Source organism: Heyndrickxia coagulans DSM 1 = ATCC 7050 (assembly GCF_000290615.1).
GTDB classification, from domain to species: Bacteria; Bacillota; Bacilli; order Bacillales; family Bacillaceae_C; genus Weizmannia; species Weizmannia coagulans.
Window position 1 is genome coordinate 1 of sequence record NZ_ALAS01000205.1, and the last position, 57,671, is coordinate 57,671.

Sequence of the window (57,671 nt, forward strand, 5' to 3'; positions counted from 1 at the left end):
GTATTCGCCCACAAGCGTACATTTAAATGATAGAGCGTCTTCCCATTTTTTTCCACTCATCTGCCCTTCGAGTAAAATTTTACACATACTTAACGGCTTTTCCAGCACCGGGGCAGCCCTTTCCGGCTAAACGCGACTGCACGGTCCGAAAATCCGCATACCCACCGCCAAACATTTTTATTCCCACCATATTTTATTACAATTTCAATTTTGTTTCAAACAAGTTCAACGCAAGCGCAGATAAAATGACCCAAACAAGGCCGGCCGCATATCCGCCGACAACGTCGCTCGGGTAGTGTACCCCTAAATAGATGCGGCTGATGCCGATGGCAAGCACCAGCAAGAGGGCAAACAGCGTCCCCGCGAACTTCACCCACCTGCGTTTTGTGATGCGGAACAGAATCAATACGAGGCAGCCGTATAAAATCATGGATCCCATCGAATGCCCGCTCGGGAAGCTGTAGCCCGTTTCCTGGACGACACGCATAATATCGGGGCGCTGGCGCTTGAATATGTATTTTAATATGGTGTTAAAAACCCCCGCTCCAAGCGCGACAGATACAGCGAGATAAAGGCCCAGTGTGCGGTATTTTTTGATCCAGAGCACAAGGGAAAGCACGAGGGTGACCACCGCCGCCCCTTTTACAGATCCGAGAAAGGTAACAGCCAGCATCACGCTCGTTAAGCGGCCGGAAATATTCCCCTGGACAAATGAGATAATCGGAAGGTCAAAATGCCGGATCTCCCCCTGGTTGAAATGATCGGCGATTTCAAAAAAAATCCAGGTGCAGAGGGAAAGCACCAGTAAAACCAACAGCCATTGCACAATCGTCTGCCTTTTCATCATCAACCTCCAATATGAAATAATTTACCATATTGGAGGCTTTCCGGCAAATTTTCAGGCATTCCCCGCACCGGTATCCGCCGGTTTTTACGCTTCTTTTGCCTTTGTTTTAGCCGCTTTTTTTGGTTTCTTTGCCGGTTTTTTTGCCGGCTTTGCCCTGTCGATGGAAGCCTGGAGCGCCGCCATCAGGTCGGTCACATTATTTTCCGGTTCTTTCACTTTCGCCGTGACGAGTTTTTTCCCGGTCCGCTTCGATTCAATCAAAGCCATCAGGTTTGACCGGTATGCATCCGTATATTTTTCAGGCTCAAACGATGTCGTTAACTGGTCAATCAGCAAAATTGCCGTCTCAATTTCTTTTTTCGAGACTTCATCATCCTGCGGCACATTCGGAACGTCAGATGCCCTCCGGACTTCATCCGGGTAATGGATTGTTTCCATCAGCAGCGTATTTTCATACACGCGGATAACGGCGAGCTGCTCCTTTGAACGCATGACAATCCGGGCAAGCCCGACTTTCTCTGATTCGGTCAGCGCTTTCCGCAACAAGCCGTAAGCTTTTACACCCCCTTCATTCGGGGACATGTAGTAGCTCCGGTTAAAATAAACCGGGTCGATTTCCCGCATATCGAGAAAATCCATAATTTCCACTGCTTTTTCTTCTGTCTGTTTGCGCAGCTCTTCCAGTTCCTCCTCTTCCAGCACGACAAACTTCCCTTTCGCGATTTCGTATCCTTTTACAATTTCTTTCGCGTCCAATTCTTCCCCGCACACCGGACAAACCTTTTCATACCGGATCGGGGAATGACATTTTTTATGAAGGGAACGCAATTTGATATCTTTATCTTCCGTTGCGGCATGCAGTTTGATCGGGATATTGACGAGCCCAAAACTGATCGTGCCTTTCCACATCGTATGCATGAATGAAACGCCTCGCTTTTTGAAGATAATATATGTATGAATCCGCCCCGCTATGTACTTCAACTTTTGGAAAAAGAAAGGGTGCTCGAAATGAAACCGATGCTGCCGGTTTTAAAATGGTCTCTGCCTGATACAGGAAAGTGGGCATACGAAATCAAATATGACGGTTATCGCGCGATCCTCGACTGGACAAAAGGCGGCATGCGGTTATGGAGCCGCAACGGAAAAGATTTGCTGCCCCAGTTTCCGGAAATCCGCACCTTTTTGCAAACACTTGAAGGCCGCGTAAAAGGGCAGCTTCCGTTACGGCTTGACGGCGAACTTGTGCTGCTTGAAAATCCGTATAAAGCTGGCTTTAGGGAGCTGCAGCGCCGCGGGCGGATGAAAGCGAAGGCAGCTGCAGAGAAGGCTAAAGTGCGCCCCGCCCATTATCTCGTATTTGATTTGCTCATGCTTGGCGGGGAGGATATGGCCGGAAAACCGTATTTGCAGCGAAAAAAAGTATTGGAAAAGTTTTGTGAAACGCTTGCTCTGCCGCTCTCCCCCGCCCCGGGCGAAACGGCACGGGTCCAGCAGATCCCGTTTACCCGTGACGCGCCCGCCTTAAAGGAGACGGTGAAAAATTTTAACAGTGAAGGCATTGTCGCAAAACAAACGGACAGCAAGTGGGAAGCGGGAAAACGGGTTGAGACATGGATAAAAGTGAAAAATTGGAAAACAGCCGCCTGCTTTATTACAGCTTATGACGCGAAAAACGGGTATTTCGACGCAGCGGTGTTTAAAGATGGCGGCATTTTTCCAATCGGCCAGTTTCTTTTCAGCATGAATCCGGGCGAAAAACAAATCCTCGCAGAAGCAGTCAGGAAAAATGCCGCAAACGATGAAAACGGCGTCTATACGATCGATCCTTCGATTTGCGTCGAGTTATTTTATTTGGAATGGGACGGCGCCAACCTGCGGGAACCGCATTTCCACCGCTTCCGCTTTGATCTTTCCCCGGATGCCTGTACATTTGAAGATTTCAGGCTCCGTAACGCCGCCATTCCAGAAGAAGTGGAAGTGACACATCCGGATAAACCACTATGGAAAAAACGGCATGTGGCAAAACTCGACTTTCTTGCTTATATGCGGAAAATTTCCCCTTTTATACTGCCGTTTCTTTCAGACAGACTTTTGACCGTCATCCGTTACCCGAACGGCGTTTTCGGCGAAGCATTTTACCAGAAAAACTGCCCCGATTATGCGCCCGTTTTTGTGGATACGGCGATGCATGAAGACATCCGGTATATTGTCTGCAACCATTTGAAAACACTGATGTGGCTTTCAAACCAGCTTGCGGTGGAATACCATATCCCGTTTCAGACCGTAAACAGCCGTTTTGTCAGCGAGATTGTATTTGATTTTGACCCCCCTTCCCGGAATGAATTTCAACTTGCAGTAGAAGCAGCTTTGCTATTAAAACAGGTGACGGATGCCCTTCATTTGGAGAGCTTTGTTAAAATTTCCGGCAATAAAGGGCTGCAAGTCTATATTCCATTGCCGGACGGGCAGTTTTCATGGGAAGATACAAGGCTGTTCACGGAATTTATGGCTGCTTATTTCGTTTCGAAATCGCCTGAACATTTTACAATCGAACGGATGAAGAAAAAGCGGGGCGGAAAATTGTATGTTGATTTCGTCCAGCATGCGGAAGGAAAAACGATCATTGCGCCTTATTCGATGCGGGGGCATGAGGATGCGCTTGTGGCGGCGCCGCTTTTCTGGAAAGAAGTAAACGCGTCGCTTTCCCCGGATCACTTTACCATTGAAACGGTCCTTTCGCGCGTGGACCGGTACGGCTGCCCGTTTGCGCGATTCTTTGCCTGCAAAAACGGCCAGCCTTTTGCCCCGGTACTTGCATTTTTAAAGCAGAACAAAGGGCGACCCATATAGTTTTGGCGTAGCTTTCCAATGGCGGCAAATACGCCTCCCTTTTACAGGAGGCGCAAATTTTAAGCCAATGCTTTTTCTACCGTTTCTTTTGCGTGGGTTTCGAGCTTTTGATACAGCTTCTGTTCGCCGAAATCCTTTTTTTCCGCTATCCGGAACTGTTCCGGGTGCCCATCGTCAAAAGAAGCAACGGTTTCGTATAAATAGGTGGCATTGCCGATCAGGTCAATCGTATATGCCGGTTCCCCTTTTTTATCAATTTTTTGGACAAAGCACCGCACTTTACCGCCGTTATTGAATACGTCGATCATCTCACCGAACGGGCGCAATCTTAACAGGCAGGCCACAAGGCTTGAAGCGGACATCGCCGTTCCGCACGCATTTGTAAAACCGACGCCGCGTTCAAACGTGCGGACGTATAAACCATTTTCATCAATTGGTTTGGCAAAGCTGACATTCACGCCGTCTGGAAACAGGCAATTCGGCCCGTTCACATACTCAGACAGTGTTTTTTGCGTATCAGACCGGAACACTTCATTTCCGACAAAGGCGATCAGATGCGGATTCGGCACCGCAACCGCCGAAAACGACAAATCTTCCGACAAGGCCTTAACCGGTTCATTGATGAGCACTTTTTTATCAATATGCATCGGCAGTTTGTCCAAGTCAAAGGAGACAGGCGATATTTCGACCCGGAACGTCGGGATGCCGTCCAATATGGGCTCTGCTTTGCGGGCATATAGATTTGCTTTCATCGTTTCAATTAACAGATCGTCTTTCCCGCGTTTTTCGGATACGTACCGCGCAACACAACGCAGGCCGTTCCCGCACATAGACGCCTCGGAACCGTCTGCATTGAATACCCGCATTTTTGCGTCTGCCTGCTGGCTTTCCGACACAAAGAGCAGGCCGTCCGCCCCGAGCCCAGCATCGCGCCGGCAAAATGACAGGGCCATTTTTTTGCGGATATCGTCCGTTAACGGTGCGGAGATTTCCGCTTCATCGATCAGCAAAAAATCGTTTCCTGAGCCGTGGCATTTAATCAGTTTTACATGCATGATGGATTTCCTCTCTTTTTCTTTCTTTATTCTTACAAAAATTGTATCATCTCTTCTTTTTTTTTACACGAAATATTTATCATGCCTGTAAAAAAAGGCGAGCAGTGCGATGACGAGTACTTCGTCTTCTTCCGTCCCCCGTGTAAAATCAAGTACCGGCGCATTAAGCGGAAACTTCTCCTGCCAGCTGACCGGCATCATGCCGCGCGACATCACTGCCAAAAGTTGTTCGTCCCGGTAAAATTCCAAATCATGGTTCCCATTTTTCCGGATCGCGCAAGTCCGGCTGCCGTTTTCAAATATCATTTCTTTTCCTTTTGCTTCTTTTAATGAAAAGGCCAGTTCATATGCCGAAAATCTGATGCTGATTTCCCAGTTTTGCCGTTTGCGGACCGTGGCGCAAAATGTGGCGCCCGCTCCCCGTTCAAGGCGGAAATACCGGATTTGCTGTCTGAAAGCTTTTTCCTCAAGCAGCCATCCCAAGCGGCCGCTTCCGTCATAAAGCTGCACCGAGAGTTTTGCACCGGGAGGAAACTGGATCAAGTACTGCCCGCTGTCCGCCCGCCTTTCTTCCTCCCCTTTGTCTCCGGATATGTTTTCTTCTATCTTTTGATAGTAGAAATAGCGCGCAGCAAAGTAGAGAATGAACAGCCAGACGGCCAAAACCAGCCAGATGAACATGCCGCCGCGCCCGATATACATAAGCGCGAGACAAAATGCGGAAAGGCCGCATGCAAGAATAACGGTTTGGCACAGGTACATGTGAGACAACGTCGAATAGGTTTTTTTCAGCTCCATACAGAATCTCCCGTTTTTGTCTGGTCACTCTATTATATGAGACTTTTTATAAATCATGATGGTTTTACGGGTTTGCAAATCTTTCGCAGGCATTTCCATTTTCATGGCAGGCTGTCCATGGCGGCCCGGAAAATGAATATGTTATAATTTTTTGGAGTCCGTGGAAAACAGTTGGGGGAATGAACATGAAACAAACCTTTACCTTAAAAGAAAAAATCGCACAGCTTTGGCATTTGTTTCTGCCGATTCTCATCACCCAGCTTGCGATGCTGCTCATGAATTTTTTCGATACGACGATGTCCGGCCATTTTTCCAAAGCCGATCTGGCCGGCGTTGCGATCGGCGCATCCCTCTGGTTTCCCGTTTCAACCGGGCTGGGAACGGTTTTACAGGCGGTTACCCCGATCATTTCCCATTTGATCGGCAGCAAAAACACGGATGACATCCCCCGTACATTTATCCAGAGCCTTTACGTCGCCGTCTGTATGGCCGTACTGGTGCTTCTTGCAGGCGGGCTTTTGATCGGGCCGGTCCTTGGCCGGATGGATTTGGCGCCGCATGTGGAGGGGGTCGCGCACCGGTTTCTATTTGCTTTGTCTTTCGGGCTGATCCCGTTGTTCTGTTACCAGGTTTGCCGCTCGCTGATTGATGCGACCGGGCTGACAAAAATATCGATGCTGATCACGCTGTTGGCGCTGCCCATCAATATTGGATTGAATGTTCTGTTCATCTTCGGGCATGCCGGATTTCCGCAGCTTGGCGGGGCAGGTGCCGGCGTTGCGAGCGCCATCACCTACTGGCTTATCTTGTTGATTGCAATCCTTGTGCTTATGCGTTTGCCACGTTTTGCTGAAATGCAACTGTTCCGTACGTTTTACCCGGTTTCGATCCGCAGCTGGAAAGCGCTGTTGTCGCTTGGGATCCCGATGGGGTTGTCGACTTTTTTTGAATCGAGCATTTTTTCGGTTGTGACATTGTTTATGAGCAAATTTGGCACTGACACGATCGCTTCCCATCAGGCCGCCATGAATTTTGAGTCGCTTTTGTACATGCTTCCGCTCAGCATTTCGCTTGCGATGACGATTCTTGTCAGTTTTGAAGCAGGGGCCGGAAGATTTAAAGACGCCCGCCTGTACAGCACAATCGGGCTCATGACCGCTGTTGTGATCGCCACCTTGACCGGGCTGTTACTCTACTTATTCCATGAACAAGTGGCGGCGTTTTACAGTGATGATCCGGCTGTCATCCGGTTAACCGGCCATTTTTTGCTGTACGCCATCTTTTTCCAATGGTCAGATGCCGTTCAGGCGCCGGTGCAAGGCGCGCTCAGAGGGTATAAAGATGTCCGGATTACGACCATTATGACGTTTATTTCATATTGGGTCATCGGGCTTCCGCTCGGGTATTTGCTGGATGCCGCCACCGCCCTCGGCCCGTATGCCTACTGGATCGGGCTGATCACAGGCCTTGCTGCAGGGGCGGTAACACTTTTGTGGCGCTTGCATTATATCCAGCAAAAAGCCGGAGATGGACTGAAAAAGACTGGATAATTGTTTGGCGCAAGCGGGGCTTATCCGGCAGATGGGTCAGCTTACAGGAAAGTGGACCCGTTTTCCGCAAGTGACGTTTCAAAAAGTGCGTACAAAAAAGCAGCCCCGTAAAAGAGGCTGCGATAAGCAATTTATTTTCCAATAAACTCTTGTGTCCAGTAGTGGCCGTTTTCAACATAGCCCACGCCGATATGGGTGAAGTTTTTATTTAAAATATTCGCCCTGTGGCCTTCGCTGTTCATCCATGCATTCATGACTTCCTGCGGTGTTTGCTGGCCCATTGCGATGTTTTCACCGGCATATTGATAGGTGATCCCGAATTGCTTCATCATATCGAACGGAGAGCCGTAAGTCGGGCTTGTATGGTCAAAATATTTATGGGTTGCCATATCATTCGATTTGACGCGTGCCATTTTGCTCAAAGCCGTATCAATTTTCAGCGCGCCAAGGCCGTTTTTCGCCCGTTCTTCGTTTACAAGGGTAACCACTTGTTTTTCATAGGCGTTTAACGTGTAGCCAGCCTGGGACTGCGTGCTGCCTGCCGGTTGCGTTGAAGTTTGTTTCGTTGAAGTTTGTTGCGTTGAAGTTTGTTTCGGTGCCGATTGCTTTGGTGCTGCTGTTTGTTCCGGCGCCGGTTGCTTTGGTGCTGCCGTTGTCTGGTTCGTTTTGCCCGCGTTGTTTGAAGCAGTTTGATGGGTTGCCGGTTTAAAAGAAAAACGGATGTTATGTTGCTTTAACCAGTTCTCCAATTCCTGCATGCTATGAAACTTGTATTCATGTTGAACAACCGTTTTCGGGCTGCAGTTTGTTTCGTTTGAGGCTGCCCCCGCCTTGCCGGAAACTGCCGGCGCTAGGATCAGTGCAAGTGCTGCTGCTGTTGTGAACATAGCCTTTTTCATCAATGATGTCCTCCCTCGTTTTCGTTGGTTTCTCTCTCGTACACAATAGCATCATAACATACGATTTTTGTAATATTTCTGGGAGAATATAGAACAAACAGCAAAGAAGGGGCCTGCTTGCAAACTGAAAATGAAAAAACCAGCTGTATCAAAGGTTCCGGCACATTGTGCGAATTTCCTATCATTTCACACATTGGTACCACCTTTTTAAATATCCAAAAAATGGAGGGAATTTGGGGTTGACAAGGCGGGAAACGGGCGGATATTGTTACATTTTTTTCTTGAATGTTGCATGCTGCCATATTTATTTAAAAAAAGCGCCCCGGGGCCGGGCTTACGGTTTCAGGGCGCTTTTTGTGTATATGGGCACGTTTTCATATCAGTGCATTTGATTGAGATGGTCTTCAAGCTTCCGGAACAGCCTGTACAATGTTTCCCGTTCTTCTTCCGTAAAAACGTTCAGCTGGTCTTTTAGAAACTGAGATTTGGTTTCTTTCAACTGACTGATTAACGATTTTCCTTTTTCCGTTAAAATTAAATCGACCACACGTCTGTCTTTATTGGATCTTTTCCGCTCAATCAGCCCTTTTTCCACGAGCGAATCGGTTACAGAAGTAATATGGCTGGCGGACACTTGCAGCATTTTCGACAAATCGGATGAACGCATCGGGGATTCCGATAAAAGTTTTAACACCATAAATTCGTTAAGGGTTACATGCTCTTTTAACAAGCTATGCAGTTCTTCTTTAATTTTACGGTATACTCTGCGGAAGATGAATTCCAGATCGACTGTATCTTTTGTCTCCAACACTCCCATTCCTTTCCTTTCTTATAGGGGACAGGCGAATCTCCTGACTTTATTATATCATTTTTCGTGCATCGGATTGCACAAAATAAGCCGGGAGTAGATCTCCCGGCTTATTTTGCTATTTTTCTTTTTGGACAACTTCTTCCGCTTTTTTGAGCTGCGTATCGTGCTGCTTAATAAGATTGCTGACTTCAGACATCAGTTTTGTTGCCGTATCGCCATTTATGATGCCTGTCGGCTGCATTTTTTCATGCATTTGGAAAGCTTCGACAGCCGTTTTTGTATTCCAGTCGAAATACCCGTCAACCCTGCCCGGATTGTAACCGAGTGCTTTCAGCATTTTTTCCGCCGTCTTCACATCTTCCGAGACCGAATACAGTTTCAATTTCGCATCTGTTCCGATCACCGGAAGTTTGGCATAATCCGGAAGCGGCACTTTCTCATCCGGCTCAATCCCTTTTTTATGGATCCAGCTGCCATTTGGCGTCAGCCATTTTTGGACGGTGAATTTTAAAATCGATCCGTCGCTGAATTTTTCAGCAGACTGCACGGTGCCTTTGCCGTACGATTTTTCGCCGACAAGCGGAATGCCTGCCGATTCGTTCAGTGCGGCCGCCAAAATTTCAGAAGCGCTCGCGCTGCCGCCGTCGATCATCACAACCGCCGGAACCGTTATTTTCGTGCCGCTTTCTGCCACATATTTCTCCCGGGATCCGTTCCGGTCTTCCGTCTGCAGAATCGTATGCCCTTCCGGCACGAACATATTCGCAATTTTAATGGCCTGGTCAAGCAGTCCGCCCGGGTCCTGGCGCACATCGACAATCATCGACTTCATGCCCTGCTTTTTCATTTTCTCAATGGCTGCCTTGAATTCTTTATATGTGCCGTCTGAGAATGTCGTAATCTGGATATGGGCAACCCCGTTTTTGAGCATCTTCGCATAAACCGTATTGACCGGGATTGTGTCGCGTGTCAAGGTCACTTTCGTTTCGTCTTTCGATCCGGCATGCTGGATCGTGAGTGTCACCTTTGTCCCTTTTTTGCCCCTGATCAACATGACCGCTTCATTGGCGCTCATGCCATGGACGCTTTTGCCGTCAACCGCGAGTATTTTATCATTCGGCTTCAGGCCGGCTTTTTCAGCCGGGGAACCCTTAATCGGCGAAACAATCACAATATATCCGTCTTTTTCTTCCACTTCAGCACCGATTCCTTCAAAAGAAGAAGAAATGGTGTTATTGAAGTCTGATGCTTCCGTTTTTGACATATAATCAGAATACGGGTCATTGAGCGATTCCACCATTCCGTTGATGGCCCCGTCGACAAGCGTCTTCTGTTTTACTTGTGTGTAATATTTTTTCTGGATGCTGTCATATGCTTTATACAGTTTGGCAAACTCCGGCCGGTTGACAGTCGTCACGTTGACGGCTTTTTGGTCGCCGAACGCAAAGGCAGCGGTCGTAATGCCGGCTGTTATGAAAATCACAAAAAACAAAAGCATGACAAATTTAAATTTTTTCATACGGATATAGCCGGTTTGTTCTTCCTGCCCGGATTCCGTCTGTTTCTTCTCATCGTCCAAAGGATTCACCACTTTCATGCCGTTTTCCAAAAGTCAAAGTTCCTGATTTCTAACTTCTTTATTCTACCAGCTTTTTCTTTTTAATAAAAGAGCCCGGAATTTATTCAGCCTTATGTACATGTTCGAAATACTCTTCAAGCGTCCAGCCGTGCTTGTAAATGACAGCTGCCGCCTTTTTTCCGACATACCGGAAATGCCAGGGCTCGTACTCATATTTCGTAATGTTCTCTTTGTTTTTCGGATACCTTAAAATAAACCCGTATTCATGCGCGTGTTTTGCAAGCCAGATGCCTTCCTTCTGCTCCCCCATTTGCTGTGTGAGGAGAAAATGGGCGGTCTGGCTTGTGATGTCGACGGCAAGACCGGTCTGATGTTCGCTCGACCCCGGGATGGCAACCGCCTGTTCTGCATGTTCTTCCCCCGAACTTTTCACTTCTGCCGCATATACGGCTTTCTGGCGGTTGTACGACCGGTATGCGGAAGCGGCATATAATTCAATGCCGTCCTTTTCGGCGGCGGCAAACATTTTTTCAAGCGCCGCGGCAGCTTCTTTCCGCATATAGCTTTTTTCGATTCTTTCGTCGCCAAAAGAAAAGCGGACATTTGGCCGGACGAGGTCTTTCGGTTTGTAATCCCCGAGAATATAGGTTTTATTGACAAGTGCCAAAATATTGTCCGGATTCTGGATCACTTTTTTCCCGTTAACCGTTTTGATTTTGTTAAAATATTTTGCATCAAGCACCAAACCGGAACCGGTTTTTTTCGCGGTATCCGTGTGGACCGGTTTCGCCGGCGCGGTACTTTTATGGGCGCCCGTTTCCGGCTCGTTTCCGTTTGTTACACTGCAGCCGGCCAAAAAAATCGCGGCAAGGCCGGTATATACATATTTTCTCATGTTGTCACCTTTCTCTATCCTAAAAAATTTGTGCTTTTGATCCTTCTACGGTGCCGCGTTCACTGCGGCATGGGCTTCTGTTCCAAAATGGATGCTGCTTCCCCATTCTGCAGCCGGTACTGCAAAAGAAGCGGCATGGATGCCCCATCCGGATCTTTCTGCGGCGGGAAAACCGGGCACATTCCCGTTAAGCGCACAACCGTCCGCATCCCGCTCTTTTGCCAAAAAAAATCGCAGGTTTCTCCCCCTGCGATTTCTCTTTTTTTATTTTAAGGCAAATTCAAAGGGACATCAAGTGCCATTTCGTGCAGGACCGAAAAAAGACTGTCCCGGATACCGATGCTGCACCTTTCCCCATACGTCCTGCAAACAGGATCGCCTTACATGGAATCGTCTTCATATTCTTCGTCTATAATGCTTTTTGCAAGCAAGTATTCAAAAGTAATATCGGCAATTTCGTCCAGTTCTTCTTCACGGGGCGCAAATCCCCTTTTCACGAGCTCTTTAAAAAAGAATGCGGCGATTTCTTCTGTATCAATATAAACATCCATATTTTCCATTAAAAACGCCCCCTTTTTTCATCCCGCAGACACCCCGCGTTTCGTTCTGTTTGTTGATATAAATATGACCCCGTACGGCCTGATATGCCAAACCCGGCAAACTAATCCGGGCCGCCGTGCGCCGCAAGAACCCGGATTTGCATTTTGACCGCCTCAAGCATGGCCCTGTACGCCTCATCGCCAAACAGATTTAACAGCAGCGCATAATCATTGTACATATCGAGCAGTCGGTCGATTTTTTCCTGCGTTTTCAAGTCGGAAGTGACAAGCTGGTACAGGGGGCTGCTTTTCATCGGGTAAAAAAATTGATAACGGCTGACAAACGAATCGGCCTGCCCGGCATCGGCGATCAACAACAGTTCGTCTTCATCCGCTTCAAGCCATTCGCCCTTTGGAATGCTGACCATTTCATAGATGACATCTTCCCATGCATCTTCTGCATACCGCCAAATCTCCGTGCGGAAACCGGCAATTTTAAAAAGGACGCCGCCGTAGCCTTTTACTTTTACAATATCCCCGATAAAAAATTTCAATTCTATATTGACTTCTTCTTTCTTGTACAGGATCCCGTCATATTCTTCCAGACGGGCGAGGCTTTGTTCGGCAAGGAGGCCTTCCCGGCCGTTGACCACATAGAAATACCCTCCTTCCAGCTGTCTGACAGCCGTAATTTTTCCCACCGTTCCGTATACTTTTACGACAACTGTATCTCCAATTTGAAACTTCGGCGCTTTTGCATCCATTTTTCATGCTCCTTGAAAACGAAACACGTTTTACTTCATTCTATGCATGCGGCCCGGAAAAAGCGAACAGCACAATTTGCGGCCGGTTATTTGCTTTCGCCTTTATAAATCTCCCATGCCCGGTCAAAAACCGACATTGACGGGATATAATTCCCGTTTAATTCGAGATAGGAACTGATTTCATGATAATTGGCTGAATGCTTCGGAAAGCTGTGATCATTGTATGCCCCGTTGGCAAAAACCGTCAACTCGTCACGGAGATGCGGATCCCTGTATCTCATTAAAAACTGGTAAAAAGATTTCATTGGTATCCCCCAAAATGATTTTTACTCCAATATAGCCGATCCGCTCCCCCGCGTAAAGTACGGAGGGCGGCATTACGGGAAGAGGGAATTTTTACAAAAAACTAGAAAAAGATAGAAAACATGTTTAAAATATAAATGATGATTTGCGGTTCACAGGGTAAAAAGGAGGGGCTTTTGATTGAATAAAAAGAAGATTTTTTCAAAGAGAAGACAAAAAAGCGAGAAACGGAAAAATTCCCGTCCGAACCGCCAGCTGCATCGGCTTGCCCTTTATTATGTGCAGACGATCAGGGGGAAAATTGTGATTTCATTCGGGGTTTTAACCGCCTTGCTCATTGTATTAACCGTCACTTCATACATAAACATGCGCGAGCTGGAGAATGAAATCAATCATGTCGTCCAGCATGATCTCGCCGTACACGATCGTGTCCAAAGCCTGCTCAATCAGACCGGCGAAATCGAAACGGGCGCCCTGAACTACGCCATTTCCGGAAAGGAAGGTGCTTTGCGGCCGTATGACCAGGGGAAACAGGAAGCAAGCAGCATGTTAAGCCGCTTGCAAAAAATGCTGAAAGATAACCGGTTGCAGAGCAAAAAACTCGAAAAAATTTCAGAAGCCTATAATTTCTGGGTGGGCACGGTTGACCGGGTTGTCGAAGCAAGACAGTACGGATCGGAACAAGAAGCGGTTGCACAAGTGAAAGATTCCCAGGCATCCGGCTATATGAAAAATTTGAAAAGCAGCATCAATGATTTACTCGCAAGCACCACACAAGCATCGGAAAGCCGGATCGGCGAATTGCATCGTTCCGTCCTGATTGCGCGGATCGCAACCGTCACCCTTTCCTTGCTTGCAATCGTTCTGGCCGTCATTCTCAGCATCAGCCTGACGAAAAACATCAAATCGAGCACGAGAAAAATCAGCCGGTCGATTTTGGGGATCGCAAATGCCGGCGGGGATTTGACAAGGCGGATTGAAGTGTCGTCCAATGACGAACTGGCAAAACTGGCAAAAGATACAAACCAGCTGATAGACGGCATTGCCCGGCTTGTAAAAGAAGTATCCGCAATGGCGGAAAGTGTCTCCGCCTCAAGCGAAGAACTGCTCGCTTCATCGGAAGAAACATCGAAAACGATCCACTCAATTGCGGAAACAGCCAATGAAATCGCGGCAGACAGCGAACAAACTTCTGCCAAGATGGATACATCCTTATCAAAAATGAAGTCGCTTGAAGAAGTGGTCGATACGCTTTTCCGGCAGGCGGAAACAGTAAAACAGGCTTCGCTCCATATGAAAGAATCCGCAGAAAAAGGCAGCCGGTCCATCATGGAAACGTCCGGCAAAATGAAGAGCATTGAAGCGATCATGACGAATACGAGCAAAACGGTAGAAGCGCTCGGCGAAAAATCGGATGATATTACGAAGATCATTATGACGATCACCGGGATTGCCAAACAAACCAATTTGCTTGCATTAAACGCGGCAATCGAGGCAGCCAGGGCCGGGGAGCACGGGCGCGGCTTTGCCGTTGTTGCAGATGAGGTCAGAAAACTGGCCGAACAATCCCAGTCCGCCGCCCAGGAAGTCACAAATATTGTGCGTGCGATCCAAAAAGAAATCAGCACCATTATCGGCCAAAATCAGGAAGGCGTAGAAGCGGTTGCTTGCGGCGTGCAAATTTCCAATGAAACAATGCACTCGCTCGAAGTCATTCAAAAACAAACGAATGAAACGACAAATGTCATTATTGATATGGCCGCCCAAATGGAAAAAACGCAGAAACTTGCTGTCGATGTCGCCGGTTCGTTCGATGCCGTCAGCAAAATTGCCATGAATACCGCGGCAAATACGGAAATGACCGCGGCAAGTACCGAAGAAGGGTCTGCATCGATGGAAGAAGTCACAGCCGCAGCCTCGGAGTTGTCAAAACAAGCAGAAAACCTGCGCAAGCTGATCGGAAACTTTAAAATATAAATGACACACGAAAAAGCCCGAGCATGGCCCGGGCTTTTTCCGCTTTTTAATTAGGGCCGATCCAGCATGCGCCGATAATGATCAGCAAAATAAACAGCACAACAATTAAAGCAAAGCCGTTTCTGTGCCCTGCATAGCCCCAGCCGTAACCGGAACCGTATCCATAACCGTATCCGTAGCCGCAGCAGGAGTCATATGCAGGGTAAGCACCTTCATGGCCGTAATACATCCCATTCACTCCTCAAAAAAACTGTTTTTCTGTACAGTGCATCGTATGGGATACGGGCCCGTTTTGTATGTGCATCCGCCCAGTCGGCTTATTCTTTTTCTTCAAAGAGCGCAAGATACTCCCCATATCCTTCTTCCTCAAGCTTTTCTTTCGGAATAAAACGCATCGCGGCTGAATTCATGCAGTACCGGAGATGCGTGGGGCCCGGGCCGTCCGGAAACACGTGGCCCAAATGCGCGTCAGACGCCTTGCTCCTCACTTCCGTACGGATCATGCCATGGCTCGTATCAAGCTGTTCGTTGAGTTCACTGGCATCGATCGGCTTTGTAAAACTCGGCCAGCCGCAGCCTGCGTCATATTTATCTTTTGAACTGAACAACGGTTTTCCGGAAATAACATCGACATAAATGCCGTCGCGGAACTCGTTCCAGTATTCATTTTGAAACGGCGGTTCCGTTCCGTTTTTCCGCGTCACTTCATATTGTAAAGGGGTCAATTCTTCATCCTTCATGTTCATCCCTCCAATGGTTGCTTAAATAAGCGGCCCTGCCTGAACCTTGCCGGTAAGCTTCGTAATGGGCCGGGTTTTTCCGGTAATAGTCCTGGTGGTAACTTTCCGCCGGATAAAAGGCGGAAGCCGGTTCAATTGTGACAGCAATCGGCTTTTTAAACCGCCCGCTCTCTTCCAGCCGTTTTTTTGAAGCTTCCGCCGCCTGCCGCTGGGCTTCGTTCCGATAGAAAATAACCGGCCGGTAAGAGGCCCCCCTGTCGTAAAACTGCCCGCCTGCATCTGTCGGGTCAATTTGCCGCCAATAAATGTCAAGCAGCTTTTCATAAGGGAAAATTTCCGGATCAAACGTAATTTCAACAGCTTCTGTATGCCCGGTCGCACCGGAGCACACTTCCTCATATGTCGGGTTTGGTTTTGTTCCGCCCGTGTACCCGGAAACGACTTTTTGAATGCCGGGCAACTGGTCAAAAGGATGGACCATACACCAGAAGCATCCGCCGGCAAAAATCGCGGTTTCCTCTGCCATGCGGCTCCCCCCTTTATCATAGATTATTTTTTATTTTACCTGTTGGTGTTGTTTTCATCCAGTTTCGTGACTGCAATCCCATAATTCATTATAATGGATCATAGTGGCGATTTTAACGGAAAGGGGTCTCATAATTGGAATTACCTGAAACTTTTATGGAAAAGATGGGGCAGCTGCTCGGAAAGGAAGCCGCTGATTTTTTCCGTTCCTATGAGGAACCGCGGGCATCCGGATTGCGCCTGAATCCGGCAAAAATCAGCGAAACGGAATGGCATGCGCACAACCCTTTCCAATTGGAAAAAATTCCTTTTGCCTCCGGTTATTATTTTGATGAGGAAAAAGACAAGCCTGGAAAACACCCGTACCATGCCGCCGGGCTCTATTATATCCAGGAGCCGAGCGCGATGTTTATCGCCGGGCAGCTCGGGCTTGAAAAAGGCGATAAAGTGCTTGATTTATGCGCCGCGCCGGGCGGCAAATCGACGCAAATTGCATCCGGAATCGGCGAGAACGGATTTCTGCTTGCAAATGAAATCCATCCGAAGCGGGCGCGCGCGCTTTCTGAAAATATCGAACGGCTTGGGTTCTCCAATACCGTTGTAACAAACGAAACGCCAGAAAAACTAAGCCGGCATTTCGAAAACTATTTCGATAAAATTTTGGTTGACGCCCCCTGCTCGGGGGAAGGCATGTTCAGAAAAGATCCCGAAGCAGCGCGTCTCTGGAGCCAGGAACATGTCGAAGCGTGCGCGGCAAAACAGCGCGCGATTTTGGAGCACGCCTGGAAGATGTTAAAGCCCGGAGGCACCCTTGTTTATTCGACCTGCACCTTTTCTCCGGAAGAAAACGAACAGACGATTGAAGCTTTTTTGGCGCGGCATGAAGACATGGCACTGGTGCCGATTCCCCATGAACACGGCGTCGGACCGGGAAAGCCGGAATGGGCAACGGAAAAGCGTAAAGATTTGTCCAATACGGCGCGTTTATGGCCGCACCGCTTAAAAGGCGAAGGCCATTTTGCCGCAAAAATGCGCAAACACCCGGGGGAAGCGGGGCAAACGGCTCCGCCTGAAAAGACAACAAAGCTTTCAAAGCAACAGGAAAAAGACTGGACAACCTTTGCAGAAAACACCCTCCAGCACTTTGATCCCGGCAGGCGCTCCTTTTTTCTGTATAAAAACGAGCTTTTCCTGCTGCCTTTTAACTGCCCGCAGTTAAAAGGGCTCCGCCTTGTCCGGTGCGGTCTGCATCTCGGCGCTTTTAAAAAAAACCGGTTTGAACCGAATCACGCGCTCGCGCTTTCCCTGAAAGCCGGACAATGCAAACACCGGACAGACCTCGGCGCCGGAAGCAGCGAATGCATCCGCTATTTAAAAGGGGAAACCCTCCCCGGAACAAAGGAGAACCGCGGCTGGGTCCTTATCACGGTGGACGGTTTTCCGCTCGGCTGGAGCAAAGAAGTGGGCGGCATTCTGAAAAACTTTTATCCGAAAGGGTTAAGAATCGTTTAAACCTATGTAACGTTAACAGGCGGCGAAACCTTCCGGCATATTGAAAAGCCGGCTTTTAAAGGCCGGCTTTTTTCGTTATTTTGGAAAACCAAGTGTAAACGAGATGTCATCATGCTGCAAATCAAATTGGTTGACTTTCACTTTGGCGCCGTTTTCCAGCTTCATATTTTGCAGCTGGACATACACCAGTTTTTCGCCCGGCTGGATGATCACCCACCTGGGCAGATGGTAAGTCGTTTTGACGAATTTTAAAATATAGGATACCGGGAGATGGACGGAACCGAGGGATACCGATTTTTGCTTTAAAACGAGATCCCCGTTCTTTAACGCTTTCGGCTTAAAAGTCATCTTATACTGCATTTTTTCGGAAAAGACCCCGACAGTTCCATAGTAGACGACTTCATCATTTAAAAACACTTTCCCCTTTATTTTTTCTTCCCGCAAATAGCGGTTAATGAGCGCCGTTAAATCCGCCTTGTTTGTCTCTACCCGCAAATCAACCGTTTTTCCGGTTTTTTCCGGTTCCGGCACGCGGCCATCCGGCACAAAAAGAAAAAAGGAAAGCACAAGTACAAAGGCCACAACCACTGAAGCCAGTGCAAAAAAAGCGATTTTCCATGGGTTTCTTTTCACGCAAGCATCATTCCTTTACCATTTTGCTATTTTGGAATCCCCAAAAAATTCCCTTTCAGGAGATACCGGTAAATCCGTTTCGACATCCGTTTATACCCTTCATCGTTCGGATGGAAATGATCGTCATAAAGCAATGCATCTTCGTTATTCTCAAAAATATCCGCAACCGGGATAAAAACGGTATTTTTATAGCGAGATGCCACCGCTTTGCCGGCATTATTCCAGGCTGCAAGCATTTGGTCCATTTCCTTTATATCGGTCAGCCACTTTGAAAAAGGGTTATAGAGACCGACGAGCGCGATCTTTGCATCCGGATTGACCGCGCGGACGCGGCGGAAAATTTGATCGAGCCGTTGTTTGTACCCCGGAATGGCCGCCTCAAATTCCTGCTTGTTTAAGTTGGAAATATTTTCACGAAACACTTTCATCATATCATTGCCGCCGATGGTAATAATAACAACATCTGAATCCTTGATGGACTTCCGGATTTTTTCATTCTGGAGCCGGGCAAGCAATTGGTCGGTCCTGTTCCCTTTTACGCCATAATTGGCAATGGTGGTTTTTTTCACACCCTTTAAGGCGTCTAGTTCATTTTTCAAATAATAGGTGTAGCCGCCGCGCCCCTTGCTGTCGCCTACGCCTTCAGTCAGGGAGTCCCCGATCGAGACGATGTGCAGCGGAACGGGCACCATCTTTTTTTCATTGCTTGCCGATTTAAACAACAGGCCGGTTATGCCGTGTGAACAGCCCGATAAGGCAAGCGCAACGGAGATGAGAAGAGGAATGAACCATTTTTTCATTTTTGACACCACTTTTCAAGCCTTTCTGAATTTACAATGTACCCATTATAACATGAAAAACGGGATCTTCTGCTGATTTACGCATAAAATTGCACCCGCTTAAAGCGCAAGATGTTTCCATTGCAGATTGGCCCGCCAAACACTATAATAAAGAGAAGCCCAAAGACAAAGGTGGTTTAAATTTTTGACAACTTCAACACTGCTTTCATCCTGGAAACAGGAACTGGCCAATGCCGTTACGCATGGCATCGGTTTTCTGCTCAGCATTCCGGCGATGGTCGTGCTCGTCGTTTTCGCCGCAGAAAAGAATAACCCGCTCTATCTGGCAAGTTTTCTCGTTTTCGGGATTTCCATGCTGCTTCTGTATTTGTTTTCCACACTGCTGCACAGCTTTTACTGGACGAAAGTGAAAACATTTCTCGCCATTCTGGACCATTCTGCCATTTACCTGTTAATTGCAGGAACCTATACGCCGATTGTGCTGATTACGCTGCATGGCACTTTGGGATGGGTGCTGTTTTCGGTCGTGTGGGGAGTGTCTGCTATTGGCATTGCTGGAAAATGTTTTCTCATTCACCGTCTTAAATTATTGTCCACGATGCTTTACTTAGTCATGGGTTGGCTGATCCTCATTGCAATTGAGCCTTTGTATAAAGGGCTTTCAGCTCCGGGATTCTGGCTCCTTTTTTCAGGCGGGATCTGCTACTCGGTAGGCGCCGTGTTCTACACATGGAAAAATCTTCCTTACTCCCATGCGATCTGGCATATTTTTGTCATTGCCGGCAGTGCATTTATGTACTTCACTATTTTATTTTATGTCTGATGGCACATAGAAAAACCATGGGAATGTTTCCATGGTTTTTTTTACCTTTTCCGTACAAATACTTGAAATTCGTAGTCATAAGGATTTTTTTCGTTTTTTATCCCCTTTGTGCTGGAAGCCATTTCCCACTTCTCCCAGTCAACGGGCGGAAAATAGGTATCGCCTTCCATGTCAGCGTGTATTTTCGTCCGGTACAATTTTTCCGCTTCCTCGAGCAGCAGGGCAAAAATCTCCGCGCCGCCGGTGACAAAAATCTCGCCGCCATGTGCATCCGCCCATTTTAACAATTCTGTTTTGCCGGCGACAATGACGCAGTCTTCCACTTGAAAATCCGGGTCTCTCGTCATCACAATATTCGTTCTGCCGGGAAGCGGCTTTCCGATCGATTCAAACGTCCGCCTCCCCATGACGACCGGATGGCCCATTGTTACATTTTTAAAATACTTCAGATCTTCGGGAAGATGCCACGGAAGCGCGTTGTTCTTTCCGATTACGCCTTTTTCATCTTCCGCCCATAAAAAGGAAATCATACACTCACCCTCCCCGGAATGTGCGGATACGGATTGTAATCTTTTAATGTAAAATCTTCGTACCGGAAGGAGAAAATGTCTTTTACTTCAGGATTCAAAACCATTTTCGGCAGCTTGCGGGGCTCCCGTTCCAGCTGCAGCTTCACTTGTTCGATATGGTTCAAGTAAATATGGGCATCGCCAAGCGTATGGACAAAATCCCCTGGTTCCAGACCCGTGACTTGCGCAATCATCATCGTAAGCAGCGCGTAAGAAGCAATGTTAAACGGTACGCCGAGGAAAATATCGGCCGAACGCTGGTACAGCTGGCATGACAGCTTGCCGTTTGCCACATAGAACTGGAAAAAGCAATGGCACGGCGGCAGGGCCATCCTGTCAATCTCCCCGACATTCCAAGCGTTAACGATCAGGCGCCTGGAATCCGGATTGGTTTTAATTTGTTCAATGACCTGGGTGATCTGGTCAATTGTCCGCCCGTCCCGGGTTTGCCATGAACGCCATTGTTGCCCGTAAACCGGGCCGAGGTCGCCGTTTTCATCTGCCCACTCATTCCAAATGCGGACGCCGTTTTCCTGGAGGTATTTTACATTCGTATCTCCTTTCAGCATCCAGAGCAGTTCATAAATAATCGATTTCAAATGCAGTTTCTTTGTTGTCAGAAGCGGGAAACCGTCCTGCAAATGAAACCGCATTTGATGGCCGAAAACGCTGATCGTTCCGGTACCGGTCCGATCATCTTTTTTGACGCCGTTTTCGAGCACTTCGCGGCAAAGATCCAAATATTGTTTCATCATGATTCCATCCTTTGTCATTCAAATATCCGGGTTTCTATCCCGAAAAATTGCGCTGTAGAATATGAACCTCGGGGCAAAGCGATCCATTTGCATGATTATTCTTTGTTGCAGCCGGCAACAAAGCAGCCATGTTTCGCTCATTTTATATCCTTCTGCTGGTACTGCATTCACTGCGTTTGCAAAAAGCACATGAAATATCCGGCTGGAGGTTGGGGTTGCCCGTCTTCCACCCTGCTTTAGCCTTTTATCCGTTAAGGCGTTGTTTGTTTACAGCTGCCGCCGCGGCAGGCATTCATCCCGCCTTTACCCTTTCATCCATTGCGGCGGCATGTTTTTGCCCCAGTAAATGGTGCCAAGATGGCGGTGCGTTTGGAAATGGTCAAAGGCCACATGGTAATGGAAATTAAAATAGTAGCCGTCGCCGGGCGGATGGTCGCGCCGGACATGGAAACGGATAATGTCTTTATTTGTTTCCGTATTGTATATATGAAACATTTTTTCACCGGTTCCCGCACTCGGCTGGTCTGAAACAGCGAGCAGCGGCAGTTTGTCCTGCGGGTATTCCTGCAGCATTTCCGCGATGGCGGTTTGAATATTTGGCAAAACGGCAGCACGGAACTCGTCTTCAATAACAGGCCTGATCCTTTCCCCAAATTTCAGATAAGCCCGTTTTTCTGCATCTTCAACGAACGACCGGGCAAGCGCGGCACGGTCAATTTTGCGGCTTGTGGCAGCCGTCCGGTTGGAATAAGCAGCAGTCGTTTCCGCCGTTTCATTTCCTGTTTTATAAAGATGATTCCAGATGACATGGGAAGGGGGGACAAGGCCGAATGTTAAAACAGAAACAAGGATGACCATTGATTTTTTCAGCCAGTTTTTCACGCGATCCCCTCCATATCCCGACAGTTTGAATATGTATTTATTATATAATATTTACACAGAAAAAACAGGCCCCATTTTGCACCCGGAATGATGCAAACGGGGCCGCTATTTTACGCGCAGTATTGGTCAAAAGCGGCATGCAGATTTTCGATGATTTCTTCGACTTCATGCCCTTCGATATCGCTCCTCGGGATAAAATGGGCTACTTCTTTTCCTTGAAGAAGCGCTACGGAAGGGGAGGATGGTTCGATGCCGGTAAAATATTCACGCATTTTTGTCGTTGCTTCTTTGTCCTGACCGGCAAATACCGTGACAAGATGGTCTGGCTTCTTTTCAGCCGTCCGGATCGCTTCGACAATTGCCGGACGCGCAAGCCCGGCTGCGCAGCCGCAAACCGAATTCACGACAACCAGCGTGGTGCCTTCCGCTTTTTCCATATAGGCCTCGACTTCTTCCGGTGTGCGCAGTTCCGTAAACCCGTTTGCCGTCAATTCTTCCCTCATCGGGGTAATAAGCGCCCGCATGTATTCTTCATATGCCATTGACATGTTGATGTCCTCCTTTAATTATGGCTGGATTTGCCTTGCTTCTGTCATCTGCTTCCAGACCGAGCCTTTTGCTTCTTCACCCTTTGTAATCCGCTCAATCGCCATTCTGACCTGGAGCCTGACTTCAAATTCAGGGTCGTTTTCCGCTTCCCTTAAGGCCGGGAGAGAAGCCTCGTCGCCCGCTTCGTATAAAAACATGGCGGCGCGCCACCTGACAATTTTGCTTTTATCTTTAAGCGCTTTTGCCATTTCCCCGCATGCCTCTTTGAACCCGAGGTCGCTAAGGCAGTCGCCTGCCGTCCGCCGCACGCTTGCATTCGGATCGTGCAGGCCGCGGTATAATAGCGGCAGCACCCGCTTGTCTTTCACCATGCCCAAATAAACAACGGCAAGCCGCCTGATCGATGGTTTTTCATCTTCCAGGGCTTTCTCCAGGACAGGCAGGTCGGAAAGATCAGGGTCTTCCATTTGTTCAAGGAGCCGGTACCTTTTGCGCCAGTCATCCGTTTCCAGCATGCCGGGCGTTAATTTCAGCCTTTTTTTGGCGGCTTGAACCTGCTCCGGATGCTGCGCTTCATTGACAAGCCGGTTTAGCCTTTCTTTCGGATAAGCGGCAATGATTTCTTCTGTGACTTCCGCACCGATTTCTTGCATCTCCCCGTACCGAACGCCGAAGTCTTTCCATTTTCGCAAGAAAACATAATTGTCGCCTTCCAATTGCGCAGCGGCAAGCGCCTCGGCAAAATAAGCCGGCAGCCCGAAACGTTTTTCCTGTTCCCCGTCCGCCAGTTTAACCTGGAGCGGAATGCCTTTAAACATCTGGACAAACACCTGGACTTCCCCGAAATGCTCATTGGCACGGGGGCTGTTTCCGGTTTCTGCTTCCGCTTCCCCGAACACCTCACGCACTTTCGGCAGAATGTCCTGCCAGTCTGTTTTGCCATGCCGCTCCACCGCGAGAAAGTCCGCAACATGGTATACGCCTTTCACGCCTTCGATATCGAGGATACGGCGGATCAGCGGCGGCACGCCTTCTTCCTGCCCTTTCTTATAATTGCTGCGGGCGCCGTCCGACAGTGCTTCCGTCAATACGACTTTCATCGTATTCGGGCTCGGCGTTGGTTCAATCGCTTTAATTTTCATCTCCACACCGCCTTTCCCATCAAGTCTACTTGCATTTTAACATAATCACAGTGGATACACGAATGAGTTGATTCTTTTCATAAATATCAAGCGTACCTTGAAAATCAGAAACATCTTTCGTGCGTTCGCCGGCGCAACATTTTTTCCTTTCAAAAAACTTCCGGCTGCCGCCCATTCCTTCCCGTAGCCCGGAAAGCGGCGAGACATGCTACACTTCCGGGCAAAACAGGACTCCTTCCCCAAAAATGTTTACTTGTCTTTTCCTTCCTGCAGCTCGGAAAGATAGCTCCAACGTTCAATGAGGCCTTCCAGCCGACCGTTTTCTTCCTCGAGCGCTTTTGAAATGTCCAGGGCCCTGACAAAATCGGAGCCGGCTTGTTCCAATTGTTCGTTCAGTGCGGCAATGGCTTGCTCGCACGCTTCAATCTTTTCGTCTATTTCTTCCCATTCCCGCTGCTCGTGGTAAGACAATTTTTTCCGTTTCGGTTCCCGTTTAGGCTTCGGCACATCCATTTTTTCCTCCTGTGCCGGCGTTTCATGCGCGATTTCGAGGTAGTCGCTGTAACGGCCGAAAAAGCGGCTGATTTTGCCGCCGCCTTCAAAAATGAGCAGCTGCTCCGCAGTTTTATCAAGAAAATAGCGGTCGTGTGAAACCGAGATGACGACGCCCGGAAACTCACCAATATAATCTTCAAGCACGGTAAGCGTCTCCGTATCGAGATCATTCGTCGGTTCGTCCAAAAGCAGGACATTCGGCCGCGACATTAGGAGCCTGAGCAAATACAGCCTGCGCTTTTCGCCGCCCGACAGTTTCCTGACCGGGGTGCCGTGCGTGTGCATGCCAAAAAGAAATCTTTCCAGCATTTGCGCGGCGGAAATCGTTTCCCCGTCTTTTGTTGTCACCGTCTCCCCCGCTTCCCGTATATATTCGATCATCCGCTTATTTTCATCCATGCCTGGTGTTTCCTGGCGGTAATACGCGATCTTGACGGTCTGCCCGGTGAGGCGTTCCCCGGAATCAAGCGGAATCCTGCCTGCGAGAATGTTCATCAAAGTGGATTTTCCGCTTCCGTTTTTCCCGACGATGCCGATCCGGTCACCCGGCTTTACGAGCAAATTGAAATCCTTTAAAATCGTCTCCGATCCGAACGCCTTATTCGCATGCTGCAGTTCAAAAACCTGTTTGCCAAGGCGGCTTCCGGACAAAGCGATATCGGCTTCCTGCTGCCGGGGGCTTTTACTGAGGCTGGATTCCAGTTCTTCAAAACGGCCGATCCTTGCTTTTTGTTTTGTCGAACGCGCCTTTGCCCCGCGCTTCATCCAGGCAAGTTCCCGCCTGTACAAATTTTTCCGTTTTTCCTCCTGCTGCAGTTGCGCTTCTTCCCGCCGTGCTTTTGCTTCAATAAAATCCTGGTAATTCCCTATGTAACTGTACAGTTTTCCGCCGCTCAGCTCGAAAATCCGGTTTGCCGCCCGGTCGAGAAAATAGCGGTCATGCGTCACGAACAGGACAGAACGGGGATATTTTGCAATAAACTCTTCCAGCCACTTGACAGCCGGATAATCGAGATGGTTGGTCGGTTCATCCAAAATCAACAAATCGGGTGTTTCCATTAATACCCGGGCAAGGGCGACCCGTTTTTTCTGCCCGCCTGACAATCCCGAAATTTTTCTGTTCAAATCGCGGATGCCGAGTTTGGAAAGGACCGTCTGCGCATTGGCGCCGGCTTCCCATGCACCGGCGGCATCCATTTCTTTTTGCAGCCGGAACAATCGATCCTGTTTGCCTGCATTTCCCGGATCCTTCCCGACTTCAAGCAGCGCCTCTTCATAGGAACGCAAAAGCGCCATAACCGGGGACCCGCTATTATACACCTGTTCAAGAACCGTAAAGGCCGGATCCAGTTCAGGCTCCTGCGGCAAATAACCAATGGTATAATCGTTCGGCGCGCTCAGTTCCCCGCTATCCGCTTCGTCCTGTCCCGCGATGATTTTGAGCAGGCTCGATTTTCCGGTGCCGTTGACGCCGACAAGGCCGATCCGTTCCTGTTCGCCGATATGGAAAGAAAGATTGTCAAACAGCACTTTTTCCCCGTAAGATTTTGTCAACCCTTGGGCTTGAAATATTTTCATAATTCAACATCCATTCTTTGAAAAATTGCCGTCAAAACTGAAGAAGCGGCGTTCTCCTGCAAAGATAATCCCGCATAAGTGTTCCCTTCTTTGCCATTTTATCATGTTTTTGGACAAGGAAAGCCAAAAGCTGCACGGCGGGGCGTGCAGCTTTTGTTAGAACCTCATCCGGCGCAAAGTCTTCACGGCATCTGCGGGCATCTCAAACAAATCATCCATTAAATCTTCCGTTATCAGCCGGGCAAAATCGATGGCAACTTCTTCGGTTACACCCGAGCGTGATGAATGAACAGTCCTTTCCTCGATGCGGCGCCGGTTGCCGTTTCCCCATGCGGAAAGGATCATCTGTTTATAATCAGCGGACCGGCCACTGTTTTTCCAGGAAAAAGTTACGGCGGCACTGGCACCCGCTTTGGCGCCGGGCGCGGGATCCAGTATTTCCGCCGCCAGCTGCCCGAGCGAAGCCGAAAGACAGATCATCACGCTTGCTTCCTGCCATTCCGGAAGCTGAAGCGTAATGCGGTATTCCCGGGACATTTCCGCCAGGTCGACCAGGTCTTTTCTTCCGGTGATGGATGCTTCCCCTCTTAAATCAAGATCATAGGCAGCGCCTTCGAATACAGTCTTCATATTTTCAAAAGCAGTCGGGTCAAACATCGCCTGTCCCCCGTTTAAAAGAGCCCGGATGCGCGGCCTTCCGCATCAACATCCATCCGGTAAGCGGCCGGTTCTTTCGGAAGGCCCGGCATGGTCAGAACGTCTCCTGTCAGGGCAACAATAAACCCGGCGCCAAGCTTCGGAACGAGTTCGCGGACATGGATCGCAAAATCATGCGGGCGGCCCGTTTTGTGCGGGTCATCGGATAAGGAATACTGCGTTTTTGCAATGCAAACAGGGAGATGCCCCCATCCGAGCTGTTCAAATTCGCGGATTTGTTTTTGCGCTTTCGCGGAAAATTCGGCGCCGCGGCCGCCATACACCTGGCGCACAATCGCCTCTATCTTTTCTTCAATGGTTGATTCAAGCGGGTAAACCGGCCTGAATGTATGCGGCTGTTTGGCGGCTTCCAGCAGTTTGGCCGCAAGATCCATGCCGCCTGCGCCCCCTTTTTCCCACACTTCCGTAAGCGACACGGGAATGCCGCGTTCACTGCACCAATGTTCTAAGACAGCGATTTCCGCATTGCTGTCCGATATAAACCGGTTGATGGCAACCACAAACGGCAAACCGAATGAAGCGATCGTTTCAACATGTTTTTGCAGGTTTAAAAGCCCGGCTTCAAGAGCCGCAATATTTTCTGCCGCCAAATCTTCCTTGCGCACCCCGCCGTGCATTTTCAAGGCTCGGATGGTGGCGACAATCACGACGCCGTCCGGTTTCAGGCCGGCCGCCCGCGCTTTAATGTCGAGAAATTTTTCAGCGCCGAGGTCGGCACCAAAGCCGGCTTCCGTGACGACATAATCGGCCAGTTTCAAAGCGGTTTTGGTCGCCATAACACTGTTGCAGCCGTGCGCAATATTGGCAAACGGGCCGCCGTGGACAAGGGCCGGCGTATGTTCGATCGTCTGGACAAGATTCGGTTTCAAGGCATCTTTCAGCAATAAAGCAATCGCGCCTTCGATCCCGAGGTCACCGACGGTTACGGGTTTCTTTTCGTAATTGTAGGCTACAACGATGTTCGCAATCCGCCTTTTTAAATCTTCGAGATCTTCCGCCAGGCATAAAACGGCCATCAGTTCAGAAGCCACGGTAATGTCAAATCCGTCTTCACGGGGCACGCCCTGGCCGGGACCGCCGAGGCCGACGACGACATGGCGCAGCGCCCGGTCATTTAAATCGACCGCCCGCTTCCAGACAATGCGGCGTGGGTCAATCTGCAATGGATTTCCCTGGTGGATATGGTTGTCCAGCAAAGCAGAAATGGCATTATTGGCAGCGGTAATCGCATGAAAATCGCCTGTGAAATGAAGATTGATCTCTTCCATCGGCAAGACTTGTGCATAACCGCCGCCCGTTGCGCCCCCTTTCAGCCCCATGACCGGCCCGAGCGATGGCTCCCTTAAGGCAATCATGGTTTTATGGCCCAGCTGTTTTAATGCATCGCCGAGCCCGATGGTGACGGTTGACTTGCCTTCCCCCGCCGGCGTCGGATTGATGGAAGTGACAAGAAATAATTTTCCGTCTTTTTTGGTTTGGAGCTGCTTGATTTTTTCATATGTAATTTTCGCCTTGTATTTCCCGTAATATTCCAGGTCTTCTTCTGCAAGCTGCACGGTTTCCGCAATTTCCTTGACCGGTTTCAGCGAAGCATGCTGCGCGATATCAATATCAGTCTTTCCAATCGAATGGCTTGGCAATGTCAAATCCTCCGCTTCATCAAAAATCTGCTTCCATCTTCTATTCTACATACCCCTGCAGCCCAATGCACCTGAAAAAAGCATTTTTCGCCCGCACCGGGAAATCGTTTGGCTTTATCCCTGATTTTCTACATGAAGGCTGCCATGCGGATTTTGTCTTCCGGCTGGCGGGGAAAAGCCCTGCTTGCATCATGCAGGGAGGACACTAAAATCCTGATGCGTGCCGGCAGACAGGCTTCCAGGCACCTATGCCCCATCATCCGGCAACAGCCGACGCATAAAAGGAATCAGCCCCATTTCATGGGCAGGCAGGCCGGAAAATTCAATCCTCGTTTTGTGCCTGCAGCCGGTTCAGGTCGTCCACCCGGCCCGGATCTTCCTCAAAGTACTGGACAAGGTCTCCGATCCGGTCAATGGAATTCCAGCTCAGGTGATGTTCAATCCCTTCTACATCTCTATAAATATTTTCTTCGTCGACCCCGATGATCCTTAAAAACTGTTCAAGCAAATGATGGCGGTCGACAAGCCGTTTTCCAATTTTCTTGCCTTTTGGGGTGAGGACCAGTCCGCGGTATTTTTCATAAACAAGATAATCATCCTTATCCAGCTTCTGTACCATTTTCGTAACGGATGAAGGATGAACGGAAAGCGCTTCGGCAATATCCGAAACACGCGCATATCCTTTGCTTTCAATCAGAATAAAAATCTGTTCAATGTAGTCTTCCATACTAGGTGTCGGCATCCACGGGCCCCCATTCTTACAACAAATATTGAGTCTGCCGGTACAATACCATCAGTTTACTATAATCACGGATGATGTACAAGAATTCATAATAAATGTGCGCCGATTTTAAACCGCTTGCAAATTTAAGAATTCACAACAATTTTCCATCATTTTTGCTTCCTTTGTCTTGACTATCCATACCGGTTGGAGTATATTAATTATAACATTAAACAAGTGATTTCCCAGACCTTGATGGCGGTTTTTCATCTGTTTAATGCAACATTTTTTGGCACGAACGTGCTTTTGATTTAGGAGGATTAAGAAATGCAAAACGGTAAAGTAAAATGGTTCAATAACGAAAAAGGCTACGGATTCATTGAAGTTGAGGGCGGAGACGATGTTTTCGTTCATTTCACCGCTATTCAAGGTGAAGGGTTCAAAACTTTGGAAGAAGGCCAGGCTGTTTCTTTCGACATCGTTGAAGGCAACCGCGGACCTCAGGCAGCGAATGTAACAAAACTTTCATAAATCATAGAATGCAACCAGGCTGGCTTTTATGCCAGCCTTTTATTTTTGTGCAAACCGCCACAATACCGGGTTCCCCATTTTCCCTCGTTTTTGCATCACTAGGCATGCTGTTTGCAGCCCGATGGCAATCATCAGCCGCCTGTTTCCCGGGACGGCATTGTTGCGGTTTAATACCGGCAAGACGAACAGCTTTCGGGTGCCGCCTGTTTCCTGGGACGGCATTGTTGCGGTTGTGAAAACCGTCATGATAACCGGTCGCCGTATTTTTTCAGCTGTTCGCCTACCGTGCATTGCCGGATGCAAAACTGGTGGGCATATTTTTTCCCGCGTGTTTTCCGGAAATGCGATTTTAAAAAACAGCCTTCACAATACGTCTTTAATATTTTATCCACTTCCCGGATGAGTTGTTTTCTTTCCATTTTTATCCCTTCTTTCTCTCCGCTAGCTTTCCCATCCGCATTGCGCGTGCATTTATTCCATTGGATACGCCGGGTTTGCCCGGGGATCATCCCTTTATCAAAATTTCCCCCGAATTGGGGCATGCTATAACAAGGGGTGATCAGGATGGCTAAAAAAGACAATACAAACCGCGGCAAAGCGGCAAATTCCGTTACGACGCAAGGAATTGCACAGGATGCGGCATTCGCGCCGGATCCAAAGACAACCCTTGAAAACCGCGCGAAAAAATCCAATACAAAAATCTGACAATCGCAAAACGGAGAAGAAAAACAGCATTCTTATCCTGAATGCTGTTTTTCCACTTTCCGTGCCGTTTAAACCGGGCAAAGCGGTTAAGAAATGAAGCTTGCGTTTATCCGGGCTGTAACCAAATGGCGTTTTACCATTTTTAATTCCAGTTCTTCCATCAGTTCCATAAACGTTTCCGGAATCTGGCCAAACCGCGCTTTTTCCAAAGAAAAAGCCACCGGCACATCACAACGGATTTCGGCAAGTTTTCTGCTCAGATGTAGCATCTCCAGCCCCGCTTCGATTTTTTTCTGCTGCGACGGCGTGAGCTCCCCGAGATGCTCCAAAATGCCGCTGAGGTTTCCATACCGGCTGACGAGCTTAAACGCTGTTTTTTCACCGATCCCCTTCACGCCCGGATACCCGTCGCTTGCATCGCCCATCAGCGCTTTTACATCGATGAACTGCCGCGGCGTCACCCCGTATTCGTCCATAAATGCCGCTTTTGTATAGGTTTTATAATTTCCGAACCCTTTCTGGAGGAGATGGACTTCCACATGGTCATCCAAAAGCTGCAAAATGTCGCGGTCGCCGGTCAAAATGGAAATATCCGCCTCGTCTTTGAACCGGCAGCTAAGGGTGCCGAGACAGTCGTCCGCTTCATACCCGGCCACTCCGACATTTGGAATTTCAAAAGCTTCCACTGTTTCTTTCGCCAGACCAAATTGCGGAATCATCTCAACCGGCGGGACGTCCCGGTTTGCTTTATATTCACCGTACAAGTCGTTGCGGAACGTTTTGCTCCCCATATCCCAGCAAACGGCCACATGCGTCGGTTTTTTGTTCTCAGCCGCCAAAAGCAAATGGCGCAAAAAGCCCTGCACGCCGTTTGTCGGCATTCCTTTGGAATTCACCATAAACTGCCCCGTCACGGCGGTGGCATAAAACGCCCGGAAAAGAAGCGCCATCCCGTCAATTAAAAGCAAATGCGGCCTCTTATTCATGCGATCACCTCATCAAATATCATCCTGTTATTATAACACAACCGGCAAACCGGCCGCATTAGAAAAAGGCGTCCCTGCACGGGCGGAACATGGTGCCCGGTTAACATCCAGCCGGCCGTGGATCAAAGTAGGGAAAAATTCAATTGGGATCGACAAGGTTTTCTTCAATCAGCCGGTCGAGCGCGAGCAGGACGGCCATTTTGACATGCGCATACGTAAGGCCGCCCTGAACATAGGCGGTGTAAGGCGGGCGGAGCGGGCCGTCGGCGGAAAGCTCGATGCTTGCCCCCTGGATAAATGTGCCGGCTGCCATGATGACATCGTCCGCATAACCGGGCATATCACTCGGATATGGCGTCACATAAGAATTCACCGGTGAAGCAAACTGGATCGCCTGGCAAAAAGCGACCATGCTGTCCGGGTCGCCAAATTCAACGGACTGGATAAGGTCCGTCCTGGGCGCATCCCATTTCGGATAAGTATGCATCCCGGATTTTTCCAGGATTGCCGATGTAAACACCGCACCTTTTAATGCCTCTGCCACAACATGCGGCGCCAGAAAGAAGCCCTGGTACATCTCAAGAAGGCTGTAAAGCGATGCTCCTGCTTCCGCGCCGATTCCGGGGGATGTCATCCTGTAAGCGCAGCTTTCCACCCATTTTTTCTTCCCGCAAATGTAGCCGCCTGTTTTAGCAAGCCCGCCACCCGGATTTTTGATAAGCGAACCGGCCATTAAATCCGCGCCAACATGGCACGGCTCCTTCTCCTCTACAAATTCGCCGTAGCAGTTGTCGACAAACACAACTGTATCCGGCTTGATTTCTTTTACAAAGCGGATCATTTCCCCGATCTCATCCACTGTAAACGAAGGCCTTGACGCATACCCTTTTGAGCGCTGGATCGCAACCATTTTTGTATGGGGATGGATCGCTTTTCTCACCGCTTCAAAATCGACTGTGCCATCTTCCTTTAAGTTTACATAATTGTACGTTATGTTAAACTCCTGCAGCGAACCGTTGCCGCTGCCGTGCGCCCCTGTAATTTCATCAAGCGTATCGTACGGCTTCCCGGTTATGTATAACAATTCATCCCCCGGGCGGAGGACGCCGAAAAGCGCAATCGTAATCGCATGTGTCCCGGAAATGATTTGCGGGCGGACAAGCCCAGCTTCCGCGCCGAAAACATCGGCATATATGCGCTCAAGCGTTTCCCTGCCTGTGTCATCATAGCCGTATCCGGTCGACGGATAAAAATGCGACTCGCTCACTTTATGCTTTTGAAAGCTTTGCAATACGCGGAACTGGTTCGTTTCCGCCCGTTTTTCTATTGCACTGTGGACCGGGCGGATTTGGCGCTCGGCCTCCTCTGCCATTTGCCTGAGTTTGGCACCGTGAGTCAAATACTGGTACATCTTCTACACCTTTCCGTTCAAAATGTCGGGTGCATGCAACAAGGGAACCCGCTGTATGCACCCGCGCACAAGGTTTTTATTCAGCATATGGTTGTAACGCCCCCAAAACTGGATGGCCCGGAAGCGCATATCCCTTGCACTGGTATGCCTCATTTTCTTCCTTGAAAATCAGTTCTCTTAAAATGGTATCACTTTTTAAAACCGAAAGCAGCTTTCCTTCCGTTTGCGGGACAAGCGCGCTGTACGGCACCATTTCGGCCAGCACCTGTTTTTCAATTTCCAACAGCAGCCGGTGGATATCTTTTTCGTCTTTCGCGCTGATCATGATGCTGTTTTGTGCATTGGGCATGAAATGGCTGTCTTTTATATCCATTTTATTGTAAATGGCAAGCTGCGGCAGATGGTTCATTTCCAGTTCGGAAAGCAGGCGCTGCACCGTTTTTTGATGGTTGTCATAATCCGGGTTGGAACTGTCAATGACATGCAAAAGCAAATCGGCTTCCCGCACTTCTTCCAAGGTCGAGCGGAACGCCGCAATCAGCGTCGTCGGCAAGTCCTGGATAAATCCGACCGTATCCGTCAGCAAAGCCGTGTAACCGCTTGGCAGCACAACTTTTCTTGTCATCGGATCAAGCGTGGCAAACAGCTGGTTTTCTTCATAAGAATCTGCGGCAGACAGGCGGTTAAACAATGTCGATTTTCCGGCGTTGGTATAGCCGACAAGCGCAATTTGAAACACATGGTTCTTTTTCCGCCTTTCGCGGTAACGCTCCCGGTGGCGGACAACCGTTTCAAGCTGCGCCTTAATTTCAGAAATGCGGCGGCGGATATGGCGGCGGTCCGTTTCAAGCTGGGTTTCCCCCGGCCCCCTCGTACCGATTCCGCCACCGAGCCGTGACAGCTCCGTACCGCGCCCGCCAAGACGCGGCAGCAAATACTCAAGCTGCGCCAGTTCCACCTGGAGCTTCCCTTCTTTTGAGCGGGCACGCGTCGCAAAAATATCAAGGATAAGCTGTGTCCTGTCCAGCACGCGGCAATCCACTGCAGCCTGGAGATTGCGGAGCTGGCTCGGCGAAAGTTCCGCGTTAAAAACGATCAGATCGGCTTGCAATTCTGAAACAAGCGCCTTTAGTTCCGCCACCTTGCCTTTTCCGATATACGTGGCGGCATCTGCCCTGTCCCGTTTTTGTACGACTTCAAGCACCACTTCCCCCTGCGCCGTTTCGACAAGCCGCCTCAGCTCTTCCATTGAATAAGCAAAACGGCTGTGGCTGCCGCCGCTCAATTCGCATCCGGCAAGAATCGCTCTTTCTTTATTATTTTCCATTTCATCACCTGTTCCGTCCAGTATACCTGTTATCTTACCAAAAAACGCACAAAGATAACATGTCCGGGCGCCTTTTTTGGAAAACAGGGCATGGCTTCGTGCGATATGGCTTTTTTTCCGCCCGCATTAAAAAAGGCCGGGCACTGTTATGCCCGGGCCCGCATGACTTGAAAATGTATCCCCAAGCTGCTTATTTTCCGGGCGAAACAGCTAGCCGGCAAAACCGTCTTAAGCTTTCGGACGGAAAATAAGCGCCTGCGGAAAACCGCAGAGGGCGCAGGGGCGTCAGTCCGGAAAAACAAGGTCACTGCTACGCAGCGTGACCAGCTCATGGCGGTCATAGCAAGCCTGCATCAACAGCCGCATCGCCTGGGCGCGCACTGATTTTTCAATTACATTCCGCACATACCGGCCGTTTGAAAAACTGGCAGGGTTGCTCGTTGTTTTGACAAAAGCCAGATGGTCGCGGAGCTTCCGTTCTGCATCCAAACTGAGCGTATACTCTTTTTCAGTCAGCATCCTTTTCCCGATATCCATGAGCTCCTCTACCGAGTAATCGGGAAAGTTGAACACAATCGGGAACCGGGAATGCAGCCCCGGATTCAGGCTCAGGAAATAATCCATTTCGTTTGAATAGCCGGCCAAAATTAAAATAAATTCGTGCTGTTTGTCTTCCATATGCTTTACAAGCGTATCGATTGCTTCTTTCCCGAAATCTTTCTCGCCGCCGCGGCCGAGAGAGTACGCTTCATCAATAAATAAAATGCCGCCGATCGCTTTTTTAATCAAATCCCTTGTCTTTTGCGCCGTATGGCCGATGTATTCGCCGACAAGATCGGCCCTTTCCGCTTCAATCAAGTGGCCTTTTGACAATACATTCATTTTATGGAACAATTTCCCGATCAATCGGGCGACAGTTGTTTTGCCTGTGCCGGGATTGCCTTTAAACATCATATGGAGAGCCTGCTTTCCCGTTTTTAACCCGGCGGCTTCCCTTTTCTTGTTAATATAGATCCAGGCATAAACTTCTTTTACCATTTTTTTGATTTCTTCCATTCCGACAAGCGTGCCAAGTTCATCTTCAATTTCTTTTAAAATTTCATGTTCCGCTGATAAATCTTTTTTGCTGGTTTCTATTTTCGGCTGGGGAATAACGGCCTCCCTTTGGCCCGCATGGAGGACAATATTGATCTGGCCGTTATTTTTCATACGAATCGGTTGATCCATCACCGCCACCTCGCATTCTACAGACAATATACGCGGATTGGGCCGGGAGTGTGACAAATGCCCACGTACAAAAACTTGTTGTTCGGCATAAGAAAACCGGTTGTTTTTCAAATCCGCACCGGCCAAAAATCAGCATCATCCAAAATGGCGGGGGAATTTGTCGGTTTTTGCGCTTTCCCGAGAAATAATTATCTGTATCAGTTTATGTTTCGGGGTCGGATAACAGTACACCATATTTAAAATGCCCGGCAAGTTGCCGGGCATTTTGTTTTAATTTTCCTCAAAATTGATTTGAACATTTTTTTGCGGCTGGAACGTTGAAATCGCATGTTTGAAAACGAGTTGCTGTTTGCCGTCTGTTTCAATCAGCACGGTGAAGTTATCAAAGCCTTTTACCTGGCCGCGAAGCTGGAAGCCGTTCATCAAAAAGACTGTGACAACCGTACCGTCTTTCCGCAATTGGTTTAAATACTGGTCCTGAATATTGATGGCTTTGTTCATTACAAATCCTCCTCTTTCTCTCTATTTTAACCTGCTCATGACTAAAGCCGCGAGATTCCTGCAAACGCCGGTGGATCTCCGGTGATTTTTGGCAGGCAGCCCCCGCAGTTTCTGCGGTTCGGTGCCCGGAGCATCTCATGACTGAAGTCACGCGTGTTCCCGGCTATACTCTATATTATAAACTATTCGATTTTAATTGTAGCTTTCCTGCTATGAAAGCGGAAATTTCTTCAAATTTTTTTTCCTTTTCTTCCTCTTTTGTCATGTCAAACCACTCTATTTCCAACTTATTGCGGAACCAGGTGAGCTGCCTTTTGGCAAAACGCCTTGTATTTTGTTTTAAGCGGGAAACAGCCTCATCAAGGGTCGTGCGCCCGTCAAAGTAATCGTACAGTTCTTTGTAGCCGATCGCCTGGATGGACTGGACACCACGCAAATGTTTGTCATACAACTTTCTCGCTTCCTCGATTAAACCGCGTTCCATCATTTGATCGACCCGTTCGTTAATGCATTGATACAGCTTCTCCCTCTCCATCACAAGCCCCACCAGCGCCGCACAATAAAGCGGTTCATGCTGTTGCTGTTTCTGGTAGTCTTGCATCGTCCTGCCGGAAAAATGGCATACTTCCAGCGCCCGGATCACCCTTCTCACATTATGCGGATGAATCTTTGCGGCACTTTCCGGATCGGTTTTTTCCAGTAATTTGTAAAGCAGGCCGGGCCCTTCCCGCTTTGCGATCTTTTCAAGTTCCGCGCGGTATGCCGGGTCTCCGGCAATGTCCGAAAAACGGTAATCGTATAAGACAGATTGTATGTAAAGCCCCGTGCCGCCTACGATCATGGGCAACTTGCCGCGGGAAGCAATATCGCTTATTTTTTCCCGTACCAGTTGCTGGAATTCAGCAACCGAAAAAGACTCATCCGGATTTTTAATATCGATCAGGTGATGGGGAACCCCTTCCATTTCATCCTGCGTAATTTTTGCTGTGCCGATATCCATGCCTCTGTATACTTGCATCGAATCGCCGCTGATAATTTCAGCATCGAATCTTTTCGCGAGGCGGATGCTAAGCGCCGTTTTTCCTGATGCTGTCGGGCCGATCAGTACGATCAGTTTTTGTTTTGCCATTCGTACCCTACCTTTTATGCTGGAGATTGCAGCATTCTTTAAATCCCCGGATTTTTCTGTCTCTATCGTACCATAAAACAGCAAACAGAACATCTATACAGTTTCCCTTTTTTCGGGATTTTATTCATCATTGAAAATTCGCTTACAAAAAAATATTTAAAAAATGCATATAGGTCTAAAGTCCTGCTTCACATCCAATCCATTTATACTATATAATAAGGATAATGATTATGATCCATGTAAGGCAGGTTTTTGGTATGGTCAAAAATGACGAGCGTTTCTTTTTTATTATTGAATTAGGGCGGCTTTTGGATGAATACCACAAATGCCCGTATAAGGCTGTGAAAAAAAGCATATATGAAGATATCGTATTGCTCAGGCATGCCATTGGCCCTGATTCAAATGATATGCCTGCCGGCTCCGCTAAAAGGCCATCTTAAGCACAACCGCCTCCGAAACACGCTTATGTTGCCTTTTCTTCAAAACTGTTTTTCTAATCTTCTTATATTTCTCCGAAAGGGATGTTTGCATGGAAAAAATGAATCAGTATCCCACACTTGCCTCTGCCCATCTGCCCCGTATTATTTTGATCCTCCGCGAACAATTGATGCAGTGTGCCAAACAAAATGGCATGAACCACCCGGAAACGATCCGCCAAAGCCAATTATTGGACAAACTGATTTATGAATACCAGCTGGGCATGCTCGCACAAAGCAAGGGCGGCTCATTCCGTGATTAATTCCTTCCATCCGCCATTTCCTTTAAAACAAATGCCGGCCGCTGCCTTTTTTGCTTGCCGTAGTCATGATGGCCCGTCAGGCGTTGCATCCTGGAAGAAGTGTACTCTGGCACGGCGTTTGCAATGAACGAGGAAACAAAAGGACTTCTACGGCCCGTGATATGACTGAAAGCAATCTTCGTCTTGCAAAACAAATGAGATGCCCATGCCGCACTGAATGCGGCACCACCGGAAGATGAGAATCTTGCGGCGCATATTTTCAGGACAGAGATGAATTCCTATGGATTGGATTAAAAATGCAATATATAATGGATGGTGATAGAAATTTACCCCGAAGAAGAAGATCATCAAAACAATTTGGAAGGAGATTGACAATGGATCAGAAGCTGGATCTTATCCTTAAGAAGCTAAGCTCACTGGAATCAGGCCAAAAAGAACTGAACCAAAAGTTTGAAGCCTTAGAATCAGGCCAAAAAGAACTGAACCAAAAGTTTGAAGCCTTAGAATCCGGCCAAAAAGAACTGAACAATAAGTTTGAAGTCTTAGAATCGGGCCAAAAAGAACTGGGACAAATTGTCAGAGCCATACGCGACCGCCAGGAAGAAACAGATGCAAAGATTGATGCCCTATCAATGGATGTCCACCATGTCCACGGTGAGATTGCAGGCGTCAAAGAGGAAATCAAAGATCTTCGGAATGGTGTCATTTTTGTAAATAGAAAAGTTGCAGACGCAGAATTCGAAATTAATATGATGAAGCAAAATAAAAATCAGTGACCAAATCGTATATGTAAAGGAAGTTGCCCCTCTGTAAAGTCATTTGCAGATGAAAATCGGATGAATGCATGGAAACCTCAGTCTATTTGATAGATATGTATTCTATATTCTTTAACACGATGGTATCCAATTGCTCATACCGAAGTTGTTCCGTCCACTACAAGAATTAGGTATATATGGAAGTTATAACATCTTTTTCATTGGTGACTATATAAAATCATTTAAGTGAACTTGGAGGAGAATTATAGTGAGAAAAATCATTTCAGTCGCAGTTGCTTCCGGCCTAATTTTCGGAGTATCGTTTGCTGCTTCTCATGATGTTGATGCGGCAAAGGCAAAGACTTATGCCAACTGTAAAGCCTTGAATAAAGATTACAAAGGCGGCGTTGCAAGAAGTAAAAGCGCAAAAAACAAAGGTGGAAAGACACACTATAAGCCATACGTTTCAAAAGCATTGTATGACAAAAATAAAACAAAAGACAGGGACCATGATAGTATCGCTTGTGAAAGATAGGAAAAGGCCCTCTAGGCTTTTTCTTAGAATCAAAGACGGAACCTATATGGCGTGAACAGCGATTCTAAACAAGGCGTCATCACAATGAATGACAAAAGTCAAGAATCAGAACAAAAAACTGCACCCCCTCTCGTATTATCCAAAGCACTTATCGTTAACGGGCTGATGGGCCTTTAGTGGAAGATGGTATCGATACGCTAGTAAAAGGTTGAACAATACAACGATCTCAAACATGTTTGAAATGTGGTCAAATTGTGGTCAAACACCCGTTAAAAAGATTGAAACCCCTTGATCATCAAGGGGTTTCGCGATCCGGGAGTTACATGACCCGTTTAAACATTTTTTCGAGTTCGTATACCGAATAGTGGATGATGATCGGGCGGCCGTGCGGGCATGTAAACGGGTCGGATGCCATTCGGAGCGCATCAAGCAGCGCCTGGATTTCGTCATTGCGCAAATGCCGGTTCGCCTTGATGGACCCTCTGCAGCTCATCATAATCGCCGCTTTTTCACGCAATTTTTTTACATCGACTTTTTTTATGGAAAGGACATGCTCGATCATTTCCTCAATGACTTCTTTTTCCTCATTTTTCGGGAACCATGTCGGATGGGAACGGACAATAAAGCTGTTATGCCCGAATGGTTCAAGGAAAACGCCGACCTCTTTCAGCGCTTCAAGGTTCTCCTGAATTTTAATCGCTTCATCCGTCGCGTATTCCAAAGTCAGCGGCACAAGCATTTCCTGCACCTCTTTTTTCACTTCGCCGACTTTTTCGCGGAAAAATTCATACTTGACCCGCTCCTGGGCAGCGTGCTGGTCAATGATATACAGGCCGTTTTCATTTTGTGCAAAAATATACGTGCCGTGCATCTGGCCGATCGGATACATCGGCGGAATGCGGGATGCCGGCTGCTGTGCCGCCAGCTGCCCCTTTGCCTCTTTAACATCCAATGCAGCACGCACCGGTTCGCGGATCTCTTCCGGTAAAACGGGATCCGAATTTCCTCCTGAAAATGGCGGGAAATCAGCGGTCGGCTGTTCCGCATCCGGGCTTTTATAAGGCTGCCCCGTTTTCGCTTCCTCCGGCCGGGGCGATGGGTGCGGCGCAACCGGCGCAGAGAAAGCTTTCGGGGTTTCCGGTTCCGTTTTTTCCGGCAAATGGTCAAGCTGGAACGACACCTGTTCCTGTTTTGGTTTTTCTGCCTGCCGCACCATGCCGGACGGAATCAATTCCTGCTTTTTGAAAGCAGCTTTAATCGCGCCCGTAATCGCCCGGCACAGTTCCTTTTCTTTGCTGAACCGCACTTCCAGCTTGGCCGGGTGGACATTCGCATCGACTAACACCGGATCCATTTTCAGCGATAGCAGCACAATCGGGTAGCGGCCGATCGGGAGCAGTGTATGGTACCCTTCCAATATGGCTTTTACAAGCGCGTAATTTTTAATAAACCGGCCATTTACCATCGTGGAAATATAATTGCGCGAAGCCCGCGTAATTTCCGGCAAAGCGATAAACCCGTTGATTTCAAAATCAAGCGTTTGGCTGTGTACCGGAATCATTTTTTTGGCAATGTTCACGCCGTAAATGGCGGCAAGCACCTGGCGCACGTCGCCGTTCCCGCTTGTCTGAAGCAGCATCTTTCCGCCGTGGCGGAGGCGGAAAGACACCTCGGGATGGCTGAGCGCGAGGCGGTTCACCACATCGGTAATATTGCCGAGCTCGGTATGGATCGACTTCATATATTTTAACCGCGCAGGCGTGTTAAAAAATAAATCGGTGACCGTAATTTCGGTTCCTCTCCGGCTCGGCGCCTGTTCGCGGGCCACCCATTTCCCGCCTTCAATGACCGCTTTTGTCCCGGGCCCGTTTCCGGTTGAGGTGACCATCTCAACACGGGCAACAGCCGCAATGCTCGGCAGCGCTTCGCCGCGGAATCCGAGCGAACGGATCCGGAACAGATCATGTTCGTTTTTAATTTTGCTTGTGGCGTGGCGTGAGAAAGCAAGCTCAACATCTTCAGGCTCGATGCCGGTTCCATTATCAATCATACGGATTTTTTCCATTCCGGCTTCCCAGACATCAATTTCGATGACCGTGCTTTCCGCGTCAATGGCATTTTCCGCCAGTTCCTTCACGACAGATGCCGGCCGTTCAACCACTTCACCGGCTGCAATCCTGTTCGAAAGCGACTCGTCCAGTTGTGCAATTTTTCCCATCGCGGACAACACCACCTATTTTTTTAATTTTTTCTGGATTTCATAGAGTGCATTCATGGCCGCAAGCGGCGTCATCTCAAGCAGATCGAGTTCCCTGATTTGCTTGAGCACCTTTCTTTCCTTTGCTTCAACGGTTTTCTGGCGCGGCGTTTCTGGCTCTTCAAAAAAGGACAGTTGCGCGGGTTCGCTGGTAGCAGCCGCTTCCGGGGGGTTCATTTGCGTCTCGCCATTATCCTGGTTTTCAAGCGCATGGAGGATTTTTTCGGCGCGACGAATGACTTGTTCCGGCAGGCCGGCCAGTTTTGCCACATGGATCCCGTAACTTTTATCTGCAGGGCCTTCTTTGATTTTATGGAGGAAAACAACTTTGCCGTTTTGCTCCATGGCGGTGACATGGATGTTTTGCAGCTTGCCCAGATCTGCAGAAAGCGCCGTCAGCTCATGATAATGGGTGGAAAAAAGCGTTTTGGCCCCGATTTCATCATGGATGTATTCGATCATCGCCTGGGCAAGTGCCATCCCGTCATATGTAGACGTTCCGCGCCCGATTTCATCAAATAAAATCAGGCTTCGTTCCGTTGCGTTTGCAATCGCGTTTTTCGCTTCCAGCATTTCGACCATGAACGTACTCTGACCGGAAATGAGATCATCAGCTGCGCCAATCCGTGTAAAAATCCGGTCAAAAACCGGTAGCTCCGCCTCGCGTGCCGGCACAAAGCAGCCGATTTGCGCAAGGATTACCGTCAGTGCAATTTGCCGCATATACGTGCTTTTCCCGGACATGTTCGGCCCGGTAATCAGCAGAATCTCCCGGTTTTCATCCATCAGGCAGTCGTTTGGCACATAGCTTTGCGAATCGAGCACTTTTTCAACAACCGGATGGCGCCCTTCCGTAATCTTCAGCACGCCGTCTGTCCGGAATACCGGCTTTGTGTAGTGGCGTTTTTCGCTTACGACGGCAAAGCTTTGCAGCACATCAATCATGCTGACCGCTTTTGCGAGGCGCTGCAGCCGTGGAATAAATTCTTTTACATGTGCCCGGATTTCCGTAAACAGCTCGTATTCCAGGTCGATCATTCTTTCTTCCGCCTGCAAAATAAGCGCTTCTTTTTCTTTCAATTCCGGTGTAATGAACCGCTCGGCATTCGCCAGCGTCTGTTTCCGTTCATACCGGCCTTCTTCGAGCAGGTGGAGGTTTGCCTTCGTCACTTCGATATAGTAGCCGAACACGCGGTTGTATCCGACTTTCAGCGACTTGATCCCGGTCCGCTCGCGCTCTTCGCGTTCGAGGCTTGCAATCCACTGCTTGCCGTTTTTGCTTGCGTCGCGGTAACGGTCCAGCTCTTCGTTATAGCCGTCACGGATCATCCCGCCTTCCTTCACGGAAACCGGGGGACTGTCCTCAATGGCGCGTTCGAGCAAATCTGTCAGCTCTTCGCACGGGTCAAGAAGCGCCGCCAGTTTTTTGCTTTCCGGGCTTTCCATGCTCTCCATGACCGCCCGGATGCCCGGGATTTGCTGCAGCGAGCATTTCAGCTGGATCAGGTCGCGCGCATTCACATTGCCGAATGCCACCCGGCCGGCAAGCCTTTCGAGGTCATATACTTCCTTCAGGCGCCCGCGAATATCCTCCCGTTCAAAGTAATGGTTTAAAAAGGTTTCCACCATTTGAAGCCGCGCTTCAATTTTTTCTTGCTTAAGAAGCGGCCGGCCGATCCACTGTTTTAAAAGCCGTCCGCCCATGGCCGTCATCGTTTCATCGAGCAGCCATAAAAGCGATCCTTTTTTTCCTTGCCCGCGGATCGTCTCTGTCAGTTCGAGATTGCGCTTGGAATAATAATCGATGTTTAAAAACCGGCGGACTTCATACATTTCAACCGGCTGTAGATGGTCGAGGCTCCTTTTTTGCGTGCGGAATAAATAGTTTAACAGCCTTGCCGCAGCCAGCTGCAAAAGCTCCGGTTTAAGCTGGGGCAAAAGTTTTTCAAAGCCTTCCTTGACGGCGGTATCCGTTTCGAAGGAAATGGTGACATTTCCTGTATTTTTCATCAGCCGCGCGTACTCATCCGGAAATTCCGGATCTACCACAGCTTCTTTTGCGCCGATTGACGCCAGTTCATTCAGCACTTCTTCAAACGGGCCTTCCAACAGGCAACCCTTGCCCTCCCCTGTTGACAAATCAATATAGGCAATCGCGAAATGCCCGTCCGCCAGGGATGCAACAGACGCAATATAGTGGTTTTCTTTTTCTGCGAGCGATTTGCCCTCCATCAGGGTGCCGGGGGTAATCAGCTGGATGACTTCCCGCTTGACAACGCCCTTTGCCAGTTTCGGGTCTTCCATCTGTTCACATATTGCCACTTTATAGCCTTTATCAATCAGCTGTTCAATATAAGTGCTGGCGGAATGGTACGGTACCCCGCACATCGGGATTTTTTCGTCGCCGCCGCCGTCCCTGCTCGTTAATGTAATTTCAAGTTCCTGGGACGCTTTAATGGCATCTTCGAAAAACATTTCATAGAAATCGCCGAGGCGGAAAAATAAAAAGGCATCCTGATATTCCGCCTTCACTTGCAAATATTGCTGGATCATTGGGGTATACGCAGCCATTCTTACCAAATTCCTTTCCTGCTTATCAATCATTCTTCAATCCTGTTTATTATAACATATTTGCATAAAGGCCTTCATAAATTGAAATACGGATCATTTTACAAAAACCGGGCCTTGTCTGTTGATTTTCAATGCCTCCTCCGGGGTGCCGGGTTTTTTCTTTCCTGTGGCAAAGCCCGCTGTGGGGATCCGGGAAAAACTTTAATCGCATTCTAAGCGGCACAAGCGTTTTGGTGGTGAAATCCGCCGCGCCCAGAAAAAAACTAGGAGTGTATGCCTCCTAGTTTGCGGCTTCTATTCTTCTTCACTTCCCACTAAAAAGTCAGGGTTTAATTCTTCAAACTCGTCGCTGCTTTCTTCCCATTCATCATCATCGCTGCACCCTTCAGGTGAGATGGCAACACAAACTTTTGTTTCACCGATGACTTCCACGAGAAACTCTCTTTCGACACTGACAATGATTTTATTGCCGTTTGGCGAAATGACCGCTTCAATGCAATTCGGCTGCTGCAGGACGCTTGCGATGACTTCTTTGTCGTCCAGGCAATCCGGATCCCTGTAATGCAATTTAACGGTATCGGTATACTCGACTTTTTCCGTCATGACCGATGTCTTCGTATTGTCATTATGGGAGTACCAGATGTTCACATCATAAGAGCCGCGGATTTTAACTTCTTTATCTATTTTCCTGGCTTCGTACTTATGGTTGATAATCCAGCAGCCTAAAATGCTCGAAGGATGCTGCGGCGGGCAAATCGTATGATTGGACTGCGTAAATTTGCGCCCTTTCGCAACGACTGCTTTTGTAATGATTTCTCTATATTCTGCCATTCGAGCGAACCCTCCTCATCTATTTTCAATTCATCCTATGCTTTTACCCAGGCCGGTGTGCCAATTCTTTTTCCCGCCACCTCCGGGTAATCCTAACATATGCCGCGGCTCTGAAGGAGTGCCCGTACCCGGGAATGGATTTGCCTTGGGCGTGCAAAAAAAACGGTGTGCACCCGGGTGCACACCGTTTTTTTCAGTGGAGGGTGCCGGAAGAATATTTCACCTGGGATCCGGTTTGGCCTTTTAAAAGATCGCCGCCGGTGGATTTGATGATTTCATCCGTAACCGTATTGGAAATGGTGTTTGTTACAAGCTGGAGCAGGTCGTTTACGTCCATCTGCGACTGCTTGAACTCCTGGACGACCGGGATGCCGTCCAGTTCTTCTTCCAGTTCGTCTATTTTGGCTTCCACTTGTTTTAACGCTTCTTTTTTTCCATAATGCTGCAAATTGACAGCCTGCTTTTGCAAAGCTTTGATATTGGCAATTAAATTGCGGACTCTCTCATTTTCATTGATTTGCGCTTCCGCCCGTTTAAAAAAATCCACTTCTTCCGTTTCCGCAATCATTTTCGCCAGTTCGGCAGCTTTTGCGACAATATCATCTTTTGTAAACTTCTGCATCACGCTTCCACCCCGGCCGGGTCAAGCACAGCCACCATTTCCCCGTCCAGTGACCATGTTTTCGCCTTCGTAATTTTTACCTGCACGAGTTTTCCAATCGCTGATTTCGGGCCTTTGAAGTTGACAAGTTTGTTTTTGCGTGTGTAACCGGCTAAAATTTCCGGATTGTTTTTGCTTTCGCCTTCTACAAGCACTTCCACAACCTGGCCTTCGTATTTTTCCATGGCTGCTTTTGAATAGGCATTGACGAGTTCATTCAGGCGCTGCAGCCTTTCCTTTTTCACTTCCATCGGGATATTGTCTTTCATTCTCGCTGCCGGCGTGCCTTCGCGTGGGGAATAAATAAACGTATAGGCCGTTTCGAACCCGACTTCTTTATAAAGGGACAATGTTTCTTCAAACTGCTCTTCGGTTTCGTTCGGGAAACCGACAATAATATCGGTGGACAGCGCCACATCCGGAATCGCGGCTTTGATTTTTCTGACGAGTTCCAAATATTGTTCCCGCGTATATTTGCGGCCCATAATTTTTAAAATTTCGCTTGAACCGGACTGGACCGGAAGATGGATATGCTCGACGAGGTTTCCTTTTTTCGCCAGCACTTCGATCAGGCGGTCGTCGAAATCGCGCGGATGGCTCGTGGTAAAGCGGATGCGCGGGATGTTGATTTTGCGCAGATCATCCATCAAATCACCAAGGCCGTATTCAAGGTCGTCAAAATCTTTTCCGTAGGCATTGACGTTCTGGCCGAGCAACGTGATTTCCTTGTAGCCTTTGGCGGCCAGTTCGCGCACTTCCTGGATGATGTCTTCCGGGCGCCTTGAACGCTCTTTTCCGCGCGTATACGGCACAATGCAGTACGTGCAGAATTTATCGCATCCGTACATGATGTTCACCCATGCCTTGATGTTGCCTTTGCGCACTTTCGGCAGGCTTTCGATCACGTCGCCTTCTTTGGACCATACTTCCACAACCATTGCCTTGGACATATACGCTTCTTTTAAAATGTACGGCAGGCGGTGAATGTTGTGGGTGCCGAAAACCATATCGACATGCGGGTGTTTTTGCAAAATTTTATTGACGACGGATTCTTCCTGCGACATACAGCCGCAAACCCCGATCAGCATGTCCGGTTTTTCCGTTTTCAACGGTTTCAGGTGGCCGATTTCGCCAAACACTTTATTTTCGGCGTTTTCACGGATGGCGCATGTATTCAGCAGAACCACATCCGCATCTTCCACCGTTTCGGTCGGCGTGTAGCCAAGCTGCATAAAAATGCCGGCCATCACTTCCGTGTCATGTTCGTTCATTTGGCAGCCGTAAGTCCGGATGTAAAATTTCAATCCGTCGCCCATGCCTTTTAAGTCTTCATCGATTTCAAAGTCTTTAAAATACTGGACCGGTTTCCGGCTGCGTTTTCTTGCTTCTTTTAAATTTGGCGGAATATAAACCGATTGGAAATATTTGCTGTAGTCCTTTTCGGATTTTTTGTCCGCAGGCTCTACAGGGTTCACTTGCTGCTGTTCCAAACGCTGTTTCTCGTTCATGGCAATCCCCTTTCTGTTTGCACCATGCCGCGCTATTGCGGCAACCATATAAAAATCATGCGTATAACCAGTATAAATGGTTTTTTCTCCTATTACAACAAACCTCGTGCCCGGCTTGTGCCAAGTTTTTCACGATCTAGGAACAACCGGGCTTCAAATCCCGGTTGTTTAACCAATTAACACGGATCTGTTCGCGGTTTGTGCCGGAGTCGCATTTGGCAAAACGCCGGGGATTTGCGCTTTACCGGAAAAAAGGGGGCTTACCTCCGCGCCCGGCGCAAAAAGCCTCTTCCTGTATCAGGCAGAGGCTTTTTGCGTTTCTCATCCGTTTTGGATTTTATGCCTTTACTTGCGATAAAACATGTTTAAACGTGCGGATAACCTGGTCGACTTCTTCATAGCTGATCGTAAGCGCCGGTTCAAAGCGCAAGGTTTTTGAATTAATCAATGTTCCCGCAACAAGCACACCCCCGTCAAACATGCCTTTTGCCACTTCATAACCGAGTTCATCCGAGTGGAATTCTACTCCGATCATTAATCCTTTCCCGCGGACTTCCTGGACAATGTCTTCGTGGCCTTTTGCCGCCTCTTTTAAGCCGTTTAAGAAATATTCCCCGCAAGCAGCCGCGCGTTCCGGCAGTTTTCCCTCGATGAGGACGCCGATCGTGGCAATTGCCGCTGCACAGGCAAGCGGATTTCCGCCGAAAGTGGTGGTATGCATGAACGGATTCGGGAACCAGCTTTTGAACACTTCTTCTTTCGCGACCACCGCGCCGGCCGGCATCACCAGGTAAGAAAACACATCTTTTGCCGTTTTATAGCGCTTTTTCCGGAAGACAAAGAAGGCAACAACAGATAAATTGACGAATGTAAAAGCAATAAGAGCGCCAAAGTTGATAAACGAGGAAATGAGCTCCAGGCTGGGCGTGATCGCAAGCAGCGACACCAGGCCGACAAGGATTACATTCCAAGCGGGGGTCCGGAATTTTGGATGCACGTATCCAAACCATCGCTTCGGCAGGACACCGTTTCTCCCCATCACATATAACAGCCGTGAAACACTGGCATGGGAAGCAAGGCCGGACGCAACCGTGGCGGCAAATGCACCGGAAATAAACAATAACTTAAACAGCGTTCCGCCCACGTACAATCCGATTTCGGGCAATGTGTCATCCGTGTTTTTAAAATGAGAAACGTCCGGAAACAAGGCTTGCGCGAAATAACTGGCGATAAAAAAGACCGCTCCGCCGATAAAAACCGTCAGCATGATCGCTTTCGGCATGATTTTGGGATCTTTCGCTTCCTCCGCATACATCGTCACCGCATCAAAGCCGATAAACGAGAAACATACGACTGTCGCACCGGTCAGGACCGCGCTCAAACGGACACCGGAGTGGTAAAGCGGATCGAAAGTGATAACCGTGCCTTTTCCCATCCCGTGCGAAAATTGTACAATGGCCAGCACAAGAAAAGCGGCGATCAGCACCAATTCAAAAGCAACAAGAATGGTGTTCATATTGGACGTTTTCCCCATGCTCCATACATTGATGCCCGTCACGGCGGCTACATACGCCACCACCCAGATCCAGGAGGGCACGTTTGGAAAGACGGATACCATATAAATCCGGATAATTAAAGCATTCACCATGGGCAACAGCAAATAGTCGAGCAACGCCGCCCATCCGACAAGGAACCCGAGATGGGGGTTCATCGTTTCCCTTGTATACGTGTAGGCAGATCCGGCGTTCGGGAAAACTTTTACCATCTTCCCGTAACTGATAGCGGTAAACAGCATGACAATCAAAGCTGTGATATAGGCAAGCGGCACCACCCCGTTGGTTTCCTTTGATACGATGCCAAAAGTATCAAACACAATGGTAGGCGTCATATACCCTAACCCGAGTCCGACGATGGCCCATAAACCGAGTGAACGCTTTAATGTCACATTCTCCAATTTTATCATCCTCCCTCTCTATTCCACAAATCAAAGATGTTTGCTTTTTGGTACGCCAATAAGGCAGATCCGCTTCCATCCACATGGAGGCCTATTGTTCTACATCTTTGCAATTTTCATACCAATTGCCGGAAAAACAAGAGGAGGATTTGAAAAACTCGGAATTTGGGAAAAGCAGCCGCAGGGTTTCGGAGGGAAAGGCGAGAAAAAGGAAAACTTCTTATGCAAAAATGCATAGCATAATCTATTTTGCATACCATTGGAAGGCAAATTGACGAAAGCCGGGGATGAAAAACGGCGGGGACATGTTTTGATATCCCGCCGTTTTGAGGTAAATTTTCATTCACTTGGAGCCTGAACAGGGAAGTTTGAAAAGCGCGCCGTACTCACCGGCATTTTGCGTATCCGCATCAAATCATAAGGTTTTACAGGATGGTCGGTGATTGTTTTCACGGTCATCAGCGCATTCGGGGCACGTTCAATGCATTTGCCGTCTTCATCCCAAAGCTTGCGGATGGTTTGTGTGAAACGGGAAAATCCCGGCCCGTAAAACTCCACTTCTTCCCCTGCCGCAAAATGGTTGCGCTGTTCAAGCGTGGCGATTTTTGTAGCCGGGTCGTAATCCAAAACGCGGGCAGCGAAAGTATATTTCGGGATTTTGCGGGGGCGCCCGAACAGTTGCTGGCGGGCATCCGGTTCCCCAAAGTAAAAACCGGTTGCCAGTTCCCGTTGTGCCACTTTCCAAATTTCTTCCTCCCACGCCGGGTCAAAAACAAAATGGCCTGGATCTATGCAATAGGCATCGACAATCGCCCGGTACACATTCGCCACAGTCGAAACATAGTGGATCGACTTCATTCTGCCTTCAATTTTAAAACTTCCCACACCCGCTTCAATCAATTCCGGCACGTGATGGATCATCGTAAGGTCCACCGCACTCATGGAAAACGGCTCGCCGCCGGCTGTTAAGATGTCGGCCCCATCATTTTCAAACAAGTCATATTTCCAACGGCACGACTGGGCGCATCCGCCCCGGTTTGCGTCGCGGTTTGCCATATGGTTGGACAGCACGCAACGCCCGGAATACGAAATGCACATCGCTCCCTGTACAAACGCTTCTATTTCCATACCGGTATTTTTCCGGATTTCGCGGATTTCTTCAAGGCTGACTTCGCGGGCCAGAACCACCCTTTCGACCCCTTCCTGCTCCCAGAACTGAAGCGCTTTGTAATTTGTTGCAGAAGCCTGGGTCGACAAGTGGACGGCAAGTCCGGGCGCCTCTTCCATACAAATGGTGATAAAGCCCGGGTCGGAGATGATGACAGCGTCAATCCCGATCTCCTTTAGTGTGCGGAAAAAATCCCCTGCCCCTTCATCATCGCCTTCATGGCTGACCATATTTGCAGCTACATACACTTTTGCGCCGCGGGCATGCGCAAAGCGGACCCCTTCCTTCATCTCTCCGTACGTAAAATTGCCGGCTCTCGAACGCAAGCCGTAAGCCTGTCCGCCAATATATACGGCATCCGCGCCATAGCGGACGGCGATTTCCAGTTTTTCAAGATTTCCGGCCGGCGCAAGTACTTCCGGTTTTTTGATGATGTTTCGCATATTCTCCCTCCTACTGTACTTCATCCGGCTGCCGCAGGAAAAACCCCGTGCCAAGCTTCCGCGTTTCCGGCTGCAATTGCAAAAGCTCAGCTGAAAAACGCGCCGCATCAAATGTGCCGGACAGCACCGCTTCTTTTGCCCGGACATAAAGGGCGGCAATGTCCGTAAAGGTTTCCCCTTCGGCCAAAATGCCGTCGATTTTCCACGTATCCAGCCCGGCCCTGTGCAGATCCGGCAAATACCGAATGAGCGCAATGTCTTCTGCGGAAAAAATATGGGTGCCATTTTCATCCTCAAAAAGCGGATACTGCTTTTCCCGGTCTTTCTTCTCGCTGATGCTGAGCCTGTCATGGACAGTTGTGCCGGCATCAAGATGCGCAAATTGGGTGTAATTCGAAAGCAAACGGCGCTTCGAATGGTGGATGCATGTCGGGCCGTATACTTGTACCTCGACGGGCTGCCTGATTTGCGCCTGTATTTCTTTTAATTCAATAAAAGTACATTCGCGCGCCGCCACGGCACCTATTGCCCCGCGTTTGAGCCAGAACTTTATCTGGTTTGCCGATGTGACAAGCGTCTGTGCATCGTAAATATAAGGCAGATTCAGTTTCATTTCTTTTAAGAGCTGTATCACGCCCGGATCCCCGGCAGTGATCGCATCCACTCCCGCTTTTTCAAGCGATGACAAATATTCCGGAAGCGCCTCTATATGTCCGTTATGCATCAATCCGTTAACGGCTGTATACACTTTCCTGTTCTGCCGGTGTACAAACTTTGTAATGTCGCCTATTTCTTCAAGCGTGATATGGCCGGGCATGCGCAGGCCGAAACGGTTCCCCCCGATATAGAGGGTATCCACTCCGGCCGCAATCAGCGCTTCAGCCTGCCCGGCCGATTCAGCGGTAGCAACGATATGGATCAACTTCCACCCCTCCTTCAGCCGCTTTTTCAGGCTGCAGTAAAAAAAACGCCAAAAAGGCGCAAAGATAAAGCGTGCCACGATTTTACTTTATCATGGGTACGGGTCTTTTTTGCCGGCAAAGTATGACAGTTTCCGCAAACCTTTTTTCCATGCAAAAAAAGCTGCCTGCTTCTGCAAACAGCGTTTCTTTCCAATCTATATCAGCGGGGTTCAACGATGAGTTTAATAGCGGTTCTTTCTTCTCCTTCAATCTGAATGTCCGTGAAAGCCGGGATGCAAATTAAATCCACACCGCTTGGGGCCACAAACCCTCTTGCAATGGCAACGGCTTTTACAGCCTGGTTAATGGCGCCCGCCCCGATCGCCTGGATTTCCGCCCCCCCTCTTTCACGAAGAACACCGGCAAGTGCACCAGCTACAGAATTAGGATTAGATTTTGCTGAAACTTTTAATATTTCCATTCCTTCTCCTCCTTGTCTCCTTCCGTTAACCGAATGTCCGTTCAGAGTGACGATTCATATTCGAACGTGAAGTATCTCTTGCCCGTTTCCAGCCCGGCCTTTTGTAGCTTCGCTGGAAATGGGGCGGCTGCCTTAAAATCCGGCAGCCGCCCCGCATATCAGGCTGCTGATTCTCCTGCTTGTCGTGCGGGCTTTCATGAACGTCTCTTGCTCAAAAAACTCCGGGGAGCTGCCCCCGCACAGCGGGAAAAATCATTTCACTGCTACTATATTCCTTTGTTTTGCGAGTTATGCCATCCTTCATAAGCGCCGGTACATAAAAAGAGGCGCTCTTGTGCCCGGCATCCATCCGGAAACAGAAAAAACCCGTTTATTCAGAGATAAACGGGCGGTCTTCATTGATTAAAATATTTTGGATTGTTGCAGCTTTGCCTGTTTTTTTATCAAGGCTGATGATGCATCCGCTTAATATTTTCCTTCCCGACTTTGGTACTTCGAAACGGACGGGAAGCGAAGTCAGAAATTTTTTCATTACTGCTTCTTTGTCCATACCGAGAATGGCATCGTACGGACCGGTCATGCCGGCATCGGTCAGATAGGCAGTACCGTTTGGCAAAATTCTTGCATCGGCGGTTTGCACATGCGTATGGGTCCCGATCACGGCCGACACTTTGCCGTCCAGAAACCAGCCCATTGCCTGTTTTTCGCTTGTCGTTTCGGCATGGAAATCAACAAAGATAAAATGGGTTCTTTTTCTTGCCAGCGCCACCATCTCTTCTGCTTTCCGGAACGGGTCATCGAGCGCATTCATAAACGTTCTGCCCTGCAGGTTGATGACTGCAAACTCCGTTCCTTCCGCTTTGATCAGCGCCATCCCTTTTCCTGGGGTCCCGTCCGGAAAATTGGCCGGACGCACCATCCATTTTGCTTCCTCAATAAAGTCAAAAATCTCTTTGTTGTCCCATGCATGGTTTCCGAGCGTGATGATATCCGCACCTGCATCCAGCAGACCACGGTAAATGTTTTTGGTAATCCCGCGCCCGCCGGCTGCATTTTCCCCGTTTACGATGGTCAAATGCGGCCTGTATTTCGCCTTTAACTTCGGCAAATATTCGTTCACCATCTCACGCCCTAATGACCCGACAACATCCCCTATAAATAGAATCTCCATGCAATAAATCCTTTCTTTGCTTTATAAAACCATCTTCATTTTCTTTCAAAACGTTTAAAGAAAATAAGCGGTGAGCACGTCACCGCTTATTTTGCATATTCAACAGCCCGCGTTTCCCGAATGACCGTTACTTTAATATGGCCCGGATAATCCAGCTCATTTTCAATTTTTTTGCGGATATCACGTGCCAGGCGGTGGGCTTCCAGGTCGTCGATCTGTTCCGGTTTCACCATAATGCGTACTTCTCTCCCCGCCTGGATAGCGAACGATTTTTCAACGCCTTCATACGATTCGGCGATTTCCTCCAGCTTTTCAAGCCGCCTGATGTAATGTTCAAGCGTTTCGCTGCGCGCCCCAGGCCGTGCAGCGGATAAAGCATCAGCGGCAGCGACAAGCACCGCGATAATAGAGGTCGGTTCCGTATCGCCATGGTGGGAAGCAATACTGTTAATGACCACCGGATGTTCCTTGTATTTGGTTGCGAGTTCGACGCCAATTTGCACATGGCTTCCTTCTACTTCATGGTCTACCGCTTTTCCCATATCATGAAGCAGGCCGGCACGGCGGGCAAGGATTTCATCTTCCCCGAGTTCGGCAGCCAGCAATCCGGAAAGGAATGCGACTTCTATCGAGTGCTTGAGGACATTTTGCCCGTAGCTCGTGCGGAATTTTAACCGGCCAAGAATTTTGATTAAGTCCGGATGAAGGCCATGGACACCGACTTCAAAAGTGGTTTGTTCCCCCACTTCGCGTATATGTTCATCCACTTCCCGCCTTGCTTTTTCAACCATTTCTTCAATGCGGGCCGGATGGATGCGGCCGTCTTGAACCAGTTTTTCCAGTGCAATGCGTGCCGTTTCCCGGCGCACCGGATCGAATCCCGAAAGAATCACCGCTTCCGGCGTATCATCGATGATCAGGTCAATCCCGGTCAGCGTTTCAAGCGTCCGGATATTGCGCCCTTCCCTTCCGATGATGCGGCCTTTCATTTCATCATTCGGCAAATTGACAACCGATACCGTTGTTTCAGCAACATGCTCGGCTGCACACCGCTGAATGGCTAGCGAAAGAATGCTTTTCGCCTTTTTGTCGGCTTCTTCTTTTGCCCTTGTTTCCGCTTCCTTTACCTTAACGGCAATGTCATGGGAAAGCTCGTTTTCCAGTTTTTCAATAATAATGGCTTTCGCCTGTTCGCGATTGAGGCCCGAGATTCTTTCCAGCTCAGACTCCTGCTCGTTAACCATCTCCTCCAATTTGCTTTCCATCTCTTCAATATGTTGTTGTCTCAGGTTTAAAGAATCCTCTTTCTTTTTAAGCATCGATTCACGCTTATCGAGCGATTCATCTTTGCGGTCGAGGTTCTCTTCCTTTTGCAATAAGCGGTTTTCCTGTCTTTGCAATTCATTTCTTCGTTCACGCAATTCCCGTTCCATATCCGTACGAAGTTTATGATTTTCATCCTTCGCTTCAAGCAGGGCTTCTTTTTTCAGGCGGTCAGCTTCGCGTTTTGCTTCATCGACGATCTGATCCGCCGCATTTTTCGCCCCTGCAATTTTTGCTTCATAAATTGATCTCCGGATGAAATAGCCAACAACTACACCGACGATAAGGACAAGCAAAAGGGAGATGATCCATATGAGAGACTCCATCAATCTCACCTCCTCTTGCTATGAACTTCTTCCACGTTAAAAAATGTCGGCTGTTACATTAATCCTTAGGTTTACAGTATACAGCGCCTGGCTTAAAAAGTAAAACGTCGATCCCGGGGCAATCCCCTCCGGTGCATAGGCATGAAAACATCATGCGTTTCGTCCCGGTCCGGCTGAAGACAAGGATGTTCTGTCAGCCGTACGCGGAAAAGCTGCCGGATTAAAAACCGGCTCCCTTCCGGAAACTTCCGGGAGGGTTTGCTTTCCGTACAGGAGAAAGTCGTTTTTAGAAAAATAAAATATACATATTAATTTTAAAGGTGGGAATTTTTATTGTCAAGTGAAGCGGAAAGATTGCCATCGTAATTTGTGTTGATCCCTTTCAGCCATGCAGCTTTTGCGGCGCAAAAAAGCCCGGTGGAAAAGGACGGCAAAAAGCGCCTGGATGCGGTCAGCATTTCAGGCGCTTATAGGTTACTCCAAATTCAATTCTTCCTGTCCTTCCACAGCTTCCTTTTCATCTGCAGCATTTTCGGTTTCATGGGAACCGGCATCTTCCGCCAGGTCATAATGTTCCCGGATTTTTGCGGCAATCTCGTTTTTCAAATCCGCATTTTCCTTTAAAAACTGTTTCGCATTTTCACGCCCCTGGCCGAGCCGCTCGCCGTTATAAGCATACCAGGCCCCGCTTTTTTGGATGATGTCAAGGTCGCTTCCCATATCGACGATCTCGCCTTCTTTTGAGATCCCTTCGCCGTACATAATATCCACTTCTGCCGTTTTAAACGGAGGCGCTACTTTGTTTTTGACAACCTTGATTTTCGTTTTGTTGCCGACAATGTCGCTCCCTTGTTTGATCTGTTCGGCACGGCGCACTTCAAGGCGTACGGACGAGTAAAACTTGAGCGCGCGTCCGCCCGGTGTGACTTCAGGATTGCCGAACATCACGCCGACTTTTTCCCGGATTTGGTTAATGAAAATCGCAATCGTGTTTGATTTGTTGATCGCACCCGATAATTTCCGCAGCGCCTGGGACATCAGCCGTGCCTGGAGGCCGACATGGGAATCGCCCATTTCCCCTTCAATTTCCGCTCTCGGCACAAGCGCAGCAACGGAGTCAATGACAACAATGTCCACTGCGCCGCTGCGGACGAGCGCTTCTGCAATTTCCAGCGCCTGTTCGCCCGTATCCGGCTGGGACAGGAGCAGTTCATCAATGTTGACACCGAGCTTTTGGGCATAAACCGGGTCAAGTGCGTGTTCCGCATCAATAAAGGCAGCCTGTCCGCCCTGTGCCTGGACTTCCGCAATCGCATGCAGGGCAACCGTTGTTTTACCGGAACTTTCAGGGCCATATATTTCAATGACGCGGCCGCGCGGGTAGCCGCCGACACCAAGGGCAATATCAAGCGCAAGCGAACCGGTCGGGATCGTGGAGACAACCCGGTCGGTCTGCTCGCCCAGCCGCATAATGGAGCCCTTGCCAAATTGCTTTTCTATTTGTTTCAGAGCCTGGTCTAAGGCTTGTTGACGATCATTCACAAAATTTCCTCCTTTTATTCATCACGGACTCTTGAAAGCAATAAATCTATATCTATACTATACCCGTTTTTTCCGTGTTTGCCAAGCAAAATGTCGAACGCCTATTCGTCTCTTTTTTGCAAAAATCCGGCAAAAAAAATGGGGTTTTTCCCCTGCAAAAATGGAAATTTCCCCGGCAAAAAGGGCCGAAAATTGAATTTTTGGCAAACAAATTTTTTTCGTAAAAAGGCCGCTTCCGCCATTTGCAATGAGCAGAAGCGGCTTTCGGACTAAAGCAGTTTCAGCAAATGCCAGCAGCCGTATTTCACTGATCTCGTGCGGACGTTGTTCCGGGATCCGGAAAGTTCCAACAGATAGGCGGCCGTTTCTTTCCCTTTTATGGCAATGCCGATCCACACGGTTCCCGGCGGATGGCCTTCAAGGGGGTCCGGGCCGGCCACACCTGTAAAACTGATGCCAATGTCGGCATCCATGATGCTGCGGATATTTTCCGCCAGTTCTTTTGCACACTGGCTGCTGACGGCGCCGTACTTGTCAAGTGTTTCTTTTTTCACTTTGGCAAGCTTCATCTTCGCTTCGTTCGTATAGACAACAACGCCGCCTTTCAGCATCGTGCTGACACCCTGGATGGACGCCATTTCCGCTGCAAATTTGCCGGCAGTCAGGCTTTCCGCGCAGGCCAGCGTCAGCTGTTTTTCTGAAAGTTTTTCAAGCAGGGCCTCCATTAACGTCGTATCGTTATAACCGTAAAAATACGATCCGGCAATTTGCAAAATCTCTTTTTCCACTTGATCGATCATTTGGTTCGCCGTTGCCACCGACTGGTGTTTCGCCGTAATCCTGAGTGTCACTTCCCCTTCTTTCGCAAGCGGAGCAACAGTCGGATTGCTCTGGGTTTCCAATATTTGGCGGATTTCTGTTTCCAGTTGGGATTCGCCGATCCCGAAGAAACGGAGAACGCGCGATTCGATTTTTTCGATCGTTTCCAGTTCATCCTGGATCGCGGGACTGGCATAATGGATAAACATCGGTTCCAGTTCATGCGGCGGGCCGGGGAGCAGCAAGTAATAGTGGTTTCGACTTTTGGCCAGCATGCCCGGCGCCATGCCGTGGTCATTCGGAAACACTTTCGAGCCTTCAATGACAAGCGCCTGCTTTTTGTTGTTTTCCGTCATTTTTCGTTTTGTACGGATAAAAAACTGTTCGATGGAACGCATGGCATCTTCGTCTGTGACCAGTTTTTTTTCGATATGCGATGCAATCGTTTCTTTTGTTAAATCATCCTTTGTCGGACCGAGCCCGCCAGTAAAAATCAATAAATCGGCGCGGTCCTCCGCTGTACGGATTGCCGCTTCGAGCCGCTCTGCGTTATCGCCGACAACGGTCTGATAATACACATCCACGCCGATTTCCGCCAATTGCGCAGCAATAAATGTGGCGTTTGTATTGGTGATCTGGCCAAGCAAAAGTTCCGAACCGACTGCAATTATTTCGGCATTCACTTTCCATTCCTCCCTCTCTTTTAAAGCAAAAAACGAACACATGGCGGCACCAATCCAGAAGACCCGAAATCCGCCCCGCAATGCCGCCTTTTCCCGGAAATCCTGCGGCCCGTGCCGGGTTAGCATCAGCGCCGGCGGGCAAAAAAGCAGTGAGAGGCTCTCACTGCTTGGTTATTT

General features: G+C 48.7%; 58 protein-coding genes (1 of these 58 running past the window's edge). 10 read left to right on the forward strand and 48 right to left on the reverse strand.

The features are described 5' to 3' along the window. Positions 1-196: 196 nt before the first annotated feature. Together IC21_RS10225 and ku are read right to left on the reverse strand one after the other, a co-directional pair. Positions 197-844, reverse strand: coding sequence for a phosphatase PAP2 family protein (locus tag IC21_RS10225; protein WP_029143002.1), 648 nt, complete (start codon positions 842-844; stop codon positions 197-199). Positions 845-931: 87 nt separating this feature from the next. After that, complete coding sequence (ku, locus tag IC21_RS10230; RefSeq protein ID WP_035180876.1) at positions 932-1,765, reverse strand: non-homologous end joining protein Ku; 834 nt, start codon at positions 1,763-1,765, stop codon at positions 932-934. 90 nt (positions 1,766-1,855) lie between these two features. Here ku and IC21_RS10235 point away from each other — a divergent pair, with 90 nt between their 5' ends. After that, positions 1,856-3,697 (forward strand): DNA ligase D, encoded by a 1,842-nt coding sequence (locus IC21_RS10235; protein WP_029142264.1) that lies wholly within the window; start codon positions 1,856-1,858, stop codon positions 3,695-3,697. A gap of 59 nt (positions 3,698-3,756) precedes the next feature. Here the strand turns inward: IC21_RS10235 and dapF are convergent, their stop codons facing one another. Next, positions 3,757-4,752 (reverse strand): diaminopimelate epimerase, encoded by a 996-nt coding sequence (gene dapF, locus IC21_RS10240; RefSeq protein ID WP_017554063.1) that lies wholly within the window; start codon positions 4,750-4,752, stop codon positions 3,757-3,759. 63 nt (positions 4,753-4,815) lie between these two features. Beyond that, positions 4,816-5,550, reverse strand: a complete 735-nt coding sequence (locus tag IC21_RS10245) for a hypothetical protein (protein ID WP_029142265.1) — start codon at positions 5,548-5,550, stop codon at positions 4,816-4,818. 185 nt (positions 5,551-5,735) lie between these two features. Here IC21_RS10245 and IC21_RS10250 point away from each other — a divergent pair, with 185 nt between their 5' ends. Then, the gene (locus IC21_RS10250; protein ID WP_029142266.1) at positions 5,736-7,100 is read left to right on the forward strand and encodes an MATE family efflux transporter; all 1,365 of its coding nucleotides are present in this window, start codon (positions 5,736-5,738) and stop codon (positions 7,098-7,100) included. A gap of 131 nt (positions 7,101-7,231) precedes the next feature. Here IC21_RS10250 and IC21_RS10255 read toward each other — a convergent pair whose 3' ends face one another. From IC21_RS10255 to IC21_RS10295, 8 genes are all read right to left on the reverse strand, one after another. Further along, positions 7,232-7,999 (reverse strand): CAP domain-containing protein, encoded by a 768-nt coding sequence (locus IC21_RS10255; protein ID WP_029713806.1) that lies wholly within the window; start codon positions 7,997-7,999, stop codon positions 7,232-7,234. A gap of 379 nt (positions 8,000-8,378) precedes the next feature. Then, positions 8,379-8,816, reverse strand: coding sequence for a MarR family winged helix-turn-helix transcriptional regulator (locus tag IC21_RS10265; RefSeq protein ID WP_029142269.1), 438 nt, complete (start codon positions 8,814-8,816; stop codon positions 8,379-8,381). A 109-nt stretch (positions 8,817-8,925) separates the two neighbouring features. After that, on the reverse strand, positions 8,926-10,419 hold the full coding sequence (locus tag IC21_RS10270) for a lmo1851 family serine protease (RefSeq protein ID WP_029142270.1): 1,494 nt from the start codon (positions 10,417-10,419) through the stop codon (positions 8,926-8,928). A gap of 70 nt (positions 10,420-10,489) precedes the next feature. Continuing rightward, positions 10,490-11,284, reverse strand: a complete 795-nt coding sequence (locus IC21_RS10275; protein WP_029142271.1) for a M15 family metallopeptidase — start codon at positions 11,282-11,284, stop codon at positions 10,490-10,492. A 45-nt stretch (positions 11,285-11,329) separates the two neighbouring features. Continuing rightward, entirely contained in the window at positions 11,330-11,509 is a 180-nt protein-coding gene (locus IC21_RS10280; protein WP_017554651.1) for a hypothetical protein, read from the reverse strand. 155 nt (positions 11,510-11,664) lie between these two features. After that, entirely contained in the window at positions 11,665-11,844 is a 180-nt protein-coding gene (locus tag IC21_RS10285) for a YozD family protein (RefSeq protein WP_013859210.1), read from the reverse strand. A 101-nt stretch (positions 11,845-11,945) separates the two neighbouring features. After that, the gene (gene yodN / locus IC21_RS10290) at positions 11,946-12,587 is read right to left on the reverse strand and encodes a germination protein YodN (RefSeq protein ID WP_017554652.1); all 642 of its coding nucleotides are present in this window, start codon (positions 12,585-12,587) and stop codon (positions 11,946-11,948) included. A gap of 86 nt (positions 12,588-12,673) precedes the next feature. After that, on the reverse strand, positions 12,674-12,892 hold the full coding sequence (locus IC21_RS10295) for a YozE family protein (RefSeq protein ID WP_029142272.1): 219 nt from the start codon (positions 12,890-12,892) through the stop codon (positions 12,674-12,676). Between the two features lie 178 nt (positions 12,893-13,070). On the opposite strand from IC21_RS10295, the gene IC21_RS10300 reads away from it, so the two are divergent. After that, positions 13,071-14,867: a methyl-accepting chemotaxis protein gene (locus IC21_RS10300; protein WP_029142273.1), complete on the forward strand. Its 1,797-nt coding sequence runs from the start codon at positions 13,071-13,073 to the stop codon at positions 14,865-14,867. Between the two features lie 46 nt (positions 14,868-14,913). Here the strand turns inward: IC21_RS10300 and IC21_RS10305 are convergent, their stop codons facing one another. The 3 genes from IC21_RS10305 to msrA form a co-directional block, all read right to left on the reverse strand. Next, on the reverse strand, positions 14,914-15,096 hold the full coding sequence (locus tag IC21_RS10305) for a YjcZ family sporulation protein (protein WP_013859207.1): 183 nt from the start codon (positions 15,094-15,096) through the stop codon (positions 14,914-14,916). Between the two features lie 88 nt (positions 15,097-15,184). After that, the gene (gene msrB, locus IC21_RS10310; protein WP_017554655.1) at positions 15,185-15,607 is read right to left on the reverse strand and encodes a peptide-methionine (R)-S-oxide reductase MsrB; all 423 of its coding nucleotides are present in this window, start codon (positions 15,605-15,607) and stop codon (positions 15,185-15,187) included. After that, a complete protein-coding gene (gene msrA, locus IC21_RS10315; RefSeq protein WP_029142274.1) occupies positions 15,597-16,133 on the reverse strand; it encodes a peptide-methionine (S)-S-oxide reductase MsrA in 537 nt (178 codons plus the stop codon). The genes msrB and msrA overlap by 11 nt, the downstream gene beginning before the upstream one ends. Before the next feature lie 134 nt (positions 16,134-16,267). Between msrA and IC21_RS10320 the strand changes: the two genes are divergently transcribed. Continuing rightward, positions 16,268-17,644, forward strand: a complete 1,377-nt coding sequence (locus tag IC21_RS10320; protein ID WP_029142275.1) for an RsmF rRNA methyltransferase first C-terminal domain-containing protein — start codon at positions 16,268-16,270, stop codon at positions 17,642-17,644. A gap of 75 nt (positions 17,645-17,719) precedes the next feature. Here the strand turns inward: IC21_RS10320 and IC21_RS10325 are convergent, their stop codons facing one another. Together IC21_RS10325 and IC21_RS10330 are read right to left on the reverse strand one after the other, a co-directional pair. Then, complete coding sequence (locus tag IC21_RS10325) at positions 17,720-18,277, reverse strand: YpmS family protein (protein WP_017554658.1); 558 nt, start codon at positions 18,275-18,277, stop codon at positions 17,720-17,722. Positions 18,278-18,303: 26 nt separating this feature from the next. Further along, a complete protein-coding gene (locus IC21_RS10330) occupies positions 18,304-19,077 on the reverse strand; it encodes an SGNH/GDSL hydrolase family protein (RefSeq protein ID WP_019721148.1) in 774 nt (257 codons plus the stop codon). 184 nt (positions 19,078-19,261) lie between these two features. Here IC21_RS10330 and trhA point away from each other — a divergent pair, with 184 nt between their 5' ends. Then, a complete protein-coding gene (gene trhA, locus IC21_RS10335; RefSeq protein WP_019721147.1) occupies positions 19,262-19,900 on the forward strand; it encodes a PAQR family membrane homeostasis protein TrhA in 639 nt (212 codons plus the stop codon). A gap of 41 nt (positions 19,901-19,941) precedes the next feature. Here the strand turns inward: trhA and IC21_RS10340 are convergent, their stop codons facing one another. The 9 genes from IC21_RS10340 to mntR all read right to left on the reverse strand — a co-directional run bounded on the left by IC21_RS10340 (position 19,942) and on the right by mntR (position 29,029). Then, on the reverse strand, positions 19,942-20,430 hold the full coding sequence (locus IC21_RS10340) for a dihydrofolate reductase (RefSeq protein ID WP_029142276.1): 489 nt from the start codon (positions 20,428-20,430) through the stop codon (positions 19,942-19,944). Beyond that, a complete protein-coding gene (locus IC21_RS10345) occupies positions 20,427-21,221 on the reverse strand; it encodes a thymidylate synthase (RefSeq protein ID WP_029142277.1) in 795 nt (264 codons plus the stop codon). Before IC21_RS10345 ends, IC21_RS10340 begins: the two co-directional genes overlap by 4 nt. Before the next feature lie 306 nt (positions 21,222-21,527). Next, positions 21,528-22,106 carry a YpjP family protein gene (locus IC21_RS10350; protein ID WP_029142278.1) on the reverse strand — a complete coding sequence of 193 codons (579 nt, stop codon included), beginning with the start codon at positions 22,104-22,106 and terminating at the stop codon, positions 21,528-21,530. A gap of 110 nt (positions 22,107-22,216) precedes the next feature. After that, a complete protein-coding gene (locus tag IC21_RS10355) occupies positions 22,217-22,654 on the reverse strand; it encodes a BrxA/BrxB family bacilliredoxin (protein WP_013859198.1) in 438 nt (145 codons plus the stop codon). An 18-nt stretch (positions 22,655-22,672) separates the two neighbouring features. Then, positions 22,673-23,797, reverse strand: a complete 1,125-nt coding sequence (locus IC21_RS10360) for a conserved virulence factor C family protein (RefSeq protein ID WP_029142279.1) — start codon at positions 23,795-23,797, stop codon at positions 22,673-22,675. A gap of 249 nt (positions 23,798-24,046) precedes the next feature. Then, positions 24,047-25,930: an ABC-F family ATP-binding cassette domain-containing protein gene (locus tag IC21_RS10365; RefSeq protein WP_029142280.1), complete on the reverse strand. Its 1,884-nt coding sequence runs from the start codon at positions 25,928-25,930 to the stop codon at positions 24,047-24,049. A gap of 156 nt (positions 25,931-26,086) precedes the next feature. Next, positions 26,087-26,587: a hypothetical protein gene (locus IC21_RS10370; protein ID WP_013859194.1), complete on the reverse strand. Its 501-nt coding sequence runs from the start codon at positions 26,585-26,587 to the stop codon at positions 26,087-26,089. Between the two features lie 14 nt (positions 26,588-26,601). Continuing rightward, positions 26,602-28,287 (reverse strand): formate--tetrahydrofolate ligase, encoded by a 1,686-nt coding sequence (locus IC21_RS10375; RefSeq protein WP_029142281.1) that lies wholly within the window; start codon positions 28,285-28,287, stop codon positions 26,602-26,604. Positions 28,288-28,609: 322 nt separating this feature from the next. Continuing rightward, a complete protein-coding gene (gene mntR / locus IC21_RS10385; RefSeq protein ID WP_017554670.1) occupies positions 28,610-29,029 on the reverse strand; it encodes a transcriptional regulator MntR in 420 nt (139 codons plus the stop codon). A gap of 306 nt (positions 29,030-29,335) precedes the next feature. Here mntR and cspD point away from each other — a divergent pair, with 306 nt between their 5' ends. Continuing rightward, complete coding sequence (cspD, locus tag IC21_RS10390; RefSeq protein ID WP_013859190.1) at positions 29,336-29,539, forward strand: cold-shock protein CspD; 204 nt, start codon at positions 29,336-29,338, stop codon at positions 29,537-29,539. A 39-nt stretch (positions 29,540-29,578) separates the two neighbouring features. Here the strand turns inward: cspD and IC21_RS10395 are convergent, their stop codons facing one another. Further along, positions 29,579-29,785, reverse strand: a complete 207-nt coding sequence (locus IC21_RS10395; protein ID WP_029142282.1) for a hypothetical protein — start codon at positions 29,783-29,785, stop codon at positions 29,579-29,581. Beyond that, positions 29,782-29,958 (reverse strand): zinc-finger domain-containing protein, encoded by a 177-nt coding sequence (locus tag IC21_RS10400; RefSeq protein WP_064485126.1) that lies wholly within the window; start codon positions 29,956-29,958, stop codon positions 29,782-29,784. Before IC21_RS10400 ends, IC21_RS10395 begins: the two co-directional genes overlap by 4 nt. Before the next feature lie 145 nt (positions 29,959-30,103). On the opposite strand from IC21_RS10400, the gene sspL reads away from it, so the two are divergent. Next, the gene (sspL, locus tag IC21_RS10405; protein ID WP_029142283.1) at positions 30,104-30,244 is read left to right on the forward strand and encodes a small, acid-soluble spore protein L; all 141 of its coding nucleotides are present in this window, start codon (positions 30,104-30,106) and stop codon (positions 30,242-30,244) included. An 86-nt stretch (positions 30,245-30,330) separates the two neighbouring features. Here the strand turns inward: sspL and IC21_RS10410 are convergent, their stop codons facing one another. The 6 genes from IC21_RS10410 to miaA form a co-directional block, all read right to left on the reverse strand. Next, positions 30,331-31,230, reverse strand: coding sequence for a 5'-3' exonuclease (locus IC21_RS10410; protein ID WP_019721137.1), 900 nt, complete (start codon positions 31,228-31,230; stop codon positions 30,331-30,333). Between the two features lie 139 nt (positions 31,231-31,369). Next, positions 31,370-32,641: a methionine gamma-lyase family protein gene (locus IC21_RS10415; RefSeq protein WP_029142284.1), complete on the reverse strand. Its 1,272-nt coding sequence runs from the start codon at positions 32,639-32,641 to the stop codon at positions 31,370-31,372. Positions 32,642-32,717: 76 nt separating this feature from the next. Further along, a complete protein-coding gene (hflX, locus tag IC21_RS10420; RefSeq protein WP_035180878.1) occupies positions 32,718-33,968 on the reverse strand; it encodes a GTPase HflX in 1,251 nt (416 codons plus the stop codon). 285 nt (positions 33,969-34,253) lie between these two features. Next, positions 34,254-35,195, reverse strand: a complete 942-nt coding sequence (gene spoVK, locus IC21_RS10430) for a stage V sporulation protein K (protein ID WP_017553373.1) — start codon at positions 35,193-35,195, stop codon at positions 34,254-34,256. A 270-nt stretch (positions 35,196-35,465) separates the two neighbouring features. After that, positions 35,466-35,696 carry an RNA chaperone Hfq gene (gene hfq, locus IC21_RS10440; RefSeq protein WP_013859183.1) on the reverse strand — a complete coding sequence of 77 codons (231 nt, stop codon included), beginning with the start codon at positions 35,694-35,696 and terminating at the stop codon, positions 35,466-35,468. A 175-nt stretch (positions 35,697-35,871) separates the two neighbouring features. Further along, positions 35,872-36,825, reverse strand: a complete 954-nt coding sequence (gene miaA, locus IC21_RS10445) for a tRNA (adenosine(37)-N6)-dimethylallyltransferase MiaA (protein WP_026104780.1) — start codon at positions 36,823-36,825, stop codon at positions 35,872-35,874. Between the two features lie 529 nt (positions 36,826-37,354). On the opposite strand from miaA, the gene IC21_RS10455 reads away from it, so the two are divergent. From IC21_RS10455 to IC21_RS10465, 3 genes are all read left to right on the forward strand, one after another. Further along, positions 37,355-37,564 (forward strand): aspartyl-phosphate phosphatase Spo0E family protein, encoded by a 210-nt coding sequence (locus tag IC21_RS10455; protein WP_013859180.1) that lies wholly within the window; start codon positions 37,355-37,357, stop codon positions 37,562-37,564. Positions 37,565-37,938: 374 nt separating this feature from the next. Continuing rightward, on the forward strand, positions 37,939-38,340 hold the full coding sequence (locus IC21_RS10460) for a hypothetical protein (protein WP_029141532.1): 402 nt from the start codon (positions 37,939-37,941) through the stop codon (positions 38,338-38,340). A 247-nt stretch (positions 38,341-38,587) separates the two neighbouring features. Beyond that, positions 38,588-38,854, forward strand: coding sequence for an excalibur calcium-binding domain-containing protein (locus IC21_RS10465; protein ID WP_014098487.1), 267 nt, complete (start codon positions 38,588-38,590; stop codon positions 38,852-38,854). Positions 38,855-39,173: 319 nt separating this feature from the next. Here IC21_RS10465 and mutL read toward each other — a convergent pair whose 3' ends face one another. The 14 genes from mutL to pgsA all read right to left on the reverse strand — a co-directional run. Then, on the reverse strand, positions 39,174-41,072 hold the full coding sequence (gene mutL, locus IC21_RS10470; protein WP_029141533.1) for a DNA mismatch repair endonuclease MutL: 1,899 nt from the start codon (positions 41,070-41,072) through the stop codon (positions 39,174-39,176). 15 nt (positions 41,073-41,087) lie between these two features. Next, on the reverse strand, positions 41,088-43,715 hold the full coding sequence (gene mutS / locus IC21_RS10475) for a DNA mismatch repair protein MutS (RefSeq protein WP_029141534.1): 2,628 nt from the start codon (positions 43,713-43,715) through the stop codon (positions 41,088-41,090). A 261-nt stretch (positions 43,716-43,976) separates the two neighbouring features. Further along, complete coding sequence (locus IC21_RS10480) at positions 43,977-44,513, reverse strand: outer spore coat protein CotE (RefSeq protein WP_013859176.1); 537 nt, start codon at positions 44,511-44,513, stop codon at positions 43,977-43,979. Positions 44,514-44,706: 193 nt separating this feature from the next. After that, the gene (ricA, locus tag IC21_RS10485) at positions 44,707-45,135 is read right to left on the reverse strand and encodes a regulatory iron-sulfur-containing complex subunit RicA (protein ID WP_029141535.1); all 429 of its coding nucleotides are present in this window, start codon (positions 45,133-45,135) and stop codon (positions 44,707-44,709) included. Then, positions 45,135-46,682, reverse strand: coding sequence for a tRNA (N6-isopentenyl adenosine(37)-C2)-methylthiotransferase MiaB (gene miaB, locus IC21_RS10490; protein ID WP_013859174.1), 1,548 nt, complete (start codon positions 46,680-46,682; stop codon positions 45,135-45,137). The genes ricA and miaB overlap by 1 nt, the downstream gene beginning before the upstream one ends. 337 nt (positions 46,683-47,019) lie before the next feature. Beyond that, positions 47,020-48,627: an amino acid permease gene (locus IC21_RS10495; RefSeq protein ID WP_234969428.1), complete on the reverse strand. Its 1,608-nt coding sequence runs from the start codon at positions 48,625-48,627 to the stop codon at positions 47,020-47,022. Positions 48,628-48,975: 348 nt separating this feature from the next. Further along, entirely contained in the window at positions 48,976-50,247 is a 1,272-nt protein-coding gene (locus IC21_RS10500) for a peptidase U32 family protein (protein WP_029141537.1), read from the reverse strand. A gap of 10 nt (positions 50,248-50,257) precedes the next feature. Further along, positions 50,258-51,169, reverse strand: coding sequence for a peptidase U32 family protein (locus tag IC21_RS10505; protein ID WP_035176070.1), 912 nt, complete (start codon positions 51,167-51,169; stop codon positions 50,258-50,260). A 200-nt stretch (positions 51,170-51,369) separates the two neighbouring features. Further along, entirely contained in the window at positions 51,370-51,630 is a 261-nt protein-coding gene (spoVS, locus tag IC21_RS10510; protein WP_013859169.1) for a stage V sporulation protein SpoVS, read from the reverse strand. A gap of 370 nt (positions 51,631-52,000) precedes the next feature. Continuing rightward, on the reverse strand, positions 52,001-52,801 hold the full coding sequence (locus IC21_RS10515; protein ID WP_013859168.1) for a TIGR00282 family metallophosphoesterase: 801 nt from the start codon (positions 52,799-52,801) through the stop codon (positions 52,001-52,003). A gap of 86 nt (positions 52,802-52,887) precedes the next feature. Continuing rightward, positions 52,888-54,450 carry a ribonuclease Y gene (gene rny, locus IC21_RS10520; protein WP_029141539.1) on the reverse strand — a complete coding sequence of 521 codons (1,563 nt, stop codon included), beginning with the start codon at positions 54,448-54,450 and terminating at the stop codon, positions 52,888-52,890. A gap of 474 nt (positions 54,451-54,924) precedes the next feature. Further along, positions 54,925-55,992 (reverse strand): recombinase RecA, encoded by a 1,068-nt coding sequence (gene recA / locus IC21_RS10525; RefSeq protein WP_029141540.1) that lies wholly within the window; start codon positions 55,990-55,992, stop codon positions 54,925-54,927. Positions 55,993-56,261: 269 nt separating this feature from the next. Next, positions 56,262-57,494: a competence/damage-inducible protein A gene (locus tag IC21_RS10530; protein WP_029141541.1), complete on the reverse strand. Its 1,233-nt coding sequence runs from the start codon at positions 57,492-57,494 to the stop codon at positions 56,262-56,264. Between the two features lie 171 nt (positions 57,495-57,665). Beyond that, on the reverse strand, positions 57,666-57,671 hold the end of the coding sequence (gene pgsA / locus IC21_RS10535; protein WP_019721121.1) for a CDP-diacylglycerol--glycerol-3-phosphate 3-phosphatidyltransferase. Its footprint extends 573 nt past the window's final position; the window shows 6 of its 579 coding nt (coding positions 574-579); its start codon lies off the right edge, out of view; the stop codon is at positions 57,666-57,668.

Excerpts from the sequence above, each read along its gene's own strand:
- IC21_RS10400 (WP_064485126.1), bottom strand. The coding sequence starts at position 29,958 with ATGGAAAGAAAACAACTCATCCGGGAAGTGGATAAAATATTAAAGACG.
- dapF (WP_017554063.1), bottom strand. The coding sequence starts at position 4,752 with ATGCATGTAAAACTGATTAAATGCCACGGCTCAGGAAACGATTTTTTG.
- IC21_RS10255 (WP_029713806.1), bottom strand. The coding sequence starts at position 7,999 with ATGAAAAAGGCTATGTTCACAACAGCAGCAGCACTTGCACTGATCCTA.
- IC21_RS10360 (WP_029142279.1), bottom strand. The coding sequence starts at position 23,797 with ATGAAAATTAAAGCGATTGAACCAACGCCGAGCCCGAATACGATGAAA.
- yodN (WP_017554652.1), bottom strand. The coding sequence starts at position 12,587 with ATGGATGCAAAAGCGCCGAAGTTTCAAATTGGAGATACAGTTGTCGTA.
- IC21_RS10480 (WP_013859176.1), bottom strand. The coding sequence starts at position 44,513 with ATGGCAGAATATAGAGAAATCATTACAAAAGCAGTCGTTGCGAAAGGG.
- ku (WP_035180876.1), bottom strand. The coding sequence starts at position 1,765 with ATGCATACGATGTGGAAAGGCACGATCAGTTTTGGGCTCGTCAATATC.
- IC21_RS10250 (WP_029142266.1), top strand. The coding sequence starts at position 5,736 with ATGAAACAAACCTTTACCTTAAAAGAAAAAATCGCACAGCTTTGGCAT.
- IC21_RS10330 (WP_019721148.1), bottom strand. The coding sequence starts at position 19,077 with ATGAAAAAATGGTTCATTCCTCTTCTCATCTCCGTTGCGCTTGCCTTA.
- miaB (WP_013859174.1), bottom strand. The coding sequence starts at position 46,682 with ATGAACGAGAAACAGCGTTTGGAACAGCAGCAAGTGAACCCTGTAGAG.
- IC21_RS10295 (WP_029142272.1), bottom strand. The coding sequence starts at position 12,892 with ATGAAATCTTTTTACCAGTTTTTAATGAGATACAGGGATCCGCATCTC.
- IC21_RS10285 (WP_013859210.1), bottom strand. The coding sequence starts at position 11,844 with ATGGAAAATATGGATGTTTATATTGATACAGAAGAAATCGCCGCATTC.
- spoVK (WP_017553373.1), bottom strand. The coding sequence starts at position 35,195 with ATGGATCAACCGATTCGTATGAAAAATAACGGCCAGATCAATATTGTC.
- IC21_RS10245 (WP_029142265.1), bottom strand. The coding sequence starts at position 5,550 with ATGGAGCTGAAAAAAACCTATTCGACGTTGTCTCACATGTACCTGTGC.
- mntR (WP_017554670.1), bottom strand. The coding sequence starts at position 29,029 with ATGCCGACACCTAGTATGGAAGACTACATTGAACAGATTTTTATTCTG.
- hflX (WP_035180878.1), bottom strand. The coding sequence starts at position 33,968 with ATGGAAAATAATAAAGAAAGAGCGATTCTTGCCGGATGCGAATTGAGC.
- cspD (WP_013859190.1), top strand. The coding sequence starts at position 29,336 with ATGCAAAACGGTAAAGTAAAATGGTTCAATAACGAAAAAGGCTACGGA.
- IC21_RS10515 (WP_013859168.1), bottom strand. The coding sequence starts at position 52,801 with ATGGAGATTCTATTTATAGGGGATGTTGTCGGGTCATTAGGGCGTGAG.
- IC21_RS10410 (WP_019721137.1), bottom strand. The coding sequence starts at position 31,230 with ATGAATAAGAGGCCGCATTTGCTTTTAATTGACGGGATGGCGCTTCTT.
- hfq (WP_013859183.1), bottom strand. The coding sequence starts at position 35,696 with ATGAACAAAGCCATCAATATTCAGGACCAGTATTTAAACCAATTGCGG.
- mutL (WP_029141533.1), bottom strand. The coding sequence starts at position 41,072 with ATGGGAAAAATTGCACAACTGGACGAGTCGCTTTCGAACAGGATTGCA.
- IC21_RS10500 (WP_029141537.1), bottom strand. The coding sequence starts at position 50,247 with ATGCGAAACATCATCAAAAAACCGGAAGTACTTGCGCCGGCCGGAAAT.
- spoVS (WP_013859169.1), bottom strand. The coding sequence starts at position 51,630 with ATGGAAATATTAAAAGTTTCAGCAAAATCTAATCCTAATTCTGTAGCT.
- IC21_RS10305 (WP_013859207.1), bottom strand. The coding sequence starts at position 15,096 with ATGTATTACGGCCATGAAGGTGCTTACCCTGCATATGACTCCTGCTGC.
- IC21_RS10355 (WP_013859198.1), bottom strand. The coding sequence starts at position 22,654 with ATGTCAATGGCATATGAAGAATACATGCGGGCGCTTATTACCCCGATG.
- miaA (WP_026104780.1), bottom strand. The coding sequence starts at position 36,825 with ATGGCAAAACAAAAACTGATCGTACTGATCGGCCCGACAGCATCAGGA.
- IC21_RS10235 (WP_029142264.1), top strand. The coding sequence starts at position 1,856 with ATGAAACCGATGCTGCCGGTTTTAAAATGGTCTCTGCCTGATACAGGA.
- msrA (WP_029142274.1), bottom strand. The coding sequence starts at position 16,133 with ATGGCAGAGGAAACCGCGATTTTTGCCGGCGGATGCTTCTGGTGTATG.
- IC21_RS10365 (WP_029142280.1), bottom strand. The coding sequence starts at position 25,930 with ATGAAAATATTTCAAGCCCAAGGGTTGACAAAATCTTACGGGGAAAAA.
- IC21_RS10345 (WP_029142277.1), bottom strand. The coding sequence starts at position 21,221 with ATGAAACAATATTTGGATCTTTGCCGCGAAGTGCTCGAAAACGGCGTC.
- IC21_RS10455 (WP_013859180.1), top strand. The coding sequence starts at position 37,355 with ATGGAAAAAATGAATCAGTATCCCACACTTGCCTCTGCCCATCTGCCC.
- IC21_RS10460 (WP_029141532.1), top strand. The coding sequence starts at position 37,939 with ATGGATCAGAAGCTGGATCTTATCCTTAAGAAGCTAAGCTCACTGGAA.
- IC21_RS10225 (WP_029143002.1), bottom strand. The coding sequence starts at position 844 with ATGAAAAGGCAGACGATTGTGCAATGGCTGTTGGTTTTACTGGTGCTT.
- msrB (WP_017554655.1), bottom strand. The coding sequence starts at position 15,607 with ATGAAGGATGAAGAATTGACCCCTTTACAATATGAAGTGACGCGGAAA.
- IC21_RS10340 (WP_029142276.1), bottom strand. The coding sequence starts at position 20,430 with ATGATTTCCTTTTTATGGGCGGAAGATGAAAAAGGCGTAATCGGAAAG.
- sspL (WP_029142283.1), top strand. The coding sequence starts at position 30,104 with ATGGCTAAAAAAGACAATACAAACCGCGGCAAAGCGGCAAATTCCGTT.
- mutS (WP_029141534.1), bottom strand. The coding sequence starts at position 43,715 with ATGATTGATAAGCAGGAAAGGAATTTGGTAAGAATGGCTGCGTATACC.
- ricA (WP_029141535.1), bottom strand. The coding sequence starts at position 45,135 with ATGCAGAAGTTTACAAAAGATGATATTGTCGCAAAAGCTGCCGAACTG.
- IC21_RS10395 (WP_029142282.1), bottom strand. The coding sequence starts at position 29,785 with ATGACGGTTTTCACAACCGCAACAATGCCGTCCCAGGAAACAGGCGGC.
- IC21_RS10370 (WP_013859194.1), bottom strand. The coding sequence starts at position 26,587 with ATGTTTGACCCGACTGCTTTTGAAAATATGAAGACTGTATTCGAAGGC.
- rny (WP_029141539.1), bottom strand. The coding sequence starts at position 54,450 with ATGGAGTCTCTCATATGGATCATCTCCCTTTTGCTTGTCCTTATCGTC.
- IC21_RS10415 (WP_029142284.1), bottom strand. The coding sequence starts at position 32,641 with ATGTACCAGTATTTGACTCACGGTGCCAAACTCAGGCAAATGGCAGAG.
- IC21_RS10275 (WP_029142271.1), bottom strand. The coding sequence starts at position 11,284 with ATGAGAAAATATGTATATACCGGCCTTGCCGCGATTTTTTTGGCCGGC.
- IC21_RS10265 (WP_029142269.1), bottom strand. The coding sequence starts at position 8,816 with ATGGGAGTGTTGGAGACAAAAGATACAGTCGATCTGGAATTCATCTTC.